Origin of the sequence: Shewanella marina JCM 15074, from assembly GCF_000614975.1 — a bacterium.
Lineage (GTDB): Bacteria > Pseudomonadota > Gammaproteobacteria > Enterobacterales > Shewanellaceae > Shewanella > Shewanella marina.
In genome coordinates this window covers 230,687-288,357 of sequence record NZ_BALM01000002.1, presented here as the reverse complement: position 1 = coordinate 288,357, position 57,671 = coordinate 230,687, and the positions used below count along the sequence as shown (strand labels likewise).

Below are 57,671 nucleotides of genomic sequence, written 5' to 3'. Positions count from 1 at the left end.
TATGTGATACCGATAAAACATGCTGGCTATCACAACAAGCTAATGATGCTGGCGTCCGCATGCAAATTCACGAATTAGCAGAAGCACTAGCAGAAATTCAAGGTAAAGGTTATGAGATGGGTAAAATGCTCGCTTAAACCTAACCTTAAAGTTGACTCATTTGGTGTTGCAGGCTTTCATTCATGAACTGTAATACCAATTTATCCTGTTCGCTCAATAAATTAATTTAATCCACACAGATACATTTGTATTGATCTACTGCAAGATTTTATACTTAAACACTACCTCATCACACATGTATCAGCTATATTGTTGCAGTTGTTTAAACACAGATGCTACAAGACCAAATTGATACCCAAAAAACTCATCATCTTATGGAAAATAATTGAGTCATTTAGGTATCAATTTTAATTATTGTCATTATTTCAATTTAGGATGGGATCTTATGCAACATCTTAGTGAACTTGCTCAACCTGGGGTACTTTCTAACCCAACTCAATTTGCTGAATACTTAACCTTTACCTTAAATACGCCATTAACAGCCGATCAAGATAAAATTAATGATTGTTTGTCACACGCGAGCGTCATTTTAAAAGACATTAATCAAAAAGATCCTAGCGCTTGTTTAAGCGTCACTATGGGATTTTCATTTAATGGTTGGCAGCAACTATTCCCAAATGAACCAATGCCTGCCCAATTACATCCATTCAAAGCAATGAGTGATGGTAATCGCAGCTTCCCAAGTACTGTTGGTGATATTTTCTTTATGATCAAATCACAGCGCATGGACTTTAATTTCCAAGTGGCTAAACATATTGCCAAGTCATTACATACGATTGCGGGCCTAATTGAAGATGTTCAAGGCTATCAATACCTTGATAATCGCGACATGATCGATTTTGTTGATGGTACAGAAAACCCAACAGGCAACGAGCGTATTGAATCTGTATTAGTGGCTGAAGATGTCGAGTTGCATCAAGGTGGTAGTTACCTTGTAGTACAGAAGTACATAGACCGTCAACATGACTGGGATAGCCAAACAACTGAATACCAAGAACAAGTTGTGGGCCGTCGTAAGATGGACAACATTGAACTTGATGACGATGAAAAACCAGCTTGGGCACATAATGCCAAAAGTAAGGTTGAAATTGACGGTATTGAAATCAAAATGCTACGTCAAAACCGTCCATTTGGTAATGCAATGGAGCACGGCACTATGTTTGTCGGCTTTGCTGCGACACCAAGTGTGATTGAAACATCACTTACCCAAATGATGTATGCTGATGAAAATGGCCATTACGATCGTTTACTTGACTTTGTTGAAGCAAAAACAGGCACCTTGTACTTCATCCCTTCACAAAGTTTCTTAGATCAGTTTGAAGCCTAACGCTTAAATTAATTAAGAGATCTAAGTTTCATATAAACAAAAGGACGCCGCCGCGTCCTTTTTCCTATTCAGACCACACCGCATATTCATTACCAGCAGGCTCAGTAAAATGAAACCTGCGGCCACCAGGAAAACTAAATATGGGTTTAATGATGCTGCCACCAGCATTGACTACATCGGCTAAGGTTTGTTCTAAATTAGCACTATAGAGCACAATCAAAGGGCTACCAATAGCACTATCAACACTTAACTCTGATTGAAAAAATCCGCCATCGATGACCTGTTGACTAAAGCTTGAATATTCAGGGCCATAATCAATAAATTGCCAGTCAAAAACCTGTTTAAAGAACGCCTTCGTCTGAACCAGATCCCTTGTTGGAATTTCAATATAATTAATTTTGTGATGTGCCATATATTACTCCAATCAATTATACAGATGTGCTCAATGGCGAAACTGCTGCCGTGTTACCCTGCCCCATTTGGGATCTTGATATGTATCTTCGGCGTATTGCTGTTGAGTGTAATCACCAATAACTTCTCGCCAAAACTTAACCGCATGCTCAGCACCTGCCACCTGCTTAATTTGCCAGCTGCCACCTAAGTCGGCAAACAATACAGTGATAAAGTCACGTCCGAGCTTATTTTTTCTAAAATAAGGCACAATATAAAAGTCACAAACTTCAAAACATGCTTTAGGCTGCTCGGTGATGGCGGTAAAACCCGCTGGCACATCATCAACCAATAACAAGTACCCCGTGACGTCACCACCTAGCTCAGTATCCAATGTAAATAAGCCATCTTGATTGGGCTGCTTAGCCATTATTTTAGAAAACTCAGCCTCATAGCTTGCGCCAAGTTCATATCTATACCCAAGCTATTTGAAGTTGCAGGATTCAGTGGGAGTTTAACGTATTTTAGACAAGGCATTGATTGAAGTTAATGGTTAGTCCCTTATCAAAATCAATAACGCGCATAAAAAGCGTTAAAACCCATCCAAGAAAACTTTAAGCAAGCCCAGTTCGTTGTTACACCTACTTAAAAGGGAACCACCATTCCAGCATAGATGTGCCTAGAACTGAACTAGCTTAAAGCTTCTGAAAATAGCAACTTCAGGTAGTTTGGGTATTCATGCTTATTGCTGCCATCAACCTTAACGATCTGCATACATACTCCTTATGTAATATTGATGTACTAATCTATTTCAAACACTGCAGCCATACGTTTTATTTGATTAAAATCGAGCCCATGTTGATTGCGTTTAGCGCACAGTTGCTGATGTTGTACATCGGATGGCTCACCGACTAAAACATGTCTAACTTGATAGCCTAACGCACTAGCTGCAGCTTCATAGGCGGCATATTCCCACCGTGCTAGGTTAGTGTTATCGCAAATCACAGTTGGCTCTCTATTAGCCAATGCCTGAATAAACCCTGTTAAATTAAGCTGATGATATTGTGATAATTTATTTTTATTAAAACGATATTCACCATTAACATAGAACAAACTATCGGTAGAGAAATAACCTCGTTGTTTAACTGCAAATGCCGAAGCTAACGGCAAACTTTTAAGGTATTGTTCAACCCAATAAGATTTACACTGCCGGGCAAACCACGCATAATAATGGCAACTAACTGCACTTATTCTCCAACGCGCTGATGCGCTAAAATTTTATCAACCACTAATGGCACCATCTCACTCGCTTTACCTTTCAAGTGATATTGAAACAGACTATCGCTACTGATCGCATCAATGTTTATTGATAGTGTTTGTGCCCCTGCAAAATTAGCTTCATCAACAAATCCAGCGGCAGGATAAACCGTACCCGAGGTACCAATCGCAATAAAAAGATCACACTGCGCCAAAGCTTGATGAATTGCAGGCATACCAATCGGAATTTCACCAAACCACACCACATGTGGTCGTAGTTTTTGCGCCGGTAGACAACATGTGCAGACGGAATGCTCACCAAAAGGATGTGTCATCGCAAATGTTTGCTGAGTAATAGGACAGCGCCCTTTATGCAGTTCACCATGCATATGATGCACCCATGTCGAGCCAGCCTGCTCATGCAAATCATCGATATTCTGCGTCACTAATAGTACTTGCCCATCAAACTCTCGAGTCAATTTAGCCAATGCCAGATGTGCTAAGTTAGGTTTAATCGAATGATCGCTAAATTGACTTAAACGACTATTATAAAAACGCTCAACGAGCAGTGGATCACGTTGATATCCCTCAGGAGTGGCAACATCTTCAATATTATGTTGTTCCCAAAGGCCATCTGCAGCACGAAAAGTTTGTAGCCCTGACTCCGCCGAAATACCTGCGCCCGTTAAAATGACAATTCGTTGGTACATCAATCGCCTCCCAATTCAAAACCTTACACAATAGTATGGAAATAACTTGAACGATCAAACAGATTTTAATCGTTTTATTTCAAATAAGGTCACTTCAAAGGTTTAAGTTTGTCATTGATGCACATATAATGAAATACATTATCCACGGATGAACCGATTTATTGGTTCTGCAATCAAGAGATTAGCAATGACAGATGGCAATCAAGCGCTGAAAAAAGCGGGTTTAAAAGTAACTTTACCACGAGTCAAGATCCTCGAACTGATGCAAGGACCAGAAAACCAACATATCAGTGCTGAAGATTTATATAAAAAATTATTAGATCTTGGTGAAGAAATTGGTCTTGCGACTGTTTATCGAGTACTTAACCAATTTGACGATGCAGGGATAGTGACCCGCCATCACTTTGAAAGTGGCAAAGCCGTTTTTGAATTATCGACCCAACATCACCACGATCATTTAGTCTGCCTTACCTGTGGTAAAGTGATTGAGTTTTCTGATGAAGTAATTGAAGCTCGTCAACGTGAAATTGCAATGAAGCATAATATAAGCCTGACTAACCATAGCTTATACTTGTATGGTAATTGCACTAATGAAGATTGCGAGCACAACGACGAATAAGTTTTTAACTTAATGATAAAACCAGCTCTGGCTGGTTTTTTTATATCTTTAATCCAATTCTATAATAAATAATAAACCCACAAGGGTAACGTCACCGTGCTCAGTAACGTGGTTAATACCACTGTTGATGCAACGGCAACTTGGTGCTGTTTTAAATTAACCGCCATTAAGTAAGCATTAACCCCTAAAGGACAAGCACTTAGTATGACCACGACAGCTAAAACTTGCCCTGTTAATCCAAACAGATATTGACCCACGCCTAAAACTACTGCAGGCAATAATGCCAATTTGACAATGCTTGCTACAATACTGCTATACCACTGCCCTTGTAATCGATAAAGACTCAAACTCGCCCCCAATACAAACAACGCACAAGGTAACGCAGGTTTTGCAAGCAATGTAAGCGTATTAAGTAATACGCTAGGCATAGGTAAATCGATGAGATTAATCATTAACCCAAGCGTTAAAGGCATGACTACGGGATTAACCACCAAGCCTTTGAATATACTGAACCAGCGTTGTTGCTGACAACTGGCTTTAGCGGTAATGAAAAATGTTAGGCTAAATAAAATCAGACTATGGCAGGCAATAATCACAAAGACATTGACACTCGCAGCCTGACCTAAACTGGCAATAATGACTGGAATACCCACCAACACGGTATTAGAGTAACAAGCTGATAAAGCCCATGTGGGCGCTGCAATCATCTTTTGCTTAAACGCAAAGTAGGCAATCAATAAACACAAACCGTAAACGGCAACCACTGAAAGATAAAAGCTCAAGACTGAAGGCCATAAGCCATCGGCTTGTAAGTTGGCCTGACTCATATTCAATAGCAAAAAGGCAGGAATAATCAGGTAAAAAGTAAATTTAGTTAATCCTTGTAATTGCGCTTTATCTAAAAACTCAAGTTTGGCTAAACTAAATCCCAGCAATACCAATAGCAACAGTGGTAACAACAGATAAATAATTGTCAGCATTATCCTATATCCAATAAAAAAGGCGCCATAAGGCGCCTTAATGCATATTTCAACGTGAAATTACCACCCAGTACGAGTACGCAGAGCACTGCCAATATCAGCCAGTGAACGAACGGTCGTCACACCAGCAGCTTCCAGTGCAGCAAACTTATCTTCTGCCGTGCCTTTACCACCTGCAATGATGGCACCAGCATGGCCCATACGCTTACCAGCAGGAGCGGTTACACCCGCAATATAAGACACTACTGGCTTTGTCACATGTGCTTTGATGTAAGCCGCAGCCTCTTCTTCCGCTGTACCACCAATCTCACCAATCATCACAATCGCATGAGTTTCTGGATCGTTTTCAAACATCTCCAAAACATCAATGAAATTTGTACCAGGAATTGGATCGCCACCGATACCGACACAAGTAGATTGACCGAAACCTTCATCAGTTGTTTGCTTAACAGCTTCATAAGTTAAGGTACCAGAGCGAGACACAATGCCCACTTTACCTGGTTGGTGAATATGACCCGGCATAATACCAATCTTACACTCACCCGGTGTAATCACACCTGGGCAGTTAGGGCCAATCATGCGTACGCCTGTTTCTTCCAGCTTCACTTTAACCTGTAACATATCTAAGGTTGGGATGCCTTCAGTAATACAAACGATGATTTCAATACCACCATCAATCGCTTCTAAAATAGCATCTTTACAAAATGGAGCTGGTACATAGATAACTGATGCGGTCGCCCCTGTCGCTGCAACGGCATCTTTTACCGTATTAAATACAGGCAAACCAAGATGAACCTGACCACCCTTGCCCGGAGAAACACCACCGACCATTTGTGTGCCATACTCAATCGCTTGCTCTGAATGGAACGTACCTTGACCACCAGTAAAGCCTTGGCAAATAACTTTGGTCTCTTTATTGATTAGAATTGACATTATTTAACCTCCGCAGCAGCTGCAACTACTTGCTGGGCAGCGTCTTGTAAACCACTTGCTGCGATGATATTTAAGCCACTTTCAGCTAACACTTGTAGACCTTTATCTGCATTGTTACCTTCAAGGCGAACAACTACAGGTACTTTTACGCCCACTTCTTGTACAGCGCCAATAATACCTTCAGCAATCATGTCACAACGAACAATACCACCAAAAATATTCACTAATACGGCTTTTACATTGCTGTCTGACAGAATAATCTTAAATGCTTCAGCTACACGCTCTTTAGTCGCGCCGCCGCCTACATCAAGAAAGTTAGCAGGACTACCGCCAAACAAGTTAACAATATCCATGGTCCCCATCGCTAAACCAGCACCATTGACCATACAACCGATGTTACCGTCTAACGCTACATAGTTAAGTTCAAATTTAGCGGCATGTGCTTCACGAGCATCATCTTGAGATGGATCGTGCATTTCACGTAACTTAGGTTGGCGGAACAATGCATTACCATCAATACCAATCTTGCCATCTAAGCAATGTAGATTACCTTCATTGGTGATCACCAATGGGTTAATCTCCAATAGTGAGAAATCATAATCATTAAACATGTTCGCTAAACCCATAAAGATTTTAGTGAACTGCTTCATTTGCACTGGCGTTAAACCAAGCTTAAAACCTAAATCACGCGCTTGATATGACTGAGGGCCAGTTAATGGATCGATAATCGCTTTATGGATCAGTTCAGGTGTTTCTTCAGCCACCTTTTCAATTTCTACGCCGCCCTCAGTTGAGGCCATAAACACAACACGACGAGTTGCGCGGTCAACCACTGCGCCAAGATAAAGCTCATTGGCAATATCAGTACAGCTTTCAACCAAAATTTTTGCTACAGGCTGACCATTTTCATCAGTTTGATAGGTCACTAAATTGCGACCTAACCAATGCTCAGCAAAGGCACGAACTTCTTCTTTATCGCCAGTTACTTTTACGCCACCAGCCTTACCACGACCACCAGCATGTACCTGACACTTTACGACCCACATATCACCGCCGATATAGCCTGTCGCTTCAACAGCCTCTTGAGCTGTATCACAAGCAAAACCTTCAGACACTGGTAATCCATATTCAGCAAACAGTGCTTTTGCTTGATATTCATGCAAATTCATATTGTTATATCCATACACTTCAGGTGAATTGAGATTGACCCGAAGGTCAATCACGATACATTTATTGCCTATTTATAGGTCAAGCAATAAACGTGTTGGATCTTCTAGTAAATCTTTAATGGTTACTAGGAAACCAACAGATTCACGACCATCAATAATGCGATGATCGTAAGAAAGCGCCAAATACATCATAGGCAGAATTTCTACCTGACCATTAACCGCCATAGGTCGATCCTTAATGGCATGCATTCCTAAAATAGCGCTTTGCGGTAAATTTAAAATAGGTGTCGACATTAACGAACCAAATACGCCACCGTTAGTCACGGTAAAGTTACCGCCAGTCATATCGTCTACTGTCAACTTGCCATCTTTACCCTTAATCGCAAGTTCACGTACCGCATGCTCAATATCAGCAAGGCTCATATTATCTGTATCACGTAATACTGGAGTGACTAATCCACGAGGTGTTGATACCGCAATACTAATATCAAAGTAGTTATGATATACCAAATCATCACCATCAATAGACGCATTTACTTCAGGGTAACGCTTTAGCGCTTCTGTCACCGCTTTAACGTAAAACGACATAAAGCCAAGACGAATACCATGACACTTCTCAAACACCTCTTGATATTGCTTACGAATATCCATAATCGGCTTCATGTTAACCTCGTTAAAGGTGGTTAACATCGCAGTTGAGTGCTTAGCTTCAAGTAAACGGTTAGCAATGGTTTTACGAAGACGGGTCATCGGCACACGCTTTTGACTACGCTCGCCCAATGGCGCAACAGGTGCAGGAACAGCTGGTTTTGCGACACTACCAGCTTGCTTAATGAAAGCTTCAACATCTTCTTTAGTAATACGCCCGCCCACACCAGAACCTTTAATTTGGCTCGCATCTAAATTATGCTCAGCCACTAGGCGGCGCACAGATGGACTTAATGCATCATTATTTTCTTCACTTGCTTCAACTTCAGCAACTGGCGCTGATGCAGCGGCCTCTGCTTTGGTGACTTCTTGGCCAACAACCGCACCAGGCATAAACTGCGCGATCACCTGCTCACCGAGTACAGTATCACCTTCTGCACCTAAAAATTCTGAGATTTGGCCATCTGCTGGTGCCGGTACTTCTAACACCACTTTATCAGTTTCAATATCAACCAACACTTGGTCACGGGTGACCTGTTCGCCCGCTTGTACATGCCAAGTTGCAATCGTTGCATCCGCTACTGACTCTGGTAATACAGGTACCTTAATTTCGATACTCATTGGTCACTATCCTTTTAAATTGGTTGTTAATTTAACTTTAATGCATCGCGAATTAACGCTTCTTGTTGTTTAGCATGTAGCCCTGCATAACCACACGCAGGTGCAGCTGAAGCTTCACGACCTGCATAAGTTAACTGCGCACCTTTTGGTATCGCATGCCAGAAATGATGTTGACTACAGTACCAAGCGCCTTGGTTTTGCGGCTCCTCTTGACACCATACAAAATCAGTTACGTGAGCATATTGCACCAATAACTCAAGCATTTGGTCATGTGGGAATGGATACAGCTGTTCAACACGTACAATCGCTATATTATCTATGTCTTCCTGACGGCGACGTTCGAGCAATTCAAAGTAAACCTTACCGCTACAGAAGATAACGCGGTCAACTTTACTTGGATCGATATCATCAATTTCACCGATGACATTTTGGAAACTACCATTAGCTAGCTCATCTAAACTCGATACAGCTAATGGGTGACGCAATAATGATTTAGGTGACATCACCACTAATGGTCGACGCATCGGTCTAAAGACTTGACGACGTAGCATGTGATAAACCTGTGCTGGTGTTGATGGCACACATACTTGCATATTATGGTTGGCACATAGCTGAAGGAATCGCTCTAAACGTGCACTTGAATGCTCAGGGCCTTGACCTTCATAGCCGTGCGGTAACAACATCGTTAAACCACATAAACGGCCCCACTTTTGTTCGCCTGATGACAAGAACTGGTCAATTACCACTTGCGCGCAGTTAACAAAATCACCAAATTGAGCTTCCCATAAGGTTAATCCACCCGGCTCTGCCGTTGCATAACCATATTCAAATGCCAGTACTGATGCTTCTGATAAAACAGAGTCAATAATATCAATTGGCCCCTGCTGGTCTGCGACATTACGCAGCGGTAAGTAAGTCGTCGCATCATTTTGGTTGTGTAGTACGGCATGACGATGAAAAAACGTACCGCGACCAGAGTCTTGGCCGGTAATACGGATTCGTTTATCTTCGACTAAAATAGAGGCATAAGCTAATGTTTCAGCAAAGCCCCAATCTAATGGTTTATCACCATCAGCCATCGACTGTCTGTCTTTGTAAATTTTTGCCACTCGTGATTGTAGTTTATGGCTTGCGGGCACATCACAAATCTTATTGGCTAAATCTTTAACCTTTTCAATAGGCAAAGTCGGATCATATTCAGCATCCCAATCTTGACCAATATACGGGCTCCAATCGACAGAATGCAGTGTCATTGGACGCCACTCTTTAACCACACAATCACCGTGATCTAAAGCGTCACGATAATCATTGATCATGCCAATCACATCATCAGCACCGAGGGTCTCTTCGGCAATCAATTTATCCGCATAAATTTTACGGGTGGTTGGATGCTTTTTGATTTTGCTGTACATCAATGGCTGAGTTGCACTTGGCTCATCGGCTTCGTTATGTCCATGACGGCGATAACAAACTAAATCAATCACCACATCACGCTTAAATAAATTACGGTAATCAACCGCTAACTGTGACACAAACGCAACCGCTTCAGGATCATCACTGTTCACATGGAAAATCGGTGCCTGTAGCATTTTAGCAATATCAGTACAGTATTCAGTTGAACGCACATCATGATGATTTGAAGTGGTAAAGCCCACTTGATTATTGACCACAATACGAATGCTACCGCCCACTTTAAAGCCACGAGTTTGTGACATATTAAAGGTTTCTTGCACAATGCCTTGGCCAGCAATAGCCGAGTCACCATGAATCGTAATTGGCATCACTTGGGTACCATCACCACAGCCGCGGCGATCAATACGTGCGCGAACAGAGCCCATTACCACAGGATTAACAATTTCTAAGTGTGATGGATTAAAGGCTAAAGCTAAGTGAACATTACCACCTGGAGTTTCAAAATCAGATGAGAAACCTTGGTGATACTTCACATCACCCGAGCCGAGCGTGTCATTATGACGACCTGCGAATTCATCAAATAGCTCTGAAGGACGTTTACCTAAAATATTCACTAATAAATTTAAACGTCCGCGGTGAGCCATACCCACCACCACTTCTTTGGTACCAGCCTCACCGCCGCGATAAATAATTTCACGCATCATCGGCACTAACGAATCACCACCTTCAAGTGAGAATCGTTTGGCACCAGGGAATTTTGCCCCTAAATATTTTTCCATGCCCTCAGCAGCATTCAGACCATCAAGCAAACGAAGCTTATCTTGTCTTGAAAATACGCCCTTGCCTAAATTAGGCTCAATGCGCTGCTGTAACCAACGTTTTTCTTCAGTGTTGGTGATATGCATATATTCAGCACCAATCGAGCCACAATACGTGCTCTTTAGCGCTTTAACGAGTTCGCCTAGCTTCATGGTTTCACCACCAAAAGCAAACGAACCGGTATTAAATTCTCTGTCCATGTCATCCACAGTTAAACCGTGAAAACTTGGATCAAGTTCTGCCACAACATCACGCTTCCATAATCCTAACGGATCAAGGTTGGCATTTTGATGTCCTCTAAAACGATGGGCATTGATTAGCTGTAACACCTTAACTTGTTTTGCATCCAACTCAGGATCTGAAACGCCGCCACTACCTCGCTTATAGCCCTCAAGTGCTAAACTGCGGAAATAATCACGAACTTTTGAGTGCGATACTTCTGGCATATCCAGAGCAGCTTCATTCGTTACTGGAAGGTTATCAAACACCGCTCGCCAATCATCCGATACTGACAGAGGGTTGTCTTGATAGGCCTCATACATTTGCTCAATATAGGTCGAATTTGCCCCATTAAAATGAGAGATTCAAACCATGTTTTCATGATGCCTTGCTGCATTTTTATTCCTTTCAACACATGATAGATGGCCAAACTCGCACTTATTATCTAATACCAGTTACATTAAAGTTCAGCGGCTTAATGTAACTGCTATAACTACAAACACACAAAAGAGCCATCACCAGCCTGATAATGACTCTCTATAATTAGAAGGATTTTGAAAAGAAAAGTCCTTTTTTGTGCATCTATACCGCTCGCTTCAATAACATAGATTTAATATGCCCAATGGCCTTAGTTGGATTTAATCCTTTAGGACAAACATCAACACAGTTCATAATGCCATGACAACGGAACACACTATAAGCGTCATCTAGCGCATCAAGGCGTTCTTCTGTCGCAGTATCACGGCTATCAATAAGAAAACGGTACGCATGGAGTAAACCACTTGGACCGATAAACTTATCAGGATTCCACCAAAATGATGGACAAGCCGTTGAACAACATGCACACATAATACACTCATAAAGACCATCTAAATGAGCACGATCTTCTATCGATTGTAAGTGTTCGCGTGCAGGTGTTTTGTCATCATTGATTAAATACGGTTTTATTTTCTCATATTGCTTATAAAACTGAGTTAAATCAACTATCAAATCGCGAACAACAGGCATTCCTGGTAAAGGTCTTACAACTAGTTTCTTACCATTAAAACTTGAAACAGGTGTAATACAAGCTAAACCATTTTTGCCATTCATATTAACACCATCCGAGCCACATACTCCTTCGCGGCAAGAACGACGAAATGCTAGTGATGGATCTTGCTCTTTGAGCTTCATCAGCACATCAAGCACCATCATGTCAGTCCCCTCTGGTAATTCCAGAGAATAGTCCTGCATGTAGGGTTTGGTATCTACATCAGGATTATATCGATAAACTGCAATCTCTAAATTCATCGTAAGCTCCTAGTAGGTACGTTTTTTAGGTGGAAATGCTTCGCGGTGAATCGGTGCCATATTAACATCACGGCGACTCATCTCTTCAGTCACTGGATTAAATAAGCTATGACATAACCAATTCTCGTCATCACGTTCAACAAAGTCTTCACGAGAGTGGGCACCACGGCTCTCTGTGCGATAGTTTGCAGCATAAGCAGTCGCAATCGCCGTTGCCATTAAGTTATCAAGTTCTAAACATTCAATTCGCTGAGTATTAAACTCTCTTGAATTATCAGATAACTTGGCATTGGCTAGACGGTCGCGGATCTTTTTCAGCTCCACTAAACCTTCAGCCATCGCTTCACCCGTTCTAAATACCGAGAAGTTAAGCTGCATACACATCTGTAAATCTTTACGGATCTGCGCAGGATCTTCACCGTCTTTGTTGTTTTCCCAACGATTTAAGCGTGCCAGTGATTTTTCAATCTCAGCTTCTGACGCGGCTTTAGGGTTTGGCGTTGCATCCAACACTTTACCTAAATGCTGCCCAGCTGCACGGCCAAACACCACGAGATCCAATAACGAGTTACCGCCTAAACGGTTAGCACCATGTACCGATACACAGGCAATTTCACCTACAGCGAGCAAACCCACTACGTCATGTTCAGTACCATCGGCATCTTTGCTGATAACTTGACCACTAACACGGGTCGGTAAACCGCCCATCATATAGTGACAAGTAGGGATAACAGGGATTGGACCATCAGCAGGATCAATATGCGCAAAGGTACGTGATAATTCACATACGCCCGGTAAACGCTCTTCTAATGTCGCCTTACCCAAATGATCAAGTTTCAATTGTAGATGAGGTCCCATTGGGCCGTCACAACCCCGGCCTTCACGAATTTCAGTCATCATTGAACGAGCTACAACGTCACGAGAAGCCAAGTCTTTAGCATTAGGCGCATAACGCTCCATAAAGCGCTCACCATCTTTATTCAGCAGGTAACCACCTTCACCACGACAACCTTCAGTAACCAATACCCCTGCGCCAGCGATGCCTGTCGGATGGAATTGCCACATTTCCATATCTTGTAACTGAATACCCGCTCTAGCCGCCATGCCGACACCATCACCAGTATTAATATGGGCATTAGTGGTAGAAGCATAGATACGGCCTGCGCCGCCTGTCGCTAAAATAGTGGCTTTTGCTTTAAAGTAAACAATCTCACCACTTTCGATATCAATTGCAGTACAACCAACAATGACATCGTCTTCGTTCTTAACTAAATCTAAGGCATACCACTCAGAAAAAACTTCAGTTTTGTTTTTGACGTTCTGTTGATATAAACAGTGCAATAACGCGTGACCTGTACGGTCTGCCGCGGCTGCAGTACGAGCCGCCTGCTCACCACCAAAGTTTTTAGATTGACCACCAAATGGACGTTGATAAATGGTGCCATCTTCAAAACGAGAAAATGGTAAGCCCATTTGCTCTAACTCAATAACCGCTTCTGGCCCCGTTTGACACATATATTCAATGGCGTCTTGGTCACCAATAAAATCAGATCCCTTGACGGTATCGTACATATGGTATTGCCAGTTATCTTCATGGGCGTTACCCAAAGCGACTGTAATACCTCCTTGCGCCGACACAGTATGTGAACGGGTTGGAAATACTTTCGATAATAATGCGCAGCTCTTTCCTTCTTTGGAAATCTGCAATGCTGCTCGCATACCAGCGCCACCAGCGCCAATCACCACAGCATCAAACTCACGAACTGGAATACTCACTTAAACCTCCCACACGATGCTAATGCCAGCTAGCAAATAAACTAATACCAAAACGACAAATACAAACTGTAAAAAACCTCTTAACATTAACGGCTTAATATAATCAGTTAGCACTTGCCAAACGCCAATCCATGCGTGAACTAACACCGCAACTAGCGCCAATAAGGTAAAGACTTTCATTGGCAATGCACTAAAGAGTCCTTGCCAAGCATCATAGGTAAGTGGTGAGCTTGTTAACACAAAACCGAGTAAAAACAAGGTATAACAAGCGAGGATAATGCCGCTCGCACGGATTAAAATATAATCATGGACACCGCTGCGTCCAAAACTGGCTGCATTTGTTACCATAACCATGCTCCCACTAATACTGAAAAGATAATTGCGATAACAAATACAGCTTTTGCTGACTTATTACCTGAATCGAATTCTTCCCAACGTCCTGAGTCCATTATCAAATGTCGAATACCAGCCAGCAGGTGATAACCTAGCGCGGTTAAAATCCCCCAAACGATAAACTTTAAGATAATACTATCGAACCATTGCTGTACTTGGGCAAATCCTTCTGGTGATGATAATGATTCATTAAGTAACCAGATGAGAATACCAACAGCAAATAGCATAATGACACCAGAAACACGGTGAAGAATTGATGCAATCGCAGTCGCAGGAAAGTGAATGGTCTGCAGATCTAAATGGACAGGTCTTTGCTTTTTCACGTTTAGCTCACTCAGCTCCATTGAGCAATATTTTTATTATGTATACCTTTTTAGGGTCAGAAATTGTTCCTGTAATCCCCCTAAAGACAACCGTCACCGTATGAAATAATCGCCCTACTACAATTACTTATATCTTTTCTTTATATACACCTAAAAGATGATAGTTTGCAGCAGTATTTTATCATACCGTTAACATTCGCTAGTATACTCATGCAATATGTCAAATACAAACACCCAATTATGTGATCTTAACGATTTTCATAAATTTAACCTTTTTGACTAGTATTGACATCGAACCGCATCACTTGTATATCTTTGCGTTAACAAATTTAAACACTCATTTAAATTGAAATGTGATCGAGATCCAATGTAAAGTTATGATTGTTAAATATGCCACACTCAAGCTATAACAATATAAACATGGACGACGGCGTATAACATCATTATAAAGTTAAGGAGACCGGGGTATGGCTGACATGAAAGCCAAATTGGAATTACCAGGCAACGACTCTATTGAGCTACCAGTTAAACAGGGCAGTTTAGGACAAGATGTTATCGACATCAGTAAACTGGGTAGCACTGGACATTTTACTTACGATCCAGGATTTCTTGCGACAGCGTCTTGTGAATCAGCAATTACCTTTATCGATGGTGGTAAAGGCATTCTGCTACACAGAGGCTATCCTATTGAACAACTTGCAACAGAATCGGATTATTTAGATCTATGCTTTTTGCTTATCTATGGTGAATTACCTACCAAAACTCAGTACAAAGAGTTTGTGGCAACGGTAAAAAATCACACCATGGTACATGAGCAATTAGTTCACTTCTTTAGAGGCTTCCGCCGTGACGCACATCCAATGTCAATGTTATGTGGTGTGACGGGTGCGCTATCAGCTTTCTATCAAGATTCATTAGATGTACATGACAAGCAACATCGCCGTATTGCGGCATTTAGACTGATTTCGAAAATGCCAACAATTGCGGCAATGTGTTATAAATATTCAATTGGTCAACCTTTTGTTTATCCACAAAATAGTCTAAGTTATGCGGGGAATTTCCTGCATATGATGTTCTCAGTGCCAAGTGAAGAATATAAAGTTAATCCTATTGTTGAAAAAGCGATGGATAGAATTTTCATTCTACATGCGGATCACGAACAGAACGCGTCAACTTCTACCGTTCGTTTAGCGGGTTCTTCAGGTGCGAATCCATTTGCCTGTATTGCTGCAGGTATTGCATCACTTTGGGGCCCAGCCCATGGCGGCGCTAACGAAGCTTGTTTAAATATGCTTGAAGAGATCGGTACAGTTGACCGTATTCCTGAATTTATTGAACGGGCTAAAGACAAAGATGATCCGTTCCGCTTAATGGGCTTTGGTCACCGAGTTTATAAAAACTTTGATCCACGTGCTAAAGTGATGCGCGAAACGTGCCATGAAGTACTTGATGAGCTCAAAGTCAACGACCCATTGCTTGATGTAGCAATGGAACTTGAACGTATTGCACTTGAAGATGAATACTTTGTCTCGAAGAAGCTCTACCCGAACGTTGATTTCTATTCAGGCTTAATCATGAAAGCAATTGGTATTCCTACCAGTATGTTCACTGTGATTTTTGCCCTATCTCGTACCGTTGGTTGGATTGCTCACTGGAAAGAGATGTTAGATCAGCCTGGTCATAAGATTGGTCGCCCACGTCAATTGTACACGGGTAAAACTGAGCGAGACTTTATCTCTCACGCTGATAGACAGCCTTAAATTTACCTTGTGCAAAAATAAATAGCATGTCAATAAAAAACGCCTAATCATTTAGGCGTTTTTTTATGGTTTAAACTTATTTCACTTGCACTCGATACTTCACTTCACCCACGGCATTAGGTTGTAGGAAGCCGCTTAACTGCCAGCTGATAGAACCTTGATACCCCGTGGCATTAGCGCCATCAGGCGTTAGTACAGTACAAGCCATTGCCGCTGGTACTATCGCATCGCTACATAATACCTCTGCCGCTAGAATCGTAAATTCAGGCACAGTATCAAATATTTCAACCTCACTGATAGCACCTGAACCAGTATTGGTGAAGGTTACGGTATATTCCAAAATATCACCCGGTTGCGCACTATTGCTTCGGCTAACGGGTCCCACTTGAGTAATATTTTGGACAGACTTCTCAAGCTCTAAGCCACCCGCTCCTTTAAAGGTAATTCTCACACCATCGGTATCGGTGACTTGCTTAGTAATACCGTGGTTAGTGCCAGCACTATTATCGTAAGTCATATCGGCTTGTAATTGATATTGATAGCTGGCGTTAATCGGCGCACTCACATCAGAAAGCACTTTAATCAGTAAGCACACTTCACTTTGTGTATCAGCATTAACGGTAACAGGATTTATCACAAGCGTTTCAACCCCAGCTTCCCAATCACCATCACAATTAGCATCATGAATTAGCATGGTCGACCAACTCGTCGTCGTTGGTGATTGCTCAATATTCTCAAGGGTAAAGTCAACATCACCACTGGTATTAACTGCAAATTTATGACTAAACAGCACTGGTGTACCGGGTTCTACTTCAGTGAAGTTATCAGACTCAAGTGTTGGTGTTGTCACTTTACCAAAATCAAGGTCGATTAAGAAATCCCCCGCATTTGGCGTCACTAACATCTTGCTATCCGTTAATGCGCTATTGCTGACTTGTGTTAGCCCGGTTGGATATGACTCACTAATATCAATCCATTTAGATTGGCTAATCACTTGTACAAGAATTGGCTCACCGGCAAGACTCACTGGTAACACTAGGGTATAACTGCCATCAGCAGACGTGACATCCGCAGTAATCTCTTGCCCAGTGACAAAGCCAGTAATCCCCGTTCCTTGGTAAATCGCTTCCACCATAAAGTTGGCGATACCTAATTCACTTCCGTCCCGCAGACCATTGTGGGCAATACCGCTTGCAGTACCGTTATCTTCAAATACATGACCATTCAGTACAATCTTGTTGAGTAAATTAAACTGATAATCTTCAACTTCACCGTCATTGGCTGCCCCATTTGGTGTATTACAAGCGCCTGTCGAGCTACATAATCTAAAGCGAGCAATAGTATTACCGTTGTAACCATTGGTTAAACCGGCATCTAATAGTAATGGCACATTAGTGTTAGTTGCCGTAATAATCAGGTCATCAACGACTGTTTCACCACTATCGGCAAAGTCACCATCACCATTTAAGTCAACGAAGATACTGAGATAACCGTCAGCACTTGGCACTTCTACGGCAATATTAGTTGTGGTCGATACAGTGATAGATGCAGGCATGTTTACACCATCCTCATCATCTATACCGGTTTCGTCATCGCCTAAGGCATCAAGTGTATGATGCTCTGCAATATCAGCATCCCAAGTCGCGCCAAGACGTAAATCAGCAACGCCATCAATTGCTATATCTACATAACCATGACTCACTGTGCCATAACTTGAATCAGCATCACCGCGGTCAATGGTGACTAAACACCCCGCACCATCATTCTTAACGAAACTACTATCCGAGCCTTCACCAAGATAATCAACACTACCAGTCACCATATTGACTCGATACATAGCGACTTTACCAATTAAGTCATGCACGCCATTAGCATTGGTATCATGATCTCCGCCATTATTAAGAATGTAATAATTAACACCATCATCGGTAATTGATGCACCTCCCCCCATTGTTGGTTTGAGACGCGTACCATAATCTAAATCAATACTCGTGACCGTGTTGGTTGCAATATCATAATCAAATAACTTAGGCGTTCCGGCGTTACGGTCACCCGTTAAATCAACCGCATAAATATGACCATTAAGCTGAGATACTGCCCAATCAGCACCAAATGCGGTGGCATTATTAGGCGTATCAATTAACTCGGCAGGCAAAGCTTTCACGCTAAAGCTTCTATCGGCTAAATCAATAATAATCGCCTTATCCCATTGAGTTCGCGCAATATAGTAGTAACTTCCATCTTGCGATAAGGTACCGATATTAGGTGCGCCAAAGCCTGACGATAAGTCAAAAACATCTCCTTCCACAAAGGTTTTACTACTGCCACCATCAATCTTATTAATGATATAAGGTGCACCACTGTCCGCTGTTATTTCGCCCAATGAGATAAAGCTAGAACCGGTTTTATCGGTAATGATGATTTCAATATTGTCACTCGCATTGCGATAAGTTGAATAAACAATACCGGTTTGACGACTAAAGGCTAACGCATTGAGATTGCTATAGACTAAACCAGTTTGAATATTAGCCATCGTAAATGGTGATACATTTGGATTTAGGCTGACATAGTCAAAATTAACGCCATCAATAGATTTGGTTTGTAAGAAAGCGTCACAAGTCGCGTCGAGATTAAGATCTGACAAGAGCACTTGATAATCTTCAACTTCACCACCACTCTCTGTTATCCCGGTTGGCGAATCACAACTCATATCAGGACAAACACGAACACGTAAATAGCTGAATCCATTCACCGTCGCAGTTGGTGCAGGAATCGTGTAATTATTATTACCAATAGTGGCACTGCTATCTGAGATAATTTGCTCATCAGCATCTAACCAATCACCATCTCGATTCCAATCTATCCACGCATACACATGAATTGCAGCTAAAGTCGCATCAGGATCTTTACCGACATTAACCACTATCGATTCACCGCCGCCGGTACCAATGACACTCGGTACCGTCACGCCATCTTCATCATCACTGGTATCGTTATCATCAGCTAAGGCACTTGCATCTTGAAGCCTACCGTAATCACGATCCCACAGTGTACCAAGGAAAATATCAGCTTCACCGTCTTCATCCACATCTAAAATGCGGTGTCCTGCGCCATTATCACTAGCAAGCGTTTGATAATTGCCTTGCCCCGTTCCAGCGCCAGTATCTGGTGCATCGCCTAAATCATGTGGATAAACATAAAGCGGCGCCTCACCTAAGGTTGCAAATAATAAACGCACACTATGAGTCGAAGGCTCATTAATAACACCTAATGACCATTGCACGCCCATACCATTATCAACACCGACGTTCTCATCTAAAGTGTTATCTAAATTAAAATCACCGCCATTAAGATTATTCGCTCCCAGCATAGCGCCATAGCTACCTGAATAATAATATTCCCACGGAGTATCTAATTTAACGTAACCCATAAACTGCTCATCAACACCATAGTTTTTCACTACACCAACTAAATCATAAGGCGGAGTGGTGCCTGTAGGTTTATAAGTTGCTGGGTTGTATGGCACACTAAAGGCACCACCGGCATCACCACCATTAAGGAAAGTATCAAAACCTTGGGCTAATGAGATTGGTTTAGTATTACTGCCCTCGGCAGACTCTAAACAATATTCTTGGTCAAAGAACAGATCATCATTAACGTAAGTCACCTTAGTCACGACCTTAATATCATCACCATCATAAATATTGTTATTGTCTTTATCCCAATAACGAGAACCCCATATCGTATATGGATCGCCCTCGATACCTGTACCGGTTACCGCTGACATTAATACATCTTTAAAACTATTGGCGCCACAAGTTGCATTTTGGCTACTGGTGCTCTTATCACTATCGTGTAACACCATATACGGTGAAGTACCACCACAACCATATGTACTATTGTTAGTCCACTCAAAAGATTGTCTACTACCCTCTTTTGCAACACCATTACCACCATAACCAATATGATCAATCGTCAATGGTGAGCCATTAATTTGCACTGATTGCAACGGTGTATAACTCGTTGCACCATCAAGTCCAGTAATATCACAGCGCGGAATATCAATCTTAAATTGATGGTCTTCAATTTCACCATTACTGGCATCAAGGTTAACATCGGTTTGCAGTAGTACATCGGTAGTAATACGCAAACGTAAGATGGTATTGCCAAGTGCTGGTAAATCATAACCAGTAAAGGCTAAAGTCACCGTACCATCGGCACTATCCGAGGTATCATCACAAGCGTCGCTGATAAATTCACCGCTATCGGTAAAATCACCGTCTAAATTAAAGTCAACCCAACCATAGACAGTTGCCCCTAAATCGCTGCTGCCATCGTGATCATTACAGGCCATGGTAAAGCTTAAATCACCCGAACTACGTAGATAGGTATAATCTAGAATATCAACCGCATCTTCATCATCGGTTGTACCGGTATCATCATCATCGGTGGCATTGCCGTTATCATCCGTACCATCGGAGAAACCATCACTGTCTTCATCCCCCAGCTCAGTACCGAGACTGATATAACCATTACCAAGCTTATGACGAGGACCATTATTAACAAAAGTGGTTTGGTAACCTTTGGCTTCAGGCGCATCACCATAATCATATAACACCACGAGTTCGACGCGATGATCTTCCACTTCACCATCATCGGCTAATCCATGTGGCGTATCACAGCTGGTGCTATCACTACATATTCGAACTCTTAAATAACTGCCGCCTTCAACCACATCATTTGGCACCACAAAGTCAATAGACTTACTGGTGTTATTATCAGTACTGGTGAGTGTAATAATATTTGCCGCCTCAGTAGCGGTCTCAAAAATACCATCTCGGTTAAAGTCTAACCATGCATAAACCTTGGCATCAACATCGGTATTAACTAATACAGGTAAAGAGACTGTCTTGGTTGGTTGAGCGCTAATTTGCGCAGGAATGGTGACACTATCTTCATCATCATTTCCGGCTAAATCATCATCAGTGGCTTCGCCATTATTATCGATACCATCAACAAAACCATTGGCTTCGGCATCTGTTGCATTAGTACCTAAATAAACAGTGCTACTAATACTGTGCATTGGCCCTACACCTTCACCATTGGCATCGACTCTATCTGTACCATAGGTTTCTGGCGCATCACCTAAGTCAAACACGCCCATGACTAATTGGAAATCCTCAACCTCACCATCACTGGCAGCGCATGCCAATCACTCAAGCTGAGTGGATCCGTTGTGATACGTACCCTTGCATAGGCAACACCTGAGGTTAAGCCACTTAAGCCGGTCCACGTAAACTCAAACTGGCCTTCATCAGTACCATTTGGCACCGTAGTTAACAGACCTTCAGAAGCTTCAAATACATTATCTAAGTTGAAATCAATCCATATGGCTAAGTTCGCACTACTACCGCTATTGTTATTAGCCTCAACCGTCAAGTTATAACTACTACTCGTGATATTAATGGGTGCGATGGCATTAATACTGTCCTCATCATCTGGACTGGCATTATTATCATCGGTTAAGGCTAATGGATCTGGCACCGCATCGGTTTCACTGTCAGCATAAACATCACCTAAATAGAGATCGGTTGTGACTGGATGGTAAGCACCACCACTGCCAAATAGTGTCATAAAGCTATCAGGATCATCACCAAAGTCAGGGCTACCCACAGTAACACGGTAATCTTCGACTTCACCGTTACTTGCACCACCAAATGAACGTGGGTCTTCATCTGTGCCTGTTGCGCTATCACTCAATAAATCTGTGGTTAAGCGAGCTCTGATATAATACTGATTACCATCAGTTAAGCTTGGTAAACTTGACCAAGTGATCACTTGTGGCTGCTGATTATTACCATTGCTGATAGTGATCACCGAACCATCTAAGGCTTCATCTTTATCAAATCGGCCATTATTGTCCCAATCAATCCAAGCATATAGATATGCATCACTGCCGGTATTATTGGTCACTACCGTAGTCATACTATAACTACTGCTACCAGACACTAATGGCGCAATCAGTAAGCCATCTTCATCATCAACAATGGCGTTCATATCATCGCCTTTGGCACTGATGTTTTGATCGGCATCGGCTTCACTATCAGCCGCATTAATCCCTAAATAGAGATTACTATCAAGAGTATGGAATGGGCCACTATCGCTGGCATCAACATTATAAAGGGTACGATAATTACCATTAGCCACGCCAACGCTGGTATCGGGTGCATCACCAAAATCAATACTTGGGGCAGTTAATGTAAAGGCGTGATCCTCAATTTCACCGCTGCCTGCAAACCCTACAGGAGTATTACACTCATTTTCACCTTCACAGACCCTAATACGTAGATAACTTGTACCAGTACTGCCAAGATAAGGGATCGCAGTTGGCAACACATTAGCCCCAATCGCAACCGCTTGGTCATTGATAATATGCTCACTGGCGGTGCTAAATTGATCGTCTAAATCTGCATCTACCCACACATTTAGATAACCCGCGGTGCCAGCAATCACATAATCAATATCAGTACTGTTACCAGCAACCATACTCGCTGGCACAATAATATCCTCATCATCGACGGTACCATTAGTATCATCACCATCTGCGGCAGTATTGGGCTGACCATCGGTTTCACTATCACGCTCGATACCCAAAATCATATTACTGACATAACCTGCACTACCGGTTAATACGTGACGCGCACCATCACTGGCTTCTAAGGTACTATAGCTATCTGGCGCATCACCATAATCATAACTACAAGCTACCCCTGCCACGCCTAAACGCTCAACGGTTATATCCGTGACGTTATAGTCATTATTGCTAGTGGTTTCATGGTGCATCACTAGCTTCAAGGTCATATTGGCGCTGGTTGCGGTACCTTGTACAAAGACTTGCTGCGGGACAGTGTGTGAGCCTGTCATCGTTGGTGAAGTCACTATGCCTAATGATTGATCATCTAAGAACACTTCAAAGTAATCATTTACCGCAGGGCTTAATTGTCCGACCCAAACATTAACTTTAACGGTTTCACCCGGTTGAGTTGGAATCACACGACTTAAACTCACATCCCAAGCGCTGTTAGAGATAACATAGAAACCATAATTAACAGAAGAAGCAGCAACATAAGGATCGGTACTGGTTAAGCCCTCAATAACCCAGCCATCATTATTAAAGTTTCTAAAATCATGCTCAAAGAAGGTCTCATTAGTACAACCACTGCTTGGTGTTGGCGTTCCAGCCACGGTAATTTTATGATCCTCTACCTCACCGTTAGAAGCATAACCACCAGGTGTTGTCGCATCAATAGCATCAGCACTTGGCATTAATCTGACGCGAACAAAGTAATCCCCTGCAGTGACTGAGATGCCCGTCCAAGTTAAACTGACATATTTAAGAACACCGCTATGTGGTAAGCCATCTTGAATTTGCGCTTCATCGGCATCAAATGTGCCATTACGATCCCAATCTATCCAAGCCACCACTTTGGCATTACTGCCTGCCACATTATATGCACGAGCTTGCAAGGTATATTCAGTTTCTCCCACATAAAGCGGCGGCAACTGCAATCCTTGTTCGTCATCATTAACTGATAAATTATCGGCATCAGCATTACTGCTACCGACAGCATCTTCAATATCAACGTCATTACTACCCAAGTACATTTGCGTACTCTTAGTATGATATGGACCACCATCATGATACGCAGTCAGGTAACTATCCGGTGCATCACCACCGTCAGACACTCCTGCTGCAACCACAGTAATGCGGTAATCTTCGACCTCACCATCACTCGCTTCACCCAATTCATCGGCGGTCGTTAATGGGTCGGTTGAAATTCTAAAACGCAGATAGTAATTAGTATTGGCAGCCAAGTTACCGGCTAAATTAAAGCTCAACGGCACAGTTACATTGTTACTGCCATCAGCGACAGTCGCCGTAACACCTTCAGAGGCTTCAAAAATACCATTGCGGTTATAGTCAAACCACGCCACCAAATTAGCCACACTGCCAGCGTTATTAGTGACTAACACCTTGACATCATAACTATTTACACCTGAGAACGCAGCGGTTAATAGTACGCCATCATCGACATCGCCATCGGCAGTTATATTGGCATAAGCATCAGTTTCAACCGTAGGTGTGGTACCTAAATAAACATCACTACCAGCCACATGGCGCGGCCCATTAAATTGATAAGCGGTACTGTAATTATTGGCAGTTTGTGCAGAGCTAGTATCCGGTGCATCACCAAAATCTAGCTCTTCGGTAGGACATAAAGTATTAACATTAGCGCTATTACTGACCCAACTGTTTCGAGCATTAAAGTTAGCGCTATTTTCATAATACTCATAAATATACTGTCCAAGTTGATCATCATTAGTTTGATTTAGCGCAGCATAGAAGGTCTCTGTCGTTTCGCCAGTACCATACCAGAAACCCTGTTGTCCCATTGGATAACCATATTGAGTGGTTGCACTTGGATCCCATGGGATTAACCAATTGACCGCGTTAATATCGTTACATGAACCAGCTACAGTCGGTAAGGTATAAAGCACACTGCGATGATCGATACCGATTAGCGATGATAGTGAACCAGTGGTTTGTATCGTCGCTTGCTGCGCAAGCGCCCCCGCAGCTGCTGATGGGTGGAAACGAGGTAAATTAGCCCCACCATTCCACGCTGAAGGTCCATTAGCCGTTGCACTTGTATACCCTAGTTGCTGCGCATAATAAGCATTAACAAATTCACTACCATCACTGGTACGATGCCCCTCAAAGTTGGTCATCAGTACACCACCATTACGGTAGTAATCTAGTAAGGTTCGGATATCAGCAGCAGATTCTACAAGCGTTTCCGCGCCGGTATAACCAGCCTCATGGTCAACCATCTGATAATCATATAAATCATCTAATACCAGATCGGTCGCAGTGGTCATTGTTTGCTGATCGTAGGTCACGTAACCGACACCATAATGAGCTTCCATGACACTGACAATACTGGCTGGATTATCAGCATATCCGCCACCTCGAGTAATATGTAAGAAGTGGAACGTCACTTTATGCTGATGATCTTCTATCTCACCGTTACTTGCTTCACCTTGACTGCGCTCATCCACATCCGTAGTTACAGGATTATCTGCTTGGGTAGTATCTAAATCATCTGTGGTTAAACGTAAGCGAATATAACTATCACCAACATCACCACCGGTACCACCAGACAAATTAGTCCAATTAAGCGTCACATTACCATTAGTGCTATCAGGTACTACAACCGAGGTCATCTCATCGGCTTGGAATTTGCCATCAACATCATGATCCACCCAAGCATATAAGGTGGCATCAGTGCCGATGGTATTGGTGACGGCAACATCAATGCTCCAGTTACGCATTGAAGGAGATAGCACAGGTAAGCTTAGGCTATCTTCATCGTCACTATTTAATAAGTCATCACTATCAGCAGCTAATGATGGTACCGCATCAGCATCAGTATCAGGTGATGTCGAACCAATCTGTAAGCCACTGACAATAATGTGTTTTGCACCATTACTTGCATTGACGGTAGCAAAGCTATCTGGGGCATCACCAAAGTCATAATTACTTGTTCCTGAAACCTCAATTAGGTGGTCCTCAACCTCACCATCACCGCCATAACCCACAAAACCTGTTGCTGTTAATGGAATATCACCATGTCTTATCCGTATTGGATAGTAGCCTGCAGCCAGTGCAGAGAAGCCGCTCCAAGTTAAGGTTGCACTGGTATCCTCATGGGTCACTGTTGTATTAAAGTATTCATCAGCCTCAAAACTGCCATCGAGATCCCAATCCACCCAAGCATTCAAGTAGGTATAAACGCCGGTGTTATTATTAACCGTAATCACAGTGCTATAACTGGTATCACCTATGCTTGCAGCCACAATATTGGCATCTTCATCATCAGGAGTTGAACCACTGCTATCATCACCATCGGCAATGGCTGATGCCAAACTTGTGGTATCGGCATCAGCACTTACTGCACCAATCACAATTTGACCAGCATCTAATGTATGCCAAGGCCCGCCTAGTGTGTCAGGGGTTTGATAAGTTTCAGATAAGTCACCTTTATCAGCGCTATTGGTCACCATAATCCAGTGATCTTCCACTTCACCAGAGCTAGCTGCACCATAACTGCGCGGATCTTCATTGGTGCTAGTCGCACTGTCAGCTAATAAATCATGACTAATACGCACTCGCATATAAATATCAGAGTTGACAGTACGCCCTAGCATATTGGTCCATTGCAGCGCGATTGCACTATCCATGAGACCTGATGCCAGCACCATGCACCGCCACTATTGCTATCACCATTAGAGATAAATTCATCACGGTCAAATCGACCATTACGGTCAAAATCTATCCATGCATAAATATAAGCGCCATTACTGCCGCTATTGGTTACAGTTGCAGTCGCATTAAACTCAGTTTGAGTGGTTGATAACGGCCCGAAACTGATACCATTCTCATCATCCGCGGTATCGTTATCATCACCTAATGCAAATATATTTGGCGACACGGCGTCAGTTTCAGCATCTGTTGCGGTTGCGCCCATAAATAGCGTGCTAGAAGTAATATGACGGGCACCGTTATCATTAAAGTTAGTACGATAATTATTGATGGCGACGCCTACACCTGTATCAGGCGCATCACCGTAATCGACTGCACCAACTAACAATAGATAATCTTCGACCTCACCATTACTGGCAACGCCGTGCCAATCGTTAGCCGTTAAACTGTCTTTTGATAAACGTAATCTTAATGCCATCGCCCCTTGAGTCAGCCCTGATAGGCCATTCCAAGTAAGCGTAACTGACTTATCGGCACTGTTATATGGAATATTATCACTGCTAAATGTACTGGCACCGAGACCATCGTAATCAATTAAATCAACCACTTCATCAGCACTAAAACTACCATCTTGATTGCTATCTAACCAAGCCACTAGCGTTGCAGCCTGGCCTGATGTGGTCGAATTTCGTAAATTAATGGTCACAGTATAATCTGCGGCACTGGTATTAATAATTGGCAATATTGCTGGTAATGCATTCTCATCATCACCAGTAGCATCATCGCCTGTTGCATCACCTGACACCTGACCATCGACTTCAGCATCTATGTTATTTGTGCCTAAATAGAGGGTTGTTTTGTTTAATAATCCATGTGCTGGGCCTTGTGAAGCAGTTAAAGTCTGATAACTATCAGGTGCGTCACCAAAGTCATGATCACCAATATAAAGACTGTGATCTTCCACCTCACCATCACTGGCGCCACCAATTGAACGCGTATCCTCTAATGTGGCATTAGTCTGGCTATTAATTAATGGATCAGTTGTTAAACGGAAACGGGCCACAGTTTGCCCTGCCGATACCGAGCTAAAGGCCGGCCACGTTAAGGTGACAAATTGATCGCCAGAGTTCGCACTAATGATTTGTGTTGCCACTTCATCTTCATCGAAATGACCATTACGATCACTATCAACCCAACCATAAAGCGTTGCATCAGACGAGGTATTATTAGTTACTCGCACCTTAGCCAAATAACTGATCGGTAACGGTGAGTTATCTAATGCAGAAAGCTGAACGCCCTCTTCATCATCACCATTGGCATCAATATCATCACCATTAGCATTACCTGCACCAGTTGAGTTATAGCTATCAACTTCAATATCAGGCTGCGCAGCACCAATAAACAGATCGCTTGATAATCCATGATATGGACCACCATCACTCAGTGTGGTGCGATAATTACTGGTCGAATTAGCATTCGCAGCATTATCAGCGGCATCACCAAAGTCATAGCCACCAACAAACACCATATAATCTTCAACTTCACCGGTAATCGCCATTCCCGCCCAATCATTAGCAGTTAATGCTTGATTAGCAATACGAATACGCAGCGCCATCGCCCCTTGAGTTAGCCCGGTTAGGCCATTCCAAGTGAGTGTCTTTGCTGTTGCATCGGTAGTAAAATTACTATTATTGGGCACGTTATTGCTGGCAAAAGCGGCACCATCAATGAGGTCAACCACTTCGTCACTACTGAATTGGCCATCTTGGTTTTTATCTAACCAAGCCACTAAGGTTGCATCGCTACCCGTACTATTACGGAATTTGAGATCAACGCTATAGCTGGTAATCGCTGTTGACGTTAATGCCAGCGGTTGATTAACACCCTGCTCATCGTCACTGCCAGTATTATCATCGCCACTGGCATCGGCTGTCGGCATACCATCGGTATCACCTTCATTGACATAAGTATTGCCCAGATAAAGCGTGGTATATTTGCCCTGACCATGGAATGGGCCATTGTTACTGGTTAAGGTTTGATAACTGTCAGGTGCATCACCTAAATCTTGGTTACCAATATATAGAGTATGATCTTCCACCTCACCGTCGCTGGCACCGCCAAACGAACGGCTATCTTCTAGTGTTTGATTCGTTTGCGCATTAGTTAATGCATCCGTGGTGAGACGGAAACGAGCGACGGTATCACCAGCAGAAATACTGGTGAAGCTGGTCCAAGTCAGCTCAATTTGTTGAGCAGTAGTGCCCGCTGCAACCGTCACGGTTGCGGCTTCATCGCCATCAAAACGACCATTACGATCCCAATCAATCCAACCATATAAAGTCGCATTATTGGTGCCGCTGTTGGTGACATTCACTTTAACCGTATAACTGCTTGGTACAGGACTATTATCGAGTGGCGCCAGTGTGACACCATCTTCATCATCACCATTGGCATCATCGTCATCACCGTTTGCAGCGGCTGCGCCAGTAGAGTTATAACTATCAGCTTCTGCATCTGGCGTAGCTGCGCCCATAAATAAGCTGCTTGATAAGCCATGATATGGGCCATTGTCGCTTAAGGTAGTTCTATGATTACTGGTTGAATTGGCATTAGCCGCATTATCCGCAGCATCACCGAAGTCAAACTCTCCGACATAGACCATATAATCTTCGACTTCACCGGTAATAGCGGCGCCCGCCCAATCATTAGCCGTTAATGGCTGATTAGCAATACGTACCCTTAATGCCATATTGCCTTGCGCTAACCCTGAGAGATTATTCCAAACAAAGGCTTTAGCAGAGGTGTCTGTGGTAAAGTTAGCGCCATTAGCAACATTGTTAACAACAAAGGCACTGCCATCAATCAGATCAACCACCTCATCAGCGCTAAACTTACCGTTTTGGTTTTTATCTAACCAAGCAATAACGGTTGCATCACGACCTGTACCATTACGGAATTTAACATTGACACTATAACTACTCGCCGCAGTACTTAATAAGCTAAGCGGCTGATTAATACCCTGCTCATCATCACTACCGGTATTATCATCGCCACTTGCATCGGCTGTTGGCATACCATCAGTATCATTTTCATTGACATAGGTATTACCTAGATAAAGCGTGGTGTACTTACCTTGACCATGGAATGGACCGTTGTTATTGATCAAGGTTTGATAACTATCTGGCGCATCACCTAAATCTTGATTACCAATATAAATGGAGTGGTCTTCCACTTCACCATCACTGGCACCACCAATTGAGCGAGTATCTTCCGCTGCCATATTGGTTTGACTATTGGTTAATGCATCTGTAGTTAAACGGAAACGCGCGACCGTTTCACCGGCAGTAATGCCAGTAAAGCTGGTCCAGGTTAATTCAACCAGCTGACCATGAGTGCCAGCATTAACGGTATAGGTGGTTGCTTCATCACCATCAAAGTGACCATTACGATCCCAATCAATCCAACCATACAAGGTTGCAGCAGTGCTACCCGTATTGGTGACATTCACTTTAACGCTATAACTGCTTGGTACTGGACTGTTATCTAATGGTGCTAGCGTAACCGCATCTTCATCATCACCATTAATATCTAAATCATCACCATCAGCTTTCGCCGCGCCAGTTGAATTATAACTATCGGCTTCAACATCTGGTGCTGCCGCGCCCATAAATAAGCTGGTTGATAAACCATGGTATGGGCCACTATCAGTCAATCTAGTATGGTAATTACTGGTTGAATTAGCGCCTGCGGAAGCATCTGCCGCATCACCAAAGTCAAAGCTACCGACATACACCATATAATCTTCAACTTCACCGCCACTGGCCTCACCTGCCCAATCATTAATGGTTAATGAACTATTCGCAACACGGATCCTTAACGCCATATTGCCCTGACTTAAGCCGCTAATCGCGTTCCAAGTTAAGGTCACTTTATTACTCAAGTTATTGCTACTGGTCGGCAAGTTATTACTGGCAAAATCAGCATCGCTAAACGGTGTCCCAGTCGCGCTAACATTGAGTTTATCTACGGCTTCATCCGCACTAAACTGACCATCTTGATTTAAGTCTAACCATGCGATTAATGTAGCAGGACTGCCTGAATAGTTATAAACCGCGACATCAACACTATAACTACTCGCACCACTGGCAATTAATGGTAAAGGCTGTACCACACCATTTTCATCATCGCCGATACTGTCATCGCCACTGGCATCCGCATTGGCAAGTACCACATCGTCATCATCAATATTGTTAGCACCTAAATAAAGGTTACTGACATAATAATGCACCGCACCATTACTGGTTGGTAAGGTCTGATAACTGTCAGGGGCATCACCAAAATCACTATTTCTAGCAGTTAATAGATAATCTTCTACTTCACCATCAGCAGCGGCGCCTAATGAACGTTCATCCACTGTCGTCGTGGCGCTGTTATCGGTGAGTAATTGGCTGGTTAAACGTAAACGTACGCCGTAGATTGAGTTATTTGAGGTGGCGGTATCATTATTCCAACTCAATAGGTAGGTATCACTGCCCGTCGATGCTGGCAGTAACATCACGCCATCAGTGATAGTCATGTTACTACCCAAACTGCTTTGCGCACTTTGAATTAGCTCATCGCTCTCGAAACTACCATCACGATCCCAATCAATCCATGCATAGAGATAAGCATCACTGCCTGAGGCATTATTAAGCGTTAACTTCGCTTGATAACCCACATTTGCAGCCAGTACAGGTAATGCCGAGGCAATAAAGCCCTCTTCATCATCCGGAATACTGCCGTTATCATCATCAAATAATGCATCGCTTGATTGCGTAGTGTCACCATCGACATCTGGCGCAACATCACCAATATAAAGTGTCGTTAACGCTGCCACATTATGATATGGGCCTAAGTGGGCTAAATTAGTACGGTAATTACTGGCTGAAGTGCTATTGGCGGTATCAGGTAAATCACCTAAATCGGCACCACCAATTTGAACTAAATAATCCTCAACCTCACCGTTTGACGCCAAACCACCGCTATCAACAGCGGTTAATGGATCTGTGGTTAAACGGAAGCGAATATAACTACTACCGACACTTAAATAGCGTAATTGGTTAGCATCAAACTCATAGATATAGCTACCATTTTGACCTGTTGTTATGGTATCAACTCGACCTTCAATCTCATCAAACTACCGTTACGGTTTGCATCAATCCAACCGGCCAGATAAGCATCACTACCAGTGGTATTACGCACATTCAGGTCAATCTGATAACTTTGACCACCCACAGGAACTGATAATAATGGCTGTGCAGCGCCATTTTCATCATCGCCAACATCATCATCACCTAATGCATCTGCTGAGGCTGGAACCGTGGTATCGCCATCAATATTACTGCTACCCAGATAAAGGTTGGCCGCATTTGAGATAATATGATGTGGGCCATTATTAAGTGGATCGACCCCATATTGCACTGGTGCATCACCTAAATCTTGCAGGCCGAAGAAAATCGCATAATCTTCAACTTCACCCAAGCCATCACCGCCTAACGATGAAATTTGACTGATATCTGCCACAAATCTATCTGTGATACGTAAACGGATAAATGAGGTGGTGTTGTTGCTAACCGCAGGAACGGCATCCCATTCAATTTCCACCGGAATATTACTGACACCCGTTGGCACAATCGCTAACTGGCCTTCACTGTCTTCAAACTTACCATTACGGTTAAAGTCAATCCATGCCGCAACCGTGGCATTAGCACCGGTATTATTGGTGGCTGGGATGGAGATCTTATAACTGCTAATACCATTAAATAATGGCGGCAGAATAATCGGCCCTTCATCATCAATATTATCTAAATTATCAGCAGTTGCGGTTGCATCATGTAAAGTTCCATCATCAACATCCGCCGCTTTATAACCTAAGTATAAATCTGATGTTAATAGCTGATACGCACCGAAATGGATAAATTGGGTCTGATAGTTATTCGCGGCCGTTGCACTAGTGGCATCAGGTGCATCACCAAAATCTGGGTCACCCACTAACACAAAGTGATCTTCAACCTCACCATTTAAGGCATAACCACCAAAATCAGCTGCCATCAAGGTATCATTGGTTATACGTAAACGCAGTGCCATTTTACCTGTAACTTGGCCACTAATACTGCCCCAAGTTAACTGCGTCGTTGGTGAAGTTTGAGTCGAGCTATTTGTACCGTTAGTAAAACCAGTAAGCTCAGCAAACTCACCACTGTCGTCAAAATCACCATCTTGGTTAATATCGAGCCAACCGTATAAATTAGCGCTGCTGCCTGAACCATTGTATAGCGGTACCCCAACCGTATAATTTGTGGCAGCTAAAGTTAAAATAGGCAATGGTGCTAAATCATCGGCATTTTCATCATCATTATTGGCAAGATCATCGCCGTTTGCAGTGTCAGTTGGTACGCCATCAGTATCGTTATCAATATTATTACTGCGAATATATAAATTGGTGGTGACGAGTGCATGGTATGGACCACCATCAAGTGCTTTAGTCTTAAACGAATCAGGTAAATCACCTAAGTCATAATTGCCCACACGTAAATAATGATCTTCCACTTCACCATCAATGGCTTCACCATATGAACGTGGATCTTCAACTGCTCCAGTCACCGTATCGGTTAATAATTCGGTGGTTAAACGCACTCGAATATAGATATCTGTATTGTTTACCAATCCACTTGGAGTACTGGTCCACACTAACTCTTGCGCATCAGCCATGGCGCTAGAGCTCACCTCAAATGCTCCACCAGTCGCACTACCATTGCTAAAGAACTCATCGCGATCAAAGCGGCCATTACGATCTGAATCTATCCATGCATATAAATAAGCAGGATTACCGGTATTATTGAATGTGGTGGTTTTAATGCGATAACTCGTTGAGGTTGCCGATAATGGCGCTAATACCACACCATCTTCATCATTATTATTACTGTTATCATCACCACTTGCTTTAGCCACAACACTGGTATCTTGCGCGTTATCATCTCTATCAGTAAGCAATGTGCCTAAATAGAGGTCATCACGCACTCTATGACGCGGACCATCGCCATTAATTAAAGTACGATAATTATTGCCGGCCACACTCACTGTCGTATCTGGCGCGTCGCCAAAATCAAATGGAATAAGACGGTAATCTTCTACCTCACCATTACTGGCATCATCATTGGCTTGAGTATTACCCATCGTATCTGTAGTAATACGAATACGCGCATAGAGCATTTCATATTGTGAACTGCTAAAACCGCTAAATTGCAATGTACCACTACCATCGGCAGTATTACTGGTATCGTTACAAGCGGTACTGCTAAATTCACCACTATCAGTAAAGTCACCATCATTATTAAAATCAATCCAACCATAAACATTGGCACCTAAATCTGTACTGCCATCATGGTCATTACAGATAACCGCCAAGCTATAACCTGTATCTGTTGCAACTAATTCAGCGCCATCAAGACCGTCTTCATCATCTCCGATGCCCTTAGTATCATCATCGGTTGCATCACCATTAGTATCAGTGCCATCACCAAAACCATCACTGTCTTCATCTGCAATAGTATTACCAAGGTAGATATTGGCATTACCTAATCTATGACGAGGGCCATTATTATCAAATAAAGTTTGGTAACCTGCCGTTTGTGGTAAATCACCGTAGTCATACAAGACATTTAATTCAATTCGGTAATCTTCCACCTCACCATCGGTTGCTGCGCCATGCGGCGTACTACAGACGGTAGCGGTACTACAAATACGTACCCTGACATAAGTGCCACCCTCTAATACAAAGTTAGGTACGGTGAAATCGAGCGACTGAGTGGAACCATTTTCAGCACTGGTAATGGCAACTGGAGTAGCGGCTTCTAATGTAGTATCGAAACTGCCATCTCGATTAAAGTCTAACCACGCATACACAGTAGCATCAACATCGGTATTGACCTTAACTGGCAATGACACATTGGTGGTCGGCTGTGCCAGTAACAATGCAGGAATCGTGACGCCATCTTCATCATCATCACCCGCTAAATCATCATCACGAGCATCACCATTATTATCAATACCATCAACAAAACCATCAGCTTCATCATCTGGAGCGACATCACCTAAGAAAATTGTCGTTCCTGCGGTATGACTTGCACCAACACCTTCGCCATTAGCATTAATTCTATCAGTACCATAAGTATCAGGTGCATCACCTAAATCAAACAGGCCGATGACTAAACGATGATCTTCTACTTCACCATCACTGGCTTCTCCACCCCAATCACTTGCAGTGAGACTATCGCTACTAATACGCAGACGGACATAAGCCACCCCTGGGGTTAAGCCAGATAATCCATTCCAAGTTAGCGTAAATTGACCTTGATTAACTCCTGCACTGACATCGACATACTGGGCTTCTGATGTCTCAAAATTGCCATCTAAATTAAAATCAATCCATGCCCACAATGTTGCGGCATTAACAGTCAAATTAGTGGCTTCGACGGTCAATTGATAACTTGTTGAATTAACATCAATTGGCACCGCAATATTAAGTGCATCTTCATCATCAGGGCTGGCATTAGTATCGTCGCTATTGGCCAGCTCACTTGGCACGATAACCGCATCACTGTCTGGTATTTGGTCACCTAAATACAAATTACTGCCTAGTAGATGGTAAGCACCGCCACTGCTTGGTAAGGTGAAGAACGTATCTGGCGCGTCACCAAAATCAACATTACTCAATACGGGGACTAAATAATCTTCAACCTCACCATTATCAGCGCCGCCAAATTGAGTGTCACAGCTGGTGGTGTCATCACAAATTCTAAAGCGGGCATAAAAACTGTCACTCTCATTTACTGTTGTCGTGATTGGCCATGTTAATACCACTTCTTGATCTGTCGTCCCATTAGCCACCGCGATGGTTTGTCTCTCCGACAGCTCAAAATCACCATTTTGATTCCAATCAAACCAAGCATATAAATTGGCTGAATTACCACTATTATTGGTGACGGTAATCGTGGCGCTATGTACGGTTGCCCCCGGTAATAACGGTAAATTAACTACACCATCATCAGCATCACCATTGGCCGCTAATGTCGCATATGCATCACTTTCTACCGTTGGCGCAGTGCCCATATAAATATCACTGCCGCCAGTATGGCGTGGGCCATTGAATTGATAAGCCGTGCTGTAATCTTGCAACGCTTGTGCTGCACTGGTATCAGGGGCATCACCAAAATCTAAATCTGTGGTCGGACAGGTGGTGTTAACATTGGCACTGTCATTGAGCCAATCATTACGATTATTAAAGGCCGCCGCGTCGGTATAGTAAGCGTGAACGTAATCAGCTAACTCTTGATAAACGGCAGTATTAGCTGTCCAATAATTTGGCGTGAAATAGAACTGACGCTCACCGGTACCGACATATGGACCAACATGGGTTTTAGGGAATTGATAACCGCCAGTTGAGGTTGGTGCATAAGGGATTAACCATACCGCTGCATCAACATCTGAACATGATGCTGCCACATTTGGTAGTGTATACAGCACACTGCGATGATCAATCCCTTTAACTGTCGATAATGTACCCGTTGTTGTTACTGTAACCTGCTCTGCTAATGCCCCTGCCGAGGTTGATGGATGGAACCTTGGCAGCGTTGATGGACCACTGTAACCCGCAAATGCGGTGGCACTGGCGCCAGAATAGCCATATTTTGCAAAATATAAGCATTAATTCGTTCACTTGAGTCAGTAAAAATACCGCCCTCAACCGTTGTAAGTAATACACCACCTTGATCGCGATAAGCATTAAGGCATCAATCTCTGCAGTACTGTCATTATTCGAATTATTGGTATTATCATGCTGGTATAGCACCATCTGATAATCAGTTAAGGTAAAGTCAGTGGCAATATTCTGAGTCGGCACTAAGGTGTCATAAGTGACATAACCAACCCCATAGTTATTTTCAAATACTGCAATCGTATTGTAACTACCGCCACCGCTAATCCGGTAATTAATTGCACCAGCAGACTGTTGAATTAACAGGTGGAAAGTCACTTTATGAGCATGATCTTCCACTTCACCATTATTGGCATCGCCTTGGCTACGTTCATCCACATCAGTCGTGGCCGCATTATCAGCTTGAGTGCTATTTAAATCATCAGTGGTAAGACGTAAGCGAATATAACTGTCACCGACATCACCACTGGTACCATCAGACAAATTAGTCCAATTAAGGGTAACATTGCTGTTATTGGTATTGTTTGGCACATTAACCGAGGTCATTTCATCGGCTTGGAATTTACCATCAACATCATGATCCACCCAAGCATACAAGGTGGCATCTGTGCCGGTGGTATTGGTAACAGGCACATCAAGACTCCAATTAGTCATTGATGGAGACAAGACTGGAATTGTCGCTAAACCATCTTCATCATCGTTACCATTATTGTCATCGCCAAGTGCAGTGATATTCGGTTGACCATCATTATCCTGATCGGCTTTGATTGCACCAATAAAGAGCTCATCTGACAACGCATGATTAGCACCATTACTCGCCGCAGTGGTTGCAAAAGTATCCGGTGCATCACCATAGTCATTGATTAACGAACGACGCCAATCAACTTCACTGCCATTGGCAGCAGGGAATGCGGCGATGAACTCAGCAGAACTATCGATTGTGTCACTAATCAGGTAATTAACAGGCCCCCACTCACCCACAGCCGGTACCGGAATAATACCGTCATCAATACCATCAAAGTTACTGTCGATACCCGTTAAGCTGCCACTTATAGCCCCCTCAGTGGTATCATCTGTTTCGGTGTTATCAGCATTGGTATCTATCCAATCACCATTAATGTCACCATCGGTATTAACAGGGGTAATGCCTTGCTGACCATAATTAGCTGCAATATAGGCTGAATTTAAACCGTTATTGCTGGTATAAGTGCTATCACTATCATTATTTGGCAATAGATAACTATTGGTTAATTGCGCTTCCAAATTATCTGGAATGCCATCACCATCTGAATCTAGATCGAGATGATTTGGAATATTATCACCATCAAAATCATCACTACATCCCGCTTTATTTAAATTAACACCAATACCAATTAAGTCATGAGAACTCGACGTCACTGCCGGATAAAAACGCACATAGTAAGTGGTATTAGGATTTAAACGGTATTGCCCAGAATATGATGCAGGGACGCGCCACCAAGTACTTTCATTAATATAACTCGCTGGTGTAGCGGCTTTATATTGGTTGGCTTGTGTATACGTAGTACCATCATTAAGTACGGTAGGATTATTAAAGGCGGCGTTATCCGCAATCATCACCAATAAACTAGTCGATAAACTGTAATAAACATAACCAGATGTCACATACAGCGGATCATCGCCAACGGTAAATGTACCTTGTTGATAGGCATTATTATCTATTGCATCTTGGTATGAACTGATCGGTGTCGATGAGGAAAGCGACCATGCCCCACCACCAATGGGATTAGAGTAAGCACTACCAACCGTCACCATATTATCTGGTTTAGTAATTTTAGTGAGCACTTGACTGACGGTTCTTTCCGTTTCAATATCCCAATTAATTGAAAGTTCATCGTCAGCGGCACAATTGGGTAATTCAACCGTATCTAAAATACCGTCATTATCATCATCAATATCAATATCATCAGTGACACCATCGTTATCGGTATCGGTAGTGGTTGGATCAATCACCCCTGGATGCAGGATATTAACTTGATAATCTTCGACCTCACCATTTGATGAATCAACGATCGATCTAGGGTCAACCGTATTGCCCGTCTCAGTTGTGGTTAAATCATCTGTCGTAATTCGTATTCTTATATAGCGCTTGCCTATTGATGCACCAGTATAAGTCCAAGTAATGGTTTCAGTTGAAGTGCCAGAACTTGCGGCTAATGTTTGCGTTTGCAATTCATCAACATCAAAAGTGCCACTTCCATCATAATCAAACCATGCATATAGATTGGCAGCATCAGTGCTGTTATCGTTGGTGACACTGACATCAACGCTATAACTATTGGAAACCACGTTAAGGTCATTAATTAACGCGATACCATCTTCATCATCAATACCGTTGGTAGGATCGCCTATGGTATCGTCATCGGTGGCATTACCATTGTTATCAATACCATTGCCCCAATTGCCAGTGTCGATATCAATTAACGCGCCTAAGCGCACATCGTTGTTACTGGCAAGATGCTGAGCACTGCCATAACTTGCTGGAGCATCACCAAAATCAGCTCCAGCAATATTAATAATATAGTCTTCCACTTCACCATCAATGGCCGCACCAGCATAATCATTACCAGTTAACACTTGCGTCGATAATCTTAAGCGCAGCGCCATGGTGCCAGAAGTTAAGCCTGAAATACTATTCCACGTTAACTGCACCGTTTTACCTGTGGTGTTATAAGGAATATTACTCGCGGTAAACGCGACATCGCCACCGGCATCATAGTTAACCAGATCGACCACTTCGTCACTGCTAAATTGACCATCTTGATTAGTATCTAACCAAGCAATAAGTGTGGCATTGACGCCACTGGTACGAGCATTACGCAGATTAACATCAACAGAATAACTGTTAATGGTGGCATTAACGGTTACAATAGGCTCACTGATACTATTTTCATCATCGTTAGCATCACTATCATCACCTTGGGCATCGCTACTGACTAAACCATCAGATTCAGCATCGATATTATTACTGCCTAGGTAAATCGTGGTTTTATACGCAACACCATGGGCTGCGCCAAATGCAGCATTCGAGGTTAAGTAGCTGTCCGCTGCATCACCAAAATCATAATCACCAATATAGAAACTATGATCTTCGACTTCACCATCACTGGCAGCGCCTATTGAACGCGTATCTTCAAGGGTAAGATTAGTTTGGGTATTGGTGAGGCTGTCTGTGGTTAAACGGAAACGAGCAACCGTAGTACCACTTGTAATGCCTGTAAAGCTATCCCAAGTCAGTATCACATCTTGATTATTGGTACCACTGGCAACGGTATAAGATGTAACTTCATCACCATCAAAATGACCATTTCTGTCCCAATCAATCCAACCGTATAACACCGCGGGACTGGTACCCGTATTCGTCACTTTGACTTGAGCTTGATAACTTGTTGGTAATGGACTGTTATCTAACGCGCTTAAGGTGACGCCATCTTCATCATCACCATTAATATCTAAATCATCACCATCGGCTTTAGCCGCGCCGGTTGAGTTATAACTATCAGTTTCGGTATCTGGCGCACTATTACCCATAAATAGAGTGTTTGATACACCATGATATGGGCCACTATCGGCCAAGGTGGTATGATAATTACTGGTTGAATTGGCACCAGCACCAGAGTCTGCAGCATCTCCAAAATCAAAGTCACCGACATAAACCATATAATCTTCAACTTCACCCGTCACCGCCATACCAGCCCAGTCACTTGCTGTTAATGGTTGATTGGCAATACGCACACGCAATGCATGGTGCCTTGATTTAAACCAGATAGGCCGTTCCAAGTTAAGGTTTTAGCATTGGCATCTGTGGTAAAGTTAGCGCCATTCAGCACGTTATTAATGGCATAGGCGCCACCATCGAAACTGTCAAATATCTCATCTGCGCTAAATTGGCCATCTTGGTTTTTATCAAGCCAAGCCACTAAGGTTGCATCTGTCCCTTGGCTATTACGGAATTTAATATTAACGCTGTAACTACTGTCACTCGTGCCAAGGAAAGGTAATGGTTGATTAATGCCCTGCTCGTCATCACTGCCGGTTACATCATCACCAGTGGCATCAGGAGTTGGCATACCATCAGTATCGGCTTCATTAACCGCGGCATTGCTAAGTAGATCGTGGGGTAACTGCCCTGACCATGGAACGGACCATTATTACTCATTAAGGTTTGGTAACTATCGGGCGCGTCGCCTAAATCTTGATTACCTATATAAATGCTATGATCTTCCACCTCACCGTCAGATGCACCGCCAAATGAGCGACTATCTTCTAGGGTCATATTGGTTTCAGTATTCGTTAACGTATTGGTGGTTAATCTAAAGCGGGCAACGGTATTGCCTGCAGTAATGCCTGTGAAGCTCGTCCAAGTGAGAGTCGCATCTTGGTCTGTTACACCTGAAGAAACTGTCGCAGTTGCCGCTTCATCACCATCAAAATGACCATTTCTATCCCAATCAATCCAACCATATAAATTGGCACTATCACCGCTATTATTGGTCACTTTAACCGTAACACTATAACTGGTCGGTACAGGGCTATTATCTAATGGCGCAAAAGTAACACCATCTTCATCATCACCATTACTGTCGATATCATCGCCATTGGCCTGCGCTGCGCCAGTAGAATTATAACTGTCTGGCTCAATATCTGGTGCTGCGGCGCCCATATAAAGCGTTGATAATAATCCATGATACGGGCCACCATCGCTAAGTGTGGTGCGATAATTACTGGTTGAATTAGCGTTTATGCCTGAGTCTGCCGCATCACCAAAGTCAAAGTCGCCGATATACACCATATAATCTTCGACTTCACCACCCGTGGCCTCTCCGCCCCAATCATTGACACTTAGGCTGGTGTTAGCAATACGAATACGCAGCGCCATTGAGCCTTGGCTTAATCCTGAAATCCCCTCCCAAGTTAGGGTGATTTTATTCGTAGTATGATTACTGCCGGTAGGATAATTATCTGGACTAAAGCTTGAATCACTAAACGGTACGCCATTACCCACATTTAGCTTATCAACCACTTCATCGGCACTAAACTGGCCATCCTGATTCAAATCAAGCCACGCCACCAGCGTCGCCATATTACTTGAATTGTTATAAGCCGCTAGCTCAACACTGTAACTGTTCGTTGAAGTTGCAATAATGGATAACGGCTGCACGAGACCATTCTCATCATCGCTACCTGTATCATCATCACTATTCGCGGCTCCTGATGGCACCACTACATCGTCGTCATCAATGGTGCTTGTACCTAAATATAAGTTACTGCTATAAAAATGGACTGGGCCATCTTGTACAGCCGTGGTGCCATAACTTGCCGGGGCATCACCAAAATCACTATTTTTAGCAAATAAGAAATAATCTTCTACTTCACCATCTTGAGCGGCATAGAGAGAACGCTCATCTTCACTTGCGGTATTGCTATCATCACTCAATAACTCAGTAGTCAAGCGCAAACGTACGCCATATTTCTGATTATTAGCAGTTGCAACGTCAGATAGCCAATCAACCACATAGGTCTGATTACCTGAGTTCGCTGCAATTTGAATCACACCATTACTCGCCGAGACGGCGGTGCTATTTAAACTGGCGGCAGTGGCGATTTCATCTGCCTCAAAATTACCGTCACGATCAAAATCAATCCAAGCGTAAAGATAGGCATTAGTCGCAGAGTCATTATTCACTTTAACCCGCGCTTGATAGCTAGAATTTGCCGCAAGTACAGGTAATGCTGCCGCAATAAAACCATCTTCGTCAGCATCACCAATAGTGTCATCCCCTAATGCATCTGTTGATTGTGATGTATCAGAATCATAATCTGGGGCAACATCACCTAAATAAAGCGTGGGTAATGTCTCAATATTATGGAAAGGTCCGTCATTAAGTAGATTCGTTTGATAGTTATTGGCTGCGGTCGCGGCACTGGTATCAGGTAAGTCACCAAAGTCAGCGCCACCGATTTGCACCGCATAATCTTCAACCTCACCATTCGCGGCCATTCCGCCGGTGCTTGCCGCAGTTAATGGATCTGTGGTTAACCTAAAGCGGATAAAGCTTGGGCCCACATTCAGATATTGCAGCTGGTTAGCACTAAATGAGAAGTCATAACTGCTTGTTTGCCCGGTTGCAATGGTAACAACACGACCTTCAACTTCATCAAATACACCATTGCGATTCGCATCAATCCAACCGGCAAGATAAGCATCTTGGCCAGTGGTATTACGTAAAACATTAAAGGTCACCACATAATTGCTACCGTCAGTAGGTACGGGCAATAGCGGTTGAGCTAAACCATTTTCATCGTCATTGGCATCATTATCGTCACCTAGCGCATCTGCAGAAGCTAATATGGTGGCATCACCGTCAATATTGGTGCTGCCAAGGTATAAATTGGCTGTATTACTGATGGCATGGTGTGGGCCATTGTAAAGCGGGTCGACCCCATAACTGCTCGGCGCATCACCTAAATCTTGAGTACCAATATATAACTGGTGATCTTCGACTTCCCCCCCAAGCTCAGTACTCAATGAAGAGACTTCACTCACTTGGGTAATAAAACGTGGAATTAAGCGCGAGCGCACCATGGTGTAATTACCATTACTCAGTGCAGGTAAATTAACCCACTCGACTTCACCAATCACATCAATTGTGCCATTGGGTACTCCAATAATTTGCGCTTCGCTGTCTTCAAAATTACCGTCTCGGTCAAAATCAATCCAAGTGACTAAACTTGCAGTACTCCCGGTATTATTGGTCAATAACACCGAAATCTTATAACTAGACATGCCGTTAATTAGTGGTGGAAACTCAAAACCACCCTCATCATCGTTATTATCATTATCGTCAGCTTTAGCATCAATATCTTGCAGACTGCCATCGTCGGCATCTGGCGCTAAGCGATAAATAAATTATCAATAATCAGATGACGCGGGCCATTATTGCTCAATAAGGTTTGATAATTATTAACGCCGATGGCACTGCTAGTATCCGGTGCATCACCAAAGTCATAATCTCCGATGTACACCATATAATCTTCAACTTCACCATTACTGGCTTGACCATACCAATCATCTGCAGTTAATGGGTCATTGCTAATACGAATACGCAAGGCCATCTGCCCTTGAGTTAGTCCTGAAAGTCCCGTCCATTCAAAATCAAGCGCTGACGCATCTGTATTAGCGGTCTGTCCTGCGCTTAAATTATTAATGGCAAATGGACTAGTATCAATCGTATCGACCACTTCATCCGCACTAAAGAAGCCATCTTGATTGGTATCTAGCCAAGCGACTACAGTTGCAGGGGTACTGGTACCATTGCGTAACCGAACCGGAACGCTATATGTCGTGGTAGATGTTGGCACTATGGCTAATGGTTGATTAAGCGCTTGTTCATCATCACTGCCATCGAGATCATCACCTAAACTATCTGCACTAGGCTGACCATTGGCATCACCTTCGTTCACGCCTGCGGTACCTAAATAGAGTGTGGTGTAGTTGGCCTGACCGTGATATGGACCATCACTGGCGGCAAGGGTTCGGTAAGTATCGGGGGCATCACCCATATCTTGATTACCGATATAAAGTATATGATCTTCCACTTCACCGTTACTGGCACCGCTCATAGAACGTGTATCTTCAACACTGCTACTTGACGCTGAATTCGTTAATGTATCGGTAGTTAAGCGGAATCTCGCAACCGTGTGACCAGCTGAAATGGAGGTATAAGGTGAGTTCCAAACTAAATCTAGCTCACCATTACTGGTGCCTGAACTTACCGTAATACTGGTATGTTCATCTTCATCAAAGTGACCGTTTCGATCCCAATCAATCCAACCATGTAAGGTGGCATCAGCCCCTGTATTATTGGTTACGGTTGCTCTGGCGGTATAAGTCGTTGGTGCTGGCGAGTTGTCAAATGGGAACAGAGTAATGCCATCTTCATCATCGTCATTGGTGAGATCATCAGCATTAGCCAATGCACTACCCAAACTATTATTGGCATCAGACTCGCTATCCGGCGTCTGTAAACCTAAATAAAGATCGCTATCAATGCCATGATATGGCCCTAAATCAGCAAGAGTTGTGCGGTAATTGCTGGTACTGTTAGCACCAGCGCCACTATCGCTGGCATCACCAAAATCAAAATCCCCCACATAAACTAAGTAATCTTCGACTTCACCATTAAGTGCTTGGCCAAACCATTGATTTGCTGTGAGAGGGTCATTGGCCAATCTTAAACGCAGTGCCATACTGCCCTGGTTTAAGCCTGATAACCCATTCCAAGTTAAGGTTATTGCGGTTGCATCGGTGCTGTAATTACTGCCCGCGGCAATATTGTTGATTGCCCAAGGCGCACCATCAACGGTAGTAACCACCTCATCACTGCTAAATTGCCCATTTTGGTCTTTATCTAACCAAGCCGTTAATGTCGCATCATTGGCCGTGCTATTGCGTAATTTGACTGCCACGCTATAGCTATTCGCAGTAGTTTGCACAAAGGCTAATGGCTGATTAATCGCTTGTTCGTCATCACTGCCATCATTATCATCACCTAACGCTGCTGCATCCGGTTGACCATCAGCATCACCCTCATTTACACCTGCATTACCCAAATATAAGGTACTGTATAATGCCTGCCCATGGAAAGGACCCAGATCATCGGCAAGGGTTAAATAACTAGTCGGTGCATCGCCTAAATCTTGATTACCAATATAAAGACGATGATCTTCAACCTCACCATCAGTGGCACCATTAATTGAGCGGCTATCTTCAACACTACTTGACGTTTGAGTATTAACGAGCGCGTCGGTGGTTAAACGGAAACGGGCAACGGTTTCACCCGCAGTAATGCCAGTAAATGAGGTCCAAACCAAATCCTGAGTCGCAGAAGTACCATCAGCAATCGCCATACTGGTGTGTTCATCACCATCAAAATGACCGTTTCTATCCCAATCAATCCAACCATGTAAGGTCGCCTCACTGCCGGTATTATTAGTGACATTCACTTTAGCGGTATAACTGCTTGGTACCGGTGAATTATCTAATGGCAATAACTGCACACCATCTTCATCATCACCATTAATGTCTAAATCATCACCATCGGCCATCGCCGCGCCAACACTGTTATATGAATCAGCTTCAGCATCTGGCGCACTTGCACCCATATAGAGATTATTATTGATACCGTGATAGGCACCGCTATCGACTAATCGAGAGCGATAATTACTGGTAGAATTCGCGCCACTACTCGCATCTGCGGCGTCACCGAAATCAAACTGACCGACATAAACAATGTAATCCTCAACTTCACCATCGCTGGCTGGGCCGCCCCATGCGTCATTACCGAGAGGGTCATGACTATAACGCACCCTAAGTGCCATCGTCCCTTGGGTTTGACCAGATAGACCAGACCAAACTAGATCGCGCCCTGTCACTAACTCATTAGTTGATGCCGCCACATTGTTAATGGCAAAACCATCAAACACTTCATCAGTTTCAAATTGACCATTTTGGTTTTTATCTAACCACGCCACCATAGTCGCTGGCGATGCCGTATTATTTCGATGTTTGATATTTACGTTATAGTTCGCATCTGACAGTAACAGTAATGGCAATGGCTCAGTGATACCGTCTTCGTCATCAACACCATCATTATCATCGCCTAAGGCATCACTGCTAGGTTGGCCATCAACATTGCTATCATTTGCAGTCGAACCTAAATAGAGGGTTGAAACACTCGTCATGGCATGGCATGGTCCACCATCTAGCGCCAAGGTCAGATAACTATTGGGCGCATCACCGGTATCATGATTACCGATATAGATACGATAGTCTTCCACCTCACCATCAAGGGCTAATCCTAATGAACGGGTATCTTCAGCACTGCTTGAACCCGCACCATTGATTAAGGTATCAGTGGTTAATCTAAAGCGAGCCACGGTCCAGCCGGTAGTGCGACCGGTAAAGCTATTCCAAGTCAAATCAACCGTACCAGTAGTCCCCGTGGTCACGGTTGCAGAACTGTATTCATCTTGTTCAAATTGGCCGTTTCGATCCCAGTCAATCCAACCATGTAACGTCGCTAAACTGCCAGTACTATTGTGTACAGTTGCACGCGCTAAATAACTGCTTGCGGTGGTGGTTAATGGTGGCAGTAAAATATCGCTTTCATCATCCACATCATTATCGTCATCACCATTCGCATAAGTTGCCGCGGTTGATGGATAGGCATCTGGATCAGCATCAGGCTGACTCGTACCAATATAAAGCGTGTTCACCACACCATGATATGGGCCATTATCGACTAAACGTGAACGGTAGTCGCCCGCCCCCGTTGCCGTACCTAACTGACTATCTTCGGCATCACCAAAGTCAAAATTACCGACGGGGATATAATGATCTTCCACTTCACCATCAGAAGCGGTGCCGCCCCATGCACTTGCGGCTAAATCATCTGTCGATAAACGTAAACGTAGAGCAGCTTTATTACCTGACTGCCCAGATATACCGCTAAAGGTTAATGTTACAGGATTCGTTATTGTGGTCCCCGTCGGCACGACAACGGTGGCATACTCTGCAACATCAAATTGATTATTACCATTCCAATCTAACCACCCTGATAAATTGACATCACCGCCCGTATTATTATAAACGGGTACTGGCACGTTATAATCACTCGCGGTTAACGCTAAAATTGGTGCTGGCGTAGATGCAAACGCATTCTCATCTGGGTTGTCATTATCATCATCATCATTGGCATCAGTACTTGGCTGACCATTTGCCTCACTATCAATATTATTACTACCAATATAGAGGTTCGTTTGATTACTTAAGCCATGATATGGACCACCACTAAGCGCTAAAGTCTGATAGCTATCCGCTAAATCACCAAAATCTTGATCAGCCACTTGCAGACGATAATCTTCGACCTCACCACCAGAGACTCGGCCATAAGAACGAGGATCTTCATCGCTGCCTGTTGCACTATCAGTTAACTGTGTCGGTGACACCCTAACACGTAAATAAACCGAACTATTGTTAGTGATACCAGAGATACTGGCCCAAGTAAGCGTTTCCGAAGTTGTGCCATCGCTGATCACTAATTCACCATTAGTGCCAGTACCATTAGTGATCAATTCATCACGATCAAAGCTACCGCTATAATCGACATCTAACCAAGCGTAAACATATGCATCTGCACCGGTGGCGTTATGGGTTGCAATGGCAGCACTGTAGGCTCCAGCCCCCGCACTCAATGGCGGTAGGGTTAAACTCGCTTCATCATTTTCATTATCTGCGTTATCACCGGTTGCTGTGCTATTTTGCAAACCATCGGTTTCGGTATCAGCACTTGTACCTAAATAAAGATCGGGGGTAGTTTCATGACGCGGACCATCATCTGATTCTAGCGTACGATAATTACCCACACTGACCCCCACGCCAGTATCTGGTGCATCACCAAAATCTAAACTGATAATAATACGGCTATAATCTTCAACTTCACCGTCACTACTTGCGCCATACGGCGTATTACAATCGCCACTGCTACAGACTCTAAAGCGAGCAAAACTGACCCCTAAATTGGCATCACTTGGGGTATTTATTGTATAGTTTGCCGTCCCTGCTGGTGCGGCGGATTCATTAATTACATGCTCATTAGCATCATCCCAATCACCATCTCGGTTCCAGTCGAACCACGCATGAAGATGGAATGTTGAAGTGGCTAATGTCGGATCTTTAGTAATGGTAACTTGAATATCTCGCGGCTGATTGAGGACATAAAAACCCTCTGCGGTAGCACCATCCTCATCGTTATCATCGGTAATATTATCCCCTTGAGCATCCATGCTTTGCAGGCCATTAATATCTTCATCAATCAGGCTACCTAAGATGACATCGGGGGTATTATCACCATTACTGTCTTTAACAACGTGATTAGCACCATTATTAATACGCAAGGTTTGATAGTCATATTCTGCTGTCCCTGCTGAAATATCAGGCGCATCGCCCCAATCTTTATCATCAGTATCAACAATAACATTACCACTAAACTCAGACGTATCTTGTAATAATCCTAACCCTGCAGCATTGGTTCGCTGGGCAATTAAAGTGACTTCATCGCCCACATTTAAGCCCGTCACGCTAATAGCCTGATCAAAGCTGCCCGAACTGATGCCGGTTATTTCACCCAAATAGGTTAATCCTTCACCGGCAACAACTGCATCACTGCCTGTATCACCACTGCCACTGCTGGCTTTATACACTTCAAGAGTGAAACTGCCCGTCCCACAAACATCACCAATAACACGCAAATTACTACCAGTTAAAAAGGCATAATTAACTTGTGGTCTGGCAAGATTATTGTTGGCTCCGCCAGTATTATCAGCGTTACATAAATCGCTATTAAGTGATACGCCCGCACCAGTGGCACCACTGTGTAAATCAATCGCATTTAACGTATTGCCATCAAAGCTATTCTTACTAATTAAATACCCATCTACGTTAGTATTACCGTCAATCGATACCCCTGCGCCGCCATTATCGTGAATCACATTACATTGAATGACATCACTATAACCGCTGGTCATATGAATACCTGCGCCAGCAGCATCATCAATACTGTTACTGGTAAAGGTTTGTGTTAGCGCCGTATTACTGGTACCTAATTGATAAATACCATCACCCGTTACATCCGTTAATTGGTTACCAATAACCTCTAAATAACCGGGAATACCGTAACGAATATACAGGTTGTAATAAACATAGCTGCCAGAAGTTGATGTGGTACCGAGCAATTGGTTGTGCTGAACTAGCCAATGCCCAGATGTGGTTTGACTATTTAAATTACCAAAACTTAAATTGTTATGAGCGGTTCTAATCGCATTATTTTGAATCGTACCGGTACTACCACTTAATGAAGCATTACTAGGATGCGCAATCGCAATACCGGCACACCCTGTCGATGTACCACAAGTGTCTTGGCCTATCACATCATCGTTACCGGCAGGGTCAATACCAATTAAGTTTTGTTCAAACAAGCTATCGGTAATTCCTGCGGAATAAACATTAATCGCTATTGAACCACCGGTTAATGAGAAGTTTTTAATGGTGGTATTATCGGCATTGACACTGAAAATTTCGGCGCTGTAAGCACTGGTACTTGTCGGTAAGTGGATTTGCATTTCCGGCTTAGCCAATGCGGCAATGCTTTCAACTGAACAGCCATCACTACTGCCTACCGTAAACGAATCTGAATAATTGCCTGGATTAGTATCCAGTACCGTCACACCATCAGTATGGCTGTATGCAGTACCATCAAGGGTCGTGTTAGCACCATTGGTGCCAGTAATAGTTCTTAATGTTGTCGTTGGATTAACGATCCACCAATCAGCACCAGCATCGATATCGTTAGCAGGTATTGCGGGGACAAAACGCATACTGTTCGCACCAGACAAGGCGTTGGCATTACGGATAAATTGCTCAACCGAACCTTGACCGTTGGCACTGGTATTGGTTACGACATTGTATGAAAAGCCAAAGTCGACATTGGCTTGATTAGATGATGCAAATGAGAGATCGACTTTTGAAATATGTTCTCTGGTGGTGACATTCGTTGTCGCATCAATACGGTCACCATCACGACCACCGTAACATGCCCCCGAACTGGTTTGCGGCGCATCGCCACTGCTAGCATCGGCATTACTGTCACACAATGCACCAACATAAGTATTACTTGCAGCATAGGTTTGCTCCGCTACAGCCCCACTTAATGCAGGAGCAGCAACCGCAATAAAATAGGTATCAACAGGTACTTCAGTAAAGCTATAACTGCCATTTGAAGTATTTTGCTGTGCATATAAAGTATCACCCGCACTTGGGACACCATCACCATCATCTAAATAAAGTCTGACTGCAACTTGGCTGGTGGTAACACTGTCACCGCTAATACTGCTATCAGCATTTTCATCAATATAAACACTACCGCTTATATCAAAACAACCAATACAAAAACGATAATCCTCAACTTCACCACCGTTTACGCTCGTTGAAATGGTGCTGGTTGTTAATGACGATGCAACTCTAAATCGCGCAAAAAAATAGCCCGCATTACCGCGGTCGGCCACATCGACAACATAATTAAGGTTACAGCTAAAATTGTTTCCAGAAGTATTAGTACAATCACTATTAGAACTGCCAGCTGCGGGGACAGTAATAGCAACAGCTTCATCCACTTGAAAAGCATTATCTTGGTCCCAATCAACCCAACCGACTAAGTCGGTACTGCTACCTGAACCATTGACCACTGATGCAACTAGGTTTACCGCACCAGTGCCAGCATCAATCATATCTTGAGGAAAATTACTAATACCATCATCATAACTATCGGCATTAGCAAGGTTACTGCTTAAATTACTGGCCTCTAAACTAACATTAGCGCCTAAACGTAAATTGCTGGCTACCGTATCGTTATTATGTTTTGCAATACCATAACTGCTGGGCGCATCTGTTGCTTCAAAACCACATTGAATGACATTATTAACTCGAATACCGCCATCATCACCAGCAGCTGACGTACCACCAAACCATCCACCACTACCATTATGTGGCGTTTGAGTTGCAGATAACTGCACGCTATAAACTGAGGTAATAGAGCTTGGCAGTAATATGCGAGCATGATGACCGTAATAATCAAAGCCAGTCACATTGACATTACCACCCCCATTAAGAAAACTCGCCCCACCTTGTGATGCAAGACTTGCGGTATTTTGACTATTACTCGGTGTTGATAGCCTTGCGACGGTAATACCATTGACGATTAAGGAAATATGAATAGTTTCAGTAAAATTATTACTGCCCGTCCACTGGTTACCATTGTTCCAGCCCCAGTGACTATCCACAATAATTCGGCCACCTGAACCAGTACCGCCAAATAATCCTGTCGGGCTAACATTCAAGCTTCTGGTTCCCCAACCATTGCCACCATCACCATCAAAATAATACTGACCATTAGAGACATTAAAGCCAGAGTTACATTGCTGCGCGTACAAAGAAGAACTAAAGAATATAAAGAATAAACATAACAATGCAGTGACAAACTGGAGCGATTTATTAGCGATTAACTTAATCAAAAAAATCATAAATTTTCCCGTCAGCTATCAATATTCAACACATCAACAGGCATATTGGAATTGCATCCAGCAGTTTTTAGTTCCATGTTCTTGGGCCAATATGTTACAGGAACTTATAGAGCAACAATCATTCCACAAGGTTATTTTTATTTAAAATCAACTGCTTAACCACTTCAAACGTTTTTATCTTTGCATATTCAAAATAGAAGTTGTTTGCAAAACAGAAACAGTGGAGTCAATGACTATAAATGATAAAAATACAAGAAAAGATGTTGTTTTATTTAAACTAAATGATGAGGGTATAAAAGAGATTGAGGTGATAACCTCAATCTCGAATGATAAGTATTATTCCACTTCAACTTGATAGATTATCTGGCCACTTGCACCAGACATTAAAGTTCCGGTTAACTGCCAGGTAATAAAGCCAATATAACCAACATCATTACTGCCATTTGGCGTCACAATAGTGCAAGTTAACGAGCTTGGAATAATCATTGAGGCACAATCGATAGCTTGATACAGCTTGGTAAATATAGGAGTGTCGTCATGAATATTAATATTAGTGATATCACCACTGCCTGTATTAGTGAACTTGATGGTATATTGCAGAATATCACCTGGTTTGGCGCTATTTTGCACGCCATCACTGCCACTTTGACTGATATTGCGTACCACCTTTTCTAATTTGAGCTGACCGGCACCGCGATAAGTCACCCGCAACGCATCTTGGCTTTTGGCAGTGCGAATCACACTATGTCCAGAACTCATACTGTCTTCAAATACCATTTGCGCGGTAACATCATATTGATAAGTACTATTAATGGTGGCGTTAATTGGGATATACACTTCACTAATTAAGCAAACTGACATCACCCCACTGACAGAAATGGAGGTGATAGCAAGATCATTATCATCAAGTATGCCATCACAATTATGATCCCGAAATAATGCATTACTCCAATCATTATTAATCGGAGCACTGATTTCATTCACCTGACTAAAGTTAATCACACCTGCGGTATATGTATCTAATTTATGTGACATAGTCACCGCAATACCAGGTTCGGCTTCAGTAAAGTTATCAGGTGTGAGCGTAGGCGCTTTCACTTTACCGAAATCAAGATTTGTTAGGCTATCACCTGCAGCAGCATTAATGATCATCAGGTGATCTATCACAGATGTATTAGTAATTTGACTATATCCAGCGGTATCAGACTCACTTATATCGATCCACTGCGCCTGATTGACCACTTTTAAAAATATATCTTGATGAGCAACCTCAACAGGTAGCGTTATCTCAAATCGGCCATTAGCTAAAGTACGAGTGATCCCAATAATATCGCCAATATTATAACCGGCTATCGCGGCACCTTCATAAACAGCCTTAACTTCAAAACCCGCAATACCAGCTTCGGTACCATTCAATTTACCATCGTGAGCAACACCACTCCCCATGCCATTATCTTCAAATACCTGTCCGCGCAACACGATTTGGTTAATCAAATTAAATTGATAATCTTCCACCTCACCATTCACGGCAACGCCAGCCAGTTCAATATCATCACTTTTATTACATTGATTAGCTTGCTCACATAATCTAAAGCGCATGGTGGTGTCACCATTAAAACCACTGGTATAAGCCGCTGCTAATAATAAGTCGACAGAATTAGTTCCATGACTCACATCTTGTTCATTAACTATCTGCTCACCACTATCTCGATAACTGCCATTACCATTTAAATCGACCCACACATTTAACTTTAATGTCGTACCAGTTTGTGAAGTCACCTCAACATCAATCGTCTCCAGTTGATTCACCACCATTGAGATTGGCATAACGACACCATCTTCATCATCTAGATAAAGTAAATCATCACCACTGGCATCTGTACTCAAACTCTGCTTAGGCTCAACATCTAACTGACTACCCAGTCTGAAATCAGCATAGCCATCACCGTCACTATCATAAAAACCATGACTGGCCGCACCATCATTCACAAAGGTGCTATCACCATGATCAGCTGAAACAAAACAGCCCGCGGCATCCAGTTCATCCGTGTAGGATTCATCCATTGCGACCATTGGCGCGATATCGCCATTTACGGTATTTATTTGATACATTACAGAACCATGATACTCAGCCGTACCATCTCGATCTAAATCATGGATACCGTGATAACTGATTGCGTATAGAAAAATGCCAGTATCCATAAATACACCGGCACTTTGCCCACCAGATTGTACGCTGGCAATGCCATTCCAATTTAATGCTAAGGTATTAATCGCTCCGGTTTCGGGTTGCAATTGATATAATTGACCAGCAACAAGATCAGGGTTGTAAAGTGAGCCACTGCTACTAAAGGCCATATCACCGCCCATCGCTGTTAATGCGCTGTCCATGCTCACAATGGTAAAGGTCAAATCTCGAATATAAACACGGATCAGTTGTTGCCACTGCTCATTATGTAAATATAAATACTCACCACTTGGATCAATTGCACCGCGCGTGGCACTATCAATATTCGCCCCAGCGACCATTTGTGACAGTGGTTGATTTATCACAAAATTAACCACACCTTGACTATTATGATTCATCGATTGATGCAGAGCGGAAACGACCACACCTAAATCAACTAATTGAGTCCCTGTTTGATCAGTCACCCACAGATGAATCGGGTTATCTGCGGTACTGGTATCCATCGCAATACCATAAACCAAATAACTTTGTGGATGAATACCCAGTCCACTTAAGCCATCAAATGTGGTTAACCCTGCAATGGCGACAGGCTGTTGTAATACACCAGTCGTAAAAGGATCGGTTTGTGTTTGTAAATCCAGTAAGCCGTAGCTGCCTGTTTGTCCATAAGAAAGCGTCGCACTATTACAAGTTTGATTAACGATTGCGGCGCTACTGGTCCATACCTGATAATCCTCAACCTCACCATTTACCGCACTGCCGCCTTGATTAACATCAGTAGCTTGATCACATTGCCCTGCTTGCTCACAAATTCTAATACGAAGTGTAGTAACACCGTTATACGAACCCATTGCAGCACTGTCTAAATTAACACTGATGTTATTACTGCCGGCGCTTACCGCATAATTTGTCAGTAGTTGCTCACTGGCTTCAAAACTGCCACCTTGTTGATAATCCAACCACATATTGAGCACTGCAGTTTGACTCACATCGATAGTTATATCATTGCTGCCCGCCACTAAAGCATCATTGAGTAATAAGCCATCTTCATCCGCTAAAGTATATAAATTATCATCTCTGGCATTGGCACTGACATGAGCAAAAAACTCGCTATCCCAAACCATGCCAAGTTGATAATCTGTGATGCCATTAGCATCGTTATCAAAGAACTGATGACTCACATCACCGTAACCCGTTGCGGCATCGCCATAATCAAGCGCGCCAACCATACAACCTGCGGCATCGGAAAAGGATGCATTAGCGCCATTTAACTGGCCGAGTAATTGCGCTTTTTTAGATAATATATTGAGTTGATATAGCGCGGTGCCATTGGTGTCAAGACTGCCATTTAAATCACTGTCATACTCGCCATCAACCATCAAGTAAGCAAAACTATCTTGCCCCATCACTATTCCGTAAGTCTGCGCATTTGGAATTGTAGTTCTAAAATCGATGGCACTGGTGCCAATGGCCCCCGTATCTGGATTAATATTGTATAACGTACGAGCAACCAGCTCGGTCACATAAATCAGTCCAGTAGTCGCGTCATATACCCAATCACTATCGAAAGGTAAAGCAAAACCACCGCCAGTTGACATGCCGATATCTGGCAAACGTAAATTAACAGCATCAACCGTAAAGGTACTTAAATTAATCACCAATAATTGAGCGCTATCGGCATCACCCAAATAGAAATATTGTCCATCACCGCTAATCGTGCCTAATTGTCCGATAAGGTCAGCACTTGCCACCACAGGATTACCCGTTAATATTGAGGTAATTCCCCCCGTTGCAGCATTAACAATATTGAAATCGGCACTCGCAACGGGCATCCCTAAATCAACAATATTGCCTGTCTTATCGAACATGGCGATATGTAAGTTATCGCTACTATCAAAAAAGCTGCCATAAAACACACCACCTACCCGATCAAAGGCAATAGCATTGAGATTATCAAAACCAGTTTGTGCGGTTAAAATACTACTTTGAAGATAAGGTAAACTGCTGGTTAAGGTCGCAGAAAAATCAAAACTATTGGCACTATCACTGTCAACTTGATACATACCATCACAAGTATTATTAGGGAACACCCCTTCAATCACTTTGGCTAAATGATCTTCTACTTCACCATTGCTCGCTATGCCAATGGGTTGATTGCAATCAACCGTGGCATCATCGGTACAAATACGCAGACGTAAATAGGTATCGCCCGTCACCACGCCCGTTAAGCCGCTCCATGTTAATGTCATATCGGAGTTAATATCAGTTGCCGCAATGGCGATGTTGGCGCGCTCATCGCTATCAAAGCTATTACTTTGGTCAAAATCCACCCAAGCATATAAGGTGGCGGCTTTACCTGAATTATTGGTGATCGGTAGGCTAATTTGACCAGCACCACTGTTAATAAACACCCGAACTTGATTATCAAAAGCATCTTCATCATCAGGGGTGGTACCAATCAAATCGTCACCATCAGCAGTTACCGTTGGCGCGCCATTGACATCATTATCAGGGGGTAATGTACCTATCCAAATCTCACTATTACGAGTGACATGAAACGGCCCCCCCGCATTATTTGTGGTATCAAAATCATCTGGCGCATCACCAAAATCAAGTCCTAATGGCGCATAACGGCAACGTGCACCATCATTGGTAGTCATAGTAAAACCTAAATCTGAAACAATTGTAGCCGTATAATTAGTTGCAGCAGCGTTTCCAATTGGAATTTGTAATACAGGCGCCGAAATATCAGGCTTGTCGGTGTATATTTACCATTATTAATGGCATACATATTACCCGCTTGATCAAAATAGATGGCGCCATAACTACTATTAACATGATTAGAGCTGTAATTACGCGTGCTACCATCGGCAATCACTTGGGTGACCTTTTTACTGTTATCACGACTATTCGTTACTGGATCAAAAATCGCAATGGTGCCATCTTGGCGTAGCCATAAATTTTGCCATCGAGAGGATTGATTGCAAAATCTGCCGTACCAAAAGTTGATATACTCGGACGACCGACCTCTTGTAGATAAGTTGGACTGGCTGGATTAACATCAATTTTTAAAATATAGCCGGTACTACCACCTGTCATATACAAGATGCCATCATCAGAAATGGTAGCGTTATTAAAGTTAATATTAATATTACTGCCCGTCAGTGTAATTGGCAGCAGATGCACTTGATAGTTACCATCAACTAAGGCTATTAATTTGGCATTAGTGCCACCAATTTCCCCAATAATATGATTGTTTTGCATCATATAACCCACTTGCAAACCATCACTATTTAACGGTGCTGTCGTATTAGCCGCAAGTTCTTCGGTATCGCCGGTAAACAGATCAACCGCAAACAGATCCGCTGGCGTTCTTAAGGTAAGATAACCATCAGCATCACATGAGGCGAAACTTGGCGCACTGAAATCTGCAAAGTTGTTACCACTGTTATTGGAGGTAACATTGCCTAATGTAATGACATTGGAAGAACTTGATGAATAACTTAATGGATCGGCAATGG

At 43.0% G+C, this 57,671-nt stretch carries 25 protein-coding genes and 2 pseudogenes (2 of these 27 running past the window's edge); 4 read left to right on the top strand and 23 right to left on the bottom strand.

Annotated elements, in window-relative coordinates:
• Together JCM15074_RS03065 and JCM15074_RS03060 are read left to right on the top strand one after the other, a co-directional pair.
• Window positions 1-137, top strand: the end of a protein-coding gene (locus tag JCM15074_RS03065) for an HDOD domain-containing protein (RefSeq protein WP_025819846.1). The gene continues 691 nt to the left of window position 1, outside the view; only the last 137 of its 828 coding nucleotides appear in the window; its start codon lies off the left edge, out of view; it ends in the stop codon at window positions 135-137.
• 308 nt (window positions 138-445) lie between these two features.
• Window positions 446-1,387: a Dyp-type peroxidase gene (locus JCM15074_RS03060; RefSeq protein WP_025819845.1), complete on the top strand. Its 942-nt coding sequence runs from the start codon at window positions 446-448 to the stop codon at window positions 1,385-1,387.
• Between the two features lie 64 nt (window positions 1,388-1,451).
• On the opposite strand, the gene JCM15074_RS03055 is transcribed toward JCM15074_RS03060, so the two are convergent.
• The 4 genes and pseudogenes from JCM15074_RS03055 to JCM15074_RS03035 form a co-directional block, all read right to left on the bottom strand.
• Entirely contained in the window at window positions 1,452-1,799 is a 348-nt protein-coding gene (locus JCM15074_RS03055) for a VOC family protein (protein WP_025819844.1), read from the bottom strand.
• 30 nt (window positions 1,800-1,829) lie between these two features.
• Entirely contained in the window at window positions 1,830-2,207 is a 378-nt protein-coding gene (locus JCM15074_RS20640; protein WP_025819843.1) for a hypothetical protein, read from the bottom strand.
• 371 nt (window positions 2,208-2,578) lie between these two features.
• Window positions 2,579-3,003, bottom strand: a pseudogene (locus JCM15074_RS20635) (AAA family ATPase).
• Between the two features lie 21 nt (window positions 3,004-3,024).
• On the bottom strand, window positions 3,025-3,744 hold the full coding sequence (locus tag JCM15074_RS03035; protein WP_025819841.1) for an NAD-dependent deacylase: 720 nt from the start codon (window positions 3,742-3,744) through the stop codon (window positions 3,025-3,027).
• A gap of 187 nt (window positions 3,745-3,931) precedes the next feature.
• Between JCM15074_RS03035 and fur the strand changes: the two genes are divergently transcribed.
• Window positions 3,932-4,363: a ferric iron uptake transcriptional regulator gene (gene fur, locus JCM15074_RS03030; protein ID WP_025819840.1), complete on the top strand. Its 432-nt coding sequence runs from the start codon at window positions 3,932-3,934 to the stop codon at window positions 4,361-4,363.
• Between the two features lie 59 nt (window positions 4,364-4,422).
• On the opposite strand, the gene JCM15074_RS03025 is transcribed toward fur, so the two are convergent.
• From JCM15074_RS03025 to sdhC, 9 genes and pseudogenes are all read right to left on the bottom strand, one after another.
• On the bottom strand, window positions 4,423-5,343 hold the full coding sequence (locus JCM15074_RS03025; RefSeq protein WP_084266945.1) for an AEC family transporter: 921 nt from the start codon (window positions 5,341-5,343) through the stop codon (window positions 4,423-4,425).
• 60 nt (window positions 5,344-5,403) lie between these two features.
• Window positions 5,404-6,276, bottom strand: coding sequence for a succinate--CoA ligase subunit alpha (gene sucD / locus JCM15074_RS03020; protein ID WP_025819837.1), 873 nt, complete (start codon window positions 6,274-6,276; stop codon window positions 5,404-5,406).
• Window positions 6,276-7,445 carry an ADP-forming succinate--CoA ligase subunit beta gene (gene sucC, locus JCM15074_RS03015; protein ID WP_025819835.1) on the bottom strand — a complete coding sequence of 390 codons (1,170 nt, stop codon included), beginning with the start codon at window positions 7,443-7,445 and terminating at the stop codon, window positions 6,276-6,278. Before sucC ends, sucD begins: the two co-directional genes overlap by 1 nt.
• Before the next feature lie 72 nt (window positions 7,446-7,517).
• Window positions 7,518-8,714 (bottom strand): 2-oxoglutarate dehydrogenase complex dihydrolipoyllysine-residue succinyltransferase, encoded by a 1,197-nt coding sequence (gene odhB, locus JCM15074_RS03010; RefSeq protein WP_025819834.1) that lies wholly within the window; start codon window positions 8,712-8,714, stop codon window positions 7,518-7,520.
• Between the two features lie 26 nt (window positions 8,715-8,740).
• Window positions 8,741-11,562 (bottom strand): annotated as a pseudogene (gene sucA, locus JCM15074_RS20630) (2-oxoglutarate dehydrogenase E1 component).
• Window positions 11,563-11,747: 185 nt separating this feature from the next.
• The gene (locus JCM15074_RS03000; protein ID WP_025819833.1) at window positions 11,748-12,455 is read right to left on the bottom strand and encodes a succinate dehydrogenase iron-sulfur subunit; all 708 of its coding nucleotides are present in this window, start codon (window positions 12,453-12,455) and stop codon (window positions 11,748-11,750) included.
• 9 nt (window positions 12,456-12,464) lie between these two features.
• The gene (sdhA, locus tag JCM15074_RS02995; protein ID WP_025819832.1) at window positions 12,465-14,231 is read right to left on the bottom strand and encodes a succinate dehydrogenase flavoprotein subunit; all 1,767 of its coding nucleotides are present in this window, start codon (window positions 14,229-14,231) and stop codon (window positions 12,465-12,467) included.
• A complete protein-coding gene (gene sdhD / locus JCM15074_RS02990; protein WP_025819831.1) occupies window positions 14,232-14,579 on the bottom strand; it encodes a succinate dehydrogenase, hydrophobic membrane anchor protein in 348 nt (115 codons plus the stop codon).
• The gene (sdhC, locus tag JCM15074_RS02985; protein WP_025819830.1) at window positions 14,573-14,968 is read right to left on the bottom strand and encodes a succinate dehydrogenase cytochrome b556 subunit; all 396 of its coding nucleotides are present in this window, start codon (window positions 14,966-14,968) and stop codon (window positions 14,573-14,575) included. Before sdhC ends, sdhD begins: the two co-directional genes overlap by 7 nt.
• A 446-nt stretch (window positions 14,969-15,414) precedes the next feature.
• Between sdhC and JCM15074_RS02980 the strand changes: the two genes are divergently transcribed.
• A complete protein-coding gene (locus tag JCM15074_RS02980) occupies window positions 15,415-16,707 on the top strand; it encodes a citrate synthase (RefSeq protein WP_025819828.1) in 1,293 nt (430 codons plus the stop codon).
• 76 nt (window positions 16,708-16,783) lie between these two features.
• Here JCM15074_RS02980 and JCM15074_RS23405 read toward each other — a convergent pair whose 3' ends face one another.
• From JCM15074_RS23405 to JCM15074_RS02925, 10 genes are all read right to left on the bottom strand, one after another.
• Window positions 16,784-21,919, bottom strand: a complete 5,136-nt coding sequence (locus tag JCM15074_RS23405; RefSeq protein ID WP_148300722.1) for a GEVED domain-containing protein — start codon at window positions 21,917-21,919, stop codon at window positions 16,784-16,786.
• Window positions 21,874-27,030 carry a GEVED domain-containing protein gene (locus JCM15074_RS02970; RefSeq protein ID WP_148300721.1) on the bottom strand — a complete coding sequence of 1,719 codons (5,157 nt, stop codon included), beginning with the start codon at window positions 27,028-27,030 and terminating at the stop codon, window positions 21,874-21,876. Before JCM15074_RS02970 ends, JCM15074_RS23405 begins: the two co-directional genes overlap by 46 nt.
• Window positions 26,970-32,045 (bottom strand): GEVED domain-containing protein, encoded by a 5,076-nt coding sequence (locus tag JCM15074_RS02965; RefSeq protein WP_025819824.1) that lies wholly within the window; start codon window positions 32,043-32,045, stop codon window positions 26,970-26,972. Before JCM15074_RS02965 ends, JCM15074_RS02970 begins: the two co-directional genes overlap by 61 nt.
• 128 nt (window positions 32,046-32,173) lie before the next feature.
• Window positions 32,174-36,595 carry a GEVED domain-containing protein gene (locus tag JCM15074_RS02960; RefSeq protein ID WP_148300720.1) on the bottom strand — a complete coding sequence of 1,474 codons (4,422 nt, stop codon included), beginning with the start codon at window positions 36,593-36,595 and terminating at the stop codon, window positions 32,174-32,176.
• Between the two features lie 19 nt (window positions 36,596-36,614).
• Window positions 36,615-40,559, bottom strand: a complete 3,945-nt coding sequence (locus JCM15074_RS02955) for a GEVED domain-containing protein (RefSeq protein ID WP_234400150.1) — start codon at window positions 40,557-40,559, stop codon at window positions 36,615-36,617.
• Window positions 40,535-40,894 carry a hypothetical protein gene (locus JCM15074_RS02950; RefSeq protein WP_025819821.1) on the bottom strand — a complete coding sequence of 120 codons (360 nt, stop codon included), beginning with the start codon at window positions 40,892-40,894 and terminating at the stop codon, window positions 40,535-40,537. The genes JCM15074_RS02955 and JCM15074_RS02950 overlap by 25 nt, the downstream gene beginning before the upstream one ends.
• On the bottom strand, window positions 40,861-43,611 hold the full coding sequence (locus tag JCM15074_RS02945) for a GEVED domain-containing protein (protein ID WP_025819820.1): 2,751 nt from the start codon (window positions 43,609-43,611) through the stop codon (window positions 40,861-40,863). The genes JCM15074_RS02950 and JCM15074_RS02945 overlap by 34 nt, the downstream gene beginning before the upstream one ends.
• Before the next feature lie 107 nt (window positions 43,612-43,718).
• Window positions 43,719-51,962, bottom strand: coding sequence for a GEVED domain-containing protein (locus tag JCM15074_RS02940; protein ID WP_025819818.1), 8,244 nt, complete (start codon window positions 51,960-51,962; stop codon window positions 43,719-43,721).
• A gap of 336 nt (window positions 51,963-52,298) precedes the next feature.
• Window positions 52,299-56,810 (bottom strand): GEVED domain-containing protein, encoded by a 4,512-nt coding sequence (locus JCM15074_RS02935; protein ID WP_025819817.1) that lies wholly within the window; start codon window positions 56,808-56,810, stop codon window positions 52,299-52,301.
• Window positions 56,811-57,063: 253 nt separating this feature from the next.
• A protein-coding gene (locus JCM15074_RS02925; RefSeq protein WP_025819815.1) for a GEVED domain-containing protein crosses the window boundary here: on the bottom strand, window positions 57,064-57,671 show its 3' portion. It continues 5,800 nt past the right edge of the window; 608 of the gene's 6,408 nt are visible here — the last part of the coding sequence; the start codon falls outside the window, past its right edge; the stop codon is at window positions 57,064-57,066.

Coding starts and splice junctions, on each gene's coding strand:
- JCM15074_RS03060 (WP_025819845.1), top strand. CDS start 446: ATGCAACATCTTAGTGAACTTGCTCAACCTGGGGTACTTTCTAACCCA.
- JCM15074_RS03055 (WP_025819844.1), bottom strand. CDS start 1,799: ATGGCACATCACAAAATTAATTATATTGAAATTCCAACAAGGGATCTG.
- JCM15074_RS20640 (WP_025819843.1), bottom strand. CDS start 2,207: ATGGCTAAGCAGCCCAATCAAGATGGCTTATTTACATTGGATACTGAG.
- JCM15074_RS03035 (WP_025819841.1), bottom strand. CDS start 3,744: ATGTACCAACGAATTGTCATTTTAACGGGCGCAGGTATTTCGGCGGAG.
- fur (WP_025819840.1), top strand. CDS start 3,932: ATGACAGATGGCAATCAAGCGCTGAAAAAAGCGGGTTTAAAAGTAACT.
- JCM15074_RS03025 (WP_084266945.1), bottom strand. CDS start 5,343: ATGCTGACAATTATTTATCTGTTGTTACCACTGTTGCTATTGGTATTG.
- sucD (WP_025819837.1), bottom strand. CDS start 6,276: ATGTCAATTCTAATCAATAAAGAGACCAAAGTTATTTGCCAAGGCTTT.
- sucC (WP_025819835.1), bottom strand. CDS start 7,445: ATGAATTTGCATGAATATCAAGCAAAAGCACTGTTTGCTGAATATGGA.
- odhB (WP_025819834.1), bottom strand. CDS start 8,714: ATGAGTATCGAAATTAAGGTACCTGTATTACCAGAGTCAGTAGCGGAT.
- JCM15074_RS03000 (WP_025819833.1), bottom strand. CDS start 12,455: ATGAATTTAGAGATTGCAGTTTATCGATATAATCCTGATGTAGATACC.
- sdhD (WP_025819831.1), bottom strand. CDS start 14,579: ATGGTAACAAATGCAGCCAGTTTTGGACGCAGCGGTGTCCATGATTAT.
- sdhC (WP_025819830.1), bottom strand. CDS start 14,968: ATGGAGCTGAGTGAGCTAAACGTGAAAAAGCAAAGACCTGTCCATTTA.
- JCM15074_RS02980 (WP_025819828.1), top strand. CDS start 15,415: ATGGCTGACATGAAAGCCAAATTGGAATTACCAGGCAACGACTCTATT.
- JCM15074_RS02970 (WP_148300721.1), bottom strand. CDS start 27,030: ATGGTGCTGGCATCAGGTCTCATGGATAGTGCAATCGCGCTGCAATGG.
- JCM15074_RS02950 (WP_025819821.1), bottom strand. CDS start 40,894: ATGCCAACTCCTGATGCCACTGGTGATGATGTAACCGGCAGTGATGAC.
- JCM15074_RS02945 (WP_025819820.1), bottom strand. CDS start 43,611: ATGTCTAGTTATAAGATTTCGGTGTTATTGACCAATAATACCGGGAGT.
- JCM15074_RS02940 (WP_025819818.1), bottom strand. CDS start 51,962: ATGATTTTTTTGATTAAGTTAATCGCTAATAAATCGCTCCAGTTTGTC.
- JCM15074_RS02935 (WP_025819817.1), bottom strand. CDS start 56,810: ATGACTACCAATGATGGTGCACGTTGCCGTTATGCGCCATTAGGACTT.